This window comes from Serratia sp. CoH_122_TC_1 (assembly GCF_058191755.1).
On record NZ_JBXWLA010000016.1, the window covers coordinates 113,054 to 159,370 of the forward strand.

31 protein-coding genes are annotated in these 46,317 nt (G+C 55.6%); 24 read left to right on the forward strand and 7 right to left on the reverse strand.

What is annotated here, in order from left to right:
• Window positions 1-8: 8 nt before the first annotated feature.
• Window positions 9-3,980, reverse strand: coding sequence for a trifunctional transcriptional regulator/proline dehydrogenase/L-glutamate gamma-semialdehyde dehydrogenase (gene putA, locus AC2FC2_RS19955; RefSeq protein ID WP_490659776.1), 3,972 nt, complete (start codon window positions 3,978-3,980; stop codon window positions 9-11).
• A 568-nt stretch (window positions 3,981-4,548) separates the two neighbouring features.
• On the opposite strand from putA, the gene putP reads away from it, so the two are divergent.
• From putP to lpxO, 7 genes are all read left to right on the forward strand, one after another.
• A complete protein-coding gene (gene putP / locus AC2FC2_RS19960) occupies window positions 4,549-6,033 on the forward strand; it encodes a sodium/proline symporter PutP (protein WP_490659777.1) in 1,485 nt (494 codons plus the stop codon).
• Window positions 6,034-6,275: 242 nt separating this feature from the next.
• Window positions 6,276-7,121 carry an iron uptake transporter permease EfeU gene (gene efeU / locus AC2FC2_RS19965; RefSeq protein WP_209635501.1) on the forward strand — a complete coding sequence of 282 codons (846 nt, stop codon included), beginning with the start codon at window positions 6,276-6,278 and terminating at the stop codon, window positions 7,119-7,121.
• Between the two features lie 18 nt (window positions 7,122-7,139).
• Window positions 7,140-8,276: an iron uptake system protein EfeO gene (gene efeO / locus AC2FC2_RS19970; RefSeq protein ID WP_490659778.1), complete on the forward strand. Its 1,137-nt coding sequence runs from the start codon at window positions 7,140-7,142 to the stop codon at window positions 8,274-8,276.
• Window positions 8,277-8,287: 11 nt separating this feature from the next.
• Complete coding sequence (efeB, locus tag AC2FC2_RS19975; RefSeq protein WP_490308151.1) at window positions 8,288-9,586, forward strand: iron uptake transporter deferrochelatase/peroxidase subunit; 1,299 nt, start codon at window positions 8,288-8,290, stop codon at window positions 9,584-9,586.
• Between the two features lie 213 nt (window positions 9,587-9,799).
• On the forward strand, window positions 9,800-11,947 hold the full coding sequence (gene pqqU / locus AC2FC2_RS19980; protein ID WP_490308152.1) for a TonB-dependent receptor PqqU: 2,148 nt from the start codon (window positions 9,800-9,802) through the stop codon (window positions 11,945-11,947).
• A gap of 684 nt (window positions 11,948-12,631) precedes the next feature.
• A complete protein-coding gene (gene phoH, locus AC2FC2_RS19985) occupies window positions 12,632-13,417 on the forward strand; it encodes a phosphate starvation-inducible protein PhoH (protein ID WP_209635493.1) in 786 nt (261 codons plus the stop codon).
• 235 nt (window positions 13,418-13,652) lie between these two features.
• Window positions 13,653-14,555, forward strand: a complete 903-nt coding sequence (lpxO, locus tag AC2FC2_RS19990; RefSeq protein WP_209635468.1) for a lipid A hydroxylase LpxO — start codon at window positions 13,653-13,655, stop codon at window positions 14,553-14,555.
• Between the two features lie 40 nt (window positions 14,556-14,595).
• Here lpxO and chaA read toward each other — a convergent pair whose 3' ends face one another.
• A complete protein-coding gene (gene chaA / locus AC2FC2_RS19995; RefSeq protein ID WP_209635458.1) occupies window positions 14,596-15,696 on the reverse strand; it encodes a sodium-potassium/proton antiporter ChaA in 1,101 nt (366 codons plus the stop codon).
• Window positions 15,697-16,169: 473 nt separating this feature from the next.
• Entirely contained in the window at window positions 16,170-16,988 is an 819-nt protein-coding gene (locus tag AC2FC2_RS20000) for a siderophore-interacting protein (RefSeq protein ID WP_209635456.1), read from the reverse strand.
• A gap of 374 nt (window positions 16,989-17,362) precedes the next feature.
• On the opposite strand from AC2FC2_RS20000, the gene AC2FC2_RS20005 reads away from it, so the two are divergent.
• The 15 genes from AC2FC2_RS20005 (at window position 17,363) to cobA (ending at window position 38,584) form a co-directional block, all read left to right on the forward strand.
• A complete protein-coding gene (locus AC2FC2_RS20005) occupies window positions 17,363-18,058 on the forward strand; it encodes a gamma-glutamylcyclotransferase (RefSeq protein WP_209635453.1) in 696 nt (231 codons plus the stop codon).
• A gap of 379 nt (window positions 18,059-18,437) precedes the next feature.
• Entirely contained in the window at window positions 18,438-19,391 is a 954-nt protein-coding gene (gene cbl, locus AC2FC2_RS20010) for an HTH-type transcriptional regulator Cbl (RefSeq protein WP_209635451.1), read from the forward strand.
• A gap of 241 nt (window positions 19,392-19,632) precedes the next feature.
• Window positions 19,633-21,201 carry an ABC transporter substrate-binding protein gene (locus AC2FC2_RS20015; RefSeq protein WP_404759366.1) on the forward strand — a complete coding sequence of 523 codons (1,569 nt, stop codon included), beginning with the start codon at window positions 19,633-19,635 and terminating at the stop codon, window positions 21,199-21,201.
• Window positions 21,201-22,253, forward strand: a complete 1,053-nt coding sequence (locus tag AC2FC2_RS20020; RefSeq protein WP_265553810.1) for an ABC transporter permease — start codon at window positions 21,201-21,203, stop codon at window positions 22,251-22,253. The genes AC2FC2_RS20015 and AC2FC2_RS20020 overlap by 1 nt, the downstream gene beginning before the upstream one ends.
• A complete protein-coding gene (locus tag AC2FC2_RS20025; RefSeq protein ID WP_209635436.1) occupies window positions 22,250-23,119 on the forward strand; it encodes an ABC transporter permease in 870 nt (289 codons plus the stop codon). The genes AC2FC2_RS20020 and AC2FC2_RS20025 overlap by 4 nt, the downstream gene beginning before the upstream one ends.
• A complete protein-coding gene (locus tag AC2FC2_RS20030; RefSeq protein ID WP_490659779.1) occupies window positions 23,109-23,945 on the forward strand; it encodes an ABC transporter ATP-binding protein in 837 nt (278 codons plus the stop codon). Before AC2FC2_RS20025 ends, AC2FC2_RS20030 begins: the two co-directional genes overlap by 11 nt.
• Window positions 23,942-24,613 (forward strand): ABC transporter ATP-binding protein, encoded by a 672-nt coding sequence (locus AC2FC2_RS20035; protein WP_209635433.1) that lies wholly within the window; start codon window positions 23,942-23,944, stop codon window positions 24,611-24,613. Before AC2FC2_RS20030 ends, AC2FC2_RS20035 begins: the two co-directional genes overlap by 4 nt.
• Before the next feature lie 133 nt (window positions 24,614-24,746).
• Window positions 24,747-26,321: an ABC transporter substrate-binding protein gene (locus tag AC2FC2_RS20040; protein WP_490659780.1), complete on the forward strand. Its 1,575-nt coding sequence runs from the start codon at window positions 24,747-24,749 to the stop codon at window positions 26,319-26,321.
• A gap of 58 nt (window positions 26,322-26,379) precedes the next feature.
• Window positions 26,380-27,660, forward strand: a complete 1,281-nt coding sequence (locus AC2FC2_RS20045) for a nitrate- and nitrite sensing domain-containing protein (protein ID WP_490659781.1) — start codon at window positions 26,380-26,382, stop codon at window positions 27,658-27,660.
• A gap of 270 nt (window positions 27,661-27,930) precedes the next feature.
• Window positions 27,931-29,190 (forward strand): CmpA/NrtA family ABC transporter substrate-binding protein, encoded by a 1,260-nt coding sequence (locus AC2FC2_RS20050; protein WP_209635426.1) that lies wholly within the window; start codon window positions 27,931-27,933, stop codon window positions 29,188-29,190.
• Between the two features lie 8 nt (window positions 29,191-29,198).
• Window positions 29,199-30,095: a nitrate ABC transporter permease gene (gene ntrB, locus AC2FC2_RS20055; protein ID WP_490308158.1), complete on the forward strand. Its 897-nt coding sequence runs from the start codon at window positions 29,199-29,201 to the stop codon at window positions 30,093-30,095.
• A gap of 10 nt (window positions 30,096-30,105) precedes the next feature.
• On the forward strand, window positions 30,106-30,894 hold the full coding sequence (locus AC2FC2_RS20060) for an ABC transporter ATP-binding protein (protein WP_404759371.1): 789 nt from the start codon (window positions 30,106-30,108) through the stop codon (window positions 30,892-30,894).
• Window positions 30,895-30,904: 10 nt separating this feature from the next.
• Complete coding sequence (nirB, locus tag AC2FC2_RS20065; protein WP_490659782.1) at window positions 30,905-35,050, forward strand: nitrite reductase large subunit NirB; 4,146 nt, start codon at window positions 30,905-30,907, stop codon at window positions 35,048-35,050.
• Window positions 35,047-37,698, forward strand: coding sequence for a nitrate reductase (locus AC2FC2_RS20070; RefSeq protein WP_490659783.1), 2,652 nt, complete (start codon window positions 35,047-35,049; stop codon window positions 37,696-37,698). Before nirB ends, AC2FC2_RS20070 begins: the two co-directional genes overlap by 4 nt.
• Before the next feature lie 13 nt (window positions 37,699-37,711).
• Entirely contained in the window at window positions 37,712-38,584 is an 873-nt protein-coding gene (cobA, locus tag AC2FC2_RS20075) for a uroporphyrinogen-III C-methyltransferase (protein WP_209635415.1), read from the forward strand.
• On the opposite strand, the gene AC2FC2_RS20080 is transcribed toward cobA, so the two are convergent.
• Complete coding sequence (locus AC2FC2_RS20080; protein WP_404759374.1) at window positions 38,531-39,094, reverse strand: YbhB/YbcL family Raf kinase inhibitor-like protein; 564 nt, start codon at window positions 39,092-39,094, stop codon at window positions 38,531-38,533. The genes cobA and AC2FC2_RS20080 overlap by 54 nt on opposite strands.
• A gap of 66 nt (window positions 39,095-39,160) precedes the next feature.
• Window positions 39,161-39,913: a prepilin peptidase gene (locus AC2FC2_RS20085; protein ID WP_265553793.1), complete on the reverse strand. Its 753-nt coding sequence runs from the start codon at window positions 39,911-39,913 to the stop codon at window positions 39,161-39,163.
• Between the two features lie 528 nt (window positions 39,914-40,441).
• On the opposite strand from AC2FC2_RS20085, the gene AC2FC2_RS20090 reads away from it, so the two are divergent.
• The gene (locus AC2FC2_RS20090; RefSeq protein ID WP_490659784.1) at window positions 40,442-41,953 is read left to right on the forward strand and encodes a YchO/YchP family invasin; all 1,512 of its coding nucleotides are present in this window, start codon (window positions 40,442-40,444) and stop codon (window positions 41,951-41,953) included.
• Here AC2FC2_RS20090 and narL read toward each other — a convergent pair.
• Window positions 41,950-42,600, reverse strand: a complete 651-nt coding sequence (gene narL / locus AC2FC2_RS20095; RefSeq protein ID WP_209635406.1) for a two-component system response regulator NarL — start codon at window positions 42,598-42,600, stop codon at window positions 41,950-41,952. The genes AC2FC2_RS20090 and narL overlap by 4 nt on opposite strands.
• A 34-nt stretch (window positions 42,601-42,634) precedes the next feature.
• Entirely contained in the window at window positions 42,635-44,419 is a 1,785-nt protein-coding gene (gene narX, locus AC2FC2_RS20100; protein ID WP_209635404.1) for a nitrate/nitrite two-component system sensor histidine kinase NarX, read from the reverse strand.
• Between the two features lie 363 nt (window positions 44,420-44,782).
• On the opposite strand from narX, the gene AC2FC2_RS20105 reads away from it, so the two are divergent.
• Window positions 44,783-46,171: a NarK family nitrate/nitrite MFS transporter gene (locus tag AC2FC2_RS20105; protein ID WP_209635403.1), complete on the forward strand. Its 1,389-nt coding sequence runs from the start codon at window positions 44,783-44,785 to the stop codon at window positions 46,169-46,171.
• The last annotated feature ends 146 nt before the right edge of the window (window positions 46,172-46,317 follow it).

The following is a 46,317-nucleotide window of genomic DNA, read 5'->3' on the forward strand; positions in this document are numbered from 1 at the left end:
GCAACCGATTAACCGATCGTCAAGAGGCTTGCGCTGACGCCGGCGGCGGCGGTATTCACGCTCAGCGAGCGTTCTATCAGCAGGCGCTCCAACAGGATATTGGTTTCGCCGTGGGCAAAGCCCTGCACTGACACGATTGCACCGCTGCGCTGGGCGATTTGCTCACACAGGATACGCAACTGATCGGCGTCGCCGTGGTAAATGGCGGCGTCGAATTCGACCTTATCCTGCTGCCAATCTTTGCTGAAGCTGATGCTGGCCTGAACGGCTGCCGGCAGGCGGCGATACAGGCTGCGTTGCAGCTCGGCTTCTGGCCACAACACGCTGCTGCCTACTGCCAATACCGCCGCCAACTGCGTCAAGGCATCGGCCTCGTTATCGGCCAGGCACAGAACGCGCTCACGCGGTAGCAGGGCATAAGTATTGCGTTCGCCGGTCGGGCCTGGCAGAGGACGCATGGTGCCACCTTGGCCCAATTCGGCGTAACGCTGTGCCAAGGCAACCAGTTCCGGTTGTTTATCGGCCATTGCCCATTGTTCCAGCGCGTGATGTGCTTTTAGCAGCTGTGGTCGTGTGGTGGCTTCCAGCGGGCGTTCGTCATCCTGACGGTTTAGGGTGCGTTGTACGGCGTCATCCGGGCGGTTAGCCAGCAAACGATACAGGTACAGCGGACCACCGGCTTTCGGACCGGTGCCGGACAGGCCTTCGCCGCCGAACGGCTGTACGCCGACGACTGCACCGACCATGTTGCGGTTGACGTACAGGTTACCGACCTTGGCGCGCTCAGTCACGCGGGCAATGGTCTCATCAATACGCGTGTGGATACCCAGCGTCAGGCCATAACCGGCGGCGTTGATCTGATCGACCAGCGACTCCAGATTGGTGCGTTGGAAGCGGACCACGTGCAGCACTGGGCCGAAGATCTCTTTTTGCAGCTCATCAAAGCTGTCCAGTTCGATCAGCGTTGGTTTGATGAAGGTGCCGCGTGACCACTCTTTCTCATCCTGCGCATTGCCTTTCGCTGCCTGATAAACCTTGCGGCCTTTGGCGCGCATCGCCTGGATATGGCGTTCGATACCGGTTTTGGCATCGGCATCGATCACCGGACCGATATCGGTAGACAGGCGTTCCGGGTTACCCATGCGGCACTCGGCCATCGCACCGCGCAACATTTGCAACGTGTGATCTGCCACGTCTTCCTGAATGCACAGGATACGCAGGGCAGAGCAACGCTGGCCAGCGCTGTCGAAAGCGGAAGCGACTACGTCGGTTACGACCTGTTCAGTCAGCGCCGAAGAGTCCACGATCATGGCGTTCAGGCCGCCCGTTTCGGCGATCAACGGGGTTGGACGCCCTTGCGGATCCAGACGGCCGGCGATGCTGCGTTGCAGGATACCGGCGACGTCGGTAGAACCGGTAAACATCACACCGCGGACGCGGGCATCGTTAACCAGTACCGAACCAACGCTCTCGCCCTGGCCTGGCAGCAGTTGCAGCACGCCTTGCGGAATACCGGCTTCCAACAGAATACGCACGGCCTGCGCGGCAACCAGTGGGGTTTGTTCTGCCGGTTTGGCCAGCACGCTGTTGCCTGCTGCCAGTGCCGCGGCAATCTGGCCGGTGAAGATTGCCAGTGGGAAGTTCCACGGGCTGATACAGACGACCGGGCCCAGAGGGCGATGGCTGTCATTGGCGAAGTCATCACGTACCTGGCCTGCGTAGTAATGCAGGAAATCGACCGCTTCACGGACTTCTGCGATGGCGTTATTAAAGGTTTTACCGGCTTCGCGTACCAGAATACCCAGCAGGCTCTGCAACTGACCTTCCATCAGTTCAGCGGCGCGTTCAAGGATCGCGGCGCGTTCGGACGGTGGGGTAGCAAACCAGATTGGGCCGGCGGCGGCGGCGGCATCAAGCGCCCGGCTGACTTCCGCTTCGGTGGCTTCACGTACGTAACCGACGACATCGCCCGGTTCGGCAGGGTTAATCACCGGTTGCTCAACACCTTGATCCAGCTCAGCGTCGATAATTGGCTCTGCGCGCCATGGATGCGTGGCGCTGGTCAAGAGTGCGCTGGACAAGGAGGCCAGACGCTGTTCGTTGGACAGATCCAGGCCGCTGGAGTTGGTGCGTTTCTCGCCGTACAGTTCGCGTGGTAGCGGGATGCGTGGATGCGGCAGGCCAATTTGACCTTCCGTCGCAGCCAGAGCTTCGACTGCGCTGACAGGATCGGCAACCAGCTCGTCGAGCGGCAGCGTGGCGTCGGCGATGCGGTTAACGAATGAGGTATTGGCGCCGTTTTCCAATAGGCGACGTACCAGATACGCCAGCAGCGTTTCATGGGTGCCGACCGGGGCATAAATACGGCAAGGGCGGTTCAGCTTACCGTCAGCCACTTTACCCACGACTTGCTCATACAGGGGTTCACCCATGCCGTGCAGGCATTGGAACTCATACTGACCTGGGTAGTAGTTATTGCCCGCCAAATGGTAAATGGCGCTCAGGGTATGGGCATTGTGAGTAGCGAACTGTGGGTAAATCAAATTTGGCACAGCCAACAGTTTGCGCGCGCAGGCCAGATAGGAAACGTCGGTGTAGACCTTGCGGGTATATACCGGATAGCCCTCCAGACCGTCCATTTGGGCGCGTTTGATCTCGCTGTCCCAGTAAGCGCCTTTCACCAGACGGATCATCAGACGGCGGCGGCTGCGTTGTGCCATGTCGATCACCGCATCGATGGCGAACGGGCAACGTTTCTGATAGGCCTGGATAACGAAACCAATGCCGTTCCAGCCTGCCAATTGTGGCTCAAAGCACAGCTTTTCCAGCAGATCGAGTGAGATTTCCAGACGGTCGGCTTCTTCGGCATCGATGTTAATGCCGATGTCATATTGGCGCGCTTGCAGCGTCAGTGACAATAAGCGCGGGTAAAGCTCTTCCATGACGCGTTCGTACTGCGCGCGGCTGTAGCGCGGGTGCAGTGCAGAAAGCTTGATCGAAATACCCGGGCCTTCATAGATGCCACGGCCGTTGGATGCTTTGCCGATCGCGTGGATGGCTTGCTGGTAGGACACCAGATAAGCCTGGGCGTCAGCTTCGGTCAGGGCAGCTTCACCCAACATGTCGTAAGAGTAGCGGAAACCTTTATCTTCCAGCTTGCGGGCGTTAGCCAGCGCTTCGGCGATGGTTTCACCGGTAACGAATTGTTCACCCATCAGGCGCATCGCCATATCCACGCCTTTGCGGATCAGCGGCTCACCGCTTTTGCCGATAATACGGTTCAATGAGCGAGACAGGTTAGCTTCGTTATGGGTCGACACCAGTTTGCCCGTAAACAGCAGGCCCCAGGTGGCGGCGTTAACAAACAGAGACGGGCTGCGGCCGAGGTGGGAATGCCAGTTGCCGTTGCTGATTTTGTCGCGGATCAGCGCATCACGGGTTGGCTTATCTGGAATACGCAGCAGGGCTTCTGCCAGGCACATCAACGCAACGCCTTCCTGTGAGGAAAGCGAGAACTCTTGCAGCAAACCTTGCACCATCCCGGCGCGGCCGTTTGCACTTTTTTGGTTACGCAATTTTTCTGCGATGCTGTAAGCCATCTTATGGGTAGCTTTGGCAAGATCGGCAGGTAATCGCGCTTGTTCAAGTAACATCGGCACCGCTTCGGTCTCAGGGCGGCGATAAGCCGCCGTGATGGCAGCGCGGTTAACCGACTGGGGCAGAATCTGTTCTGCAAATTCAAGGAATGGCTGGTGGGACTCTTCTTGCACTTGCGGCATAATGTCGTCCGCTTCGGCCTGGCCGGCGGCGGCAAGTGCAGGAATTTCAGGAATATCGGAACCGTTCTCGAGACGTTCGAGATAATTAAAGATGGCTTGTTTGATCAGCCAGTGTGGCGTGCGATCGATACGCTGTGCTGCGCTTTTGATGCGATCGCGCGTTGCCTCGTCGAGCTTCACGCCCATTGTGGTAGTGCCCATGCCAATCCAACTCCTGTGTTTAAGAACCTATCCCATCAGGCTATACACACTGCGGGCCAAATAGCCTGTGGGGATAGGTTCGTGCGTTGTGTGCTGTGATGAATGCAGACAATATCCTGCATGTTGCAACTTTGTGCAACCTTGTTAAATCAAGCTGATGAGCGAAGTGTGAGTTTCATCAGTTTTTTAACATCGATAACCGGCACGGTTCTTGCTGCTGCTTTTGACAGACAGGATAAACAACGGGGGTGAATAGGGCATTTAGGCGTGTTATCCCCAGTAATTTCAGGGGTAAGGCCGCGTTTATATGAGGTGCAACTCTTTTGGGGTGTAGCTGGTGCAACTTTGAGAGCGGTTAAATGTGACGCAGGGTAAACTTTGTGTAACTTTGTTGTTAAATGTCTTGTTGGGTAATGAACAGGTCAACTAGGATAGCCAGCGGTCAGACAATTACGGGTGGAAACTATATTTCACCTGCGGGGTGTCCGCATTTCGCCACGTTCCGGCGGATTGGCAAGCAGTAACTATCGCAATACAGCGCGAAATAATAATGAGAGTGGAGAATTTCATGACAATGAGCACACCAATGCTGGTGACTTTCCTGGTGTATATCTTCGGGATGGTGTTAATCGGCTTACTTGCCTACCGGGCAACCAATAACTTTGACGACTACATTCTGGGCGGTCGTAGCTTGGGTAGCGTAGTGACCGCGCTCTCTGCCGGCGCATCAGATATGAGCGGCTGGTTGCTGATGGGCCTGCCGGGCGCCATCTTCCTGTCCGGCATTTCAGAAAGCTGGATTGCCATTGGCCTGACGATCGGCGCTTACTTTAACTGGAAACTGGTGGCGGGGCGGCTGCGTGTTCACACCGAGGCCAACAATAACGCCCTAACGTTACCGGATTATTTCACCAGCCGTTTTGAAGACAGCAGCAAGATGTTGCGGGTGATTTCAGCCATTGTCATCCTGGTATTCTTCACCATCTATTGTGCCTCCGGTATCGTGGCCGGCGCGCGCCTGTTCGAAAGCACCTTTGGGATGAGCTACGAAACGGCGCTGTGGGCCGGTGCTGCTGCCACTATCCTTTATACCTTTATTGGCGGTTTCCTGGCGGTGAGCTGGACTGACACCGTACAGGCCAGCCTGATGATTTTCGCGCTGATCTTGACGCCGGTGATTGTGATCTTTGCCGTTGGGGGGATCGACACGTCAATGCTGGTGATTGAGGCGAAGAATCCGGCCAATATCGACATGCTGAAAGGCCTGAACTTTGTGGCTATTCTTTCGCTGCTGGGTTGGGGCTTGGGGTATTTCGGTCAACCACACATTCTGGCGCGTTTCATGGCCGCAGACTCTCACCGCACTATCCGCAGCGCACGCCGTATCAGCATGACCTGGATGATTCTGTGTCTGGCTGGCACCATTGCCGTTGGTTTCTTCGGCATTGCCTACTTCGCCAACAACCCGGAATTGGCGGGTAATGTGTCGCAGAACGGCGAACGCGTGTTTATCGAACTGGCGATGATTCTGTTCAACCCGTGGGTTGCGGGCATTCTGCTGTCGGCGATTCTGGCGGCCGTAATGAGCACCCTGAGCTGCCAACTGCTGGTTTGTTCAAGTGCCATTACCGAAGACCTGTACAAAGCCTTCCTGCGTAAAGGTGCCAGCCAACGTGAGCTGGTGTGGGTAGGGCGTATCATGGTGCTGGTCGTGGCGTTGGTGGCTATCGCACTGGCAGCAAACCCGGAAAACCGCGTATTGGGTCTGGTGAGCTACGCGTGGGCCGGTTTCGGCGCGGCCTTTGGCCCGGTCGTCCTGATCTCTGTGATGTGGTCACGCATGACGCGTAATGGCGCATTGGCCGGTATGCTGGTGGGAGCGGGCACCGTGATCGTCTGGAAACACTTTGCCTGGTTGGGGCTGTATGAAATTATCCCTGGCTTCCTGCTTGGCTGCGTCGCCATTGTCGTGGTGAGCCTGATAGGGCGCAAACCTTCGACGACCATTACCGAACGTTTCGAACAGGCTGAAGCCGAGTTCAAAACCGTTTAACGCTCTCGTAGTGCAAGACCAAAGGACGCTTAATGCGTCCTTTGTCATTTCTCGCCTTGCTGTCATCTGCCTGAAACAACTGGCGACATTTGATTAGAAAAAATCACCCTTGCCGCTCTTGTATTTCCGCCAGCCAGAATGATAATCACTATCGTTGTGTTTTACTTTTCTTTACATTGGCGTTGCCGCCGTTTCGGCGTGCGGGCGCTTTGCAGCAGATGCCTTTTTAGGGGTTATTACTTATGTTTGTTCCCTTCCTTATCATGTTCCGTGAGGGGTTGGAGGCTGCGTTAATCGTCAGCCTGATCGCCAGCTACCTAAAACGCACGCAGCGGGGTCAATGGCTAGGCGTGGTATGGATAGGGGTGATTGTTGCCGCTGCCCTGTGCCTGGCGCTTGGCATTTTCATCAATGAAACCACCGGTGAATTCCCCCAGAAGCAGCAAGAACTGTTCGAGGGCATTGTCGCCGTGGTGGCCGTGTTTATCCTGACTTATATGGTGTTCTGGATGCGTAAAGTGTCCAAGTCGGTCAAGGTGCATCTGGAAGGGGCGATCGACAATGCGCTCAACTCCGGCAAAGGCCAGGGCTGGGCGCTGGTGGCTATGGTGTTCTTTGCCGTTGCCCGCGAAGGGCTAGAGTCGGTGTTCTTCCTGCTGGCGGCCTTCCAGCAAGACGTGGGGATTGCGGCCCCGATCGGTGCGGTGCTGGGCCTGGTTGCCGCGATCATTCTGGGCATGGTGATCTATTGGGGCGGTGTGAAGCTGCACCTGGCCAAATTCTTCAAATGGACCAGCCTGTTTATTCTGTTCGTTGCTGCCGGTCTGGCCGCAGGCGCGATTCGTGCTTTCCACGAGGCCGGGCTGTGGAACCATTTCCAGGATATTGCCTTCGATTTCAGCAACCACCTTTCAACCCATTCACTGTTTGGCACCCTGCTTGAGGGGATCTTCGGCTACCAGGAAGCACCGACGGTGAGTGAAGTGGTGGTCTATTTCTTGTATCTGATCCCGGCTCTGATTTTCTTTTTCCTGCCGCAGCGTGCGGAACCGGCTGCGGTTTCGGCGCAACGTAAAATCAATCATTAATTTAAGAGGGAATCTTGTATGTCTACTCCGTTATTCCGCCGCAAGGCGTTGCACGCAGCATTACTGGCTCTCCCGGCGTTCGCGCTGAGCACCAACGCCTTAGCGGCGGACGTGCCGCAGGTAAAGATAACCGTAAACGACAAACAGTGTGAGCCGATGCAATTGACCGTGCCGGCCGGTAAAACCCAATTTGTGGTGCACAACACCAGCCAGAAAAACGTTGAATGGGAAATCCTGAAAGGGGTGATGGTGGTGGAAGAGCGCGAGAATATCGCGCCGGGCTTCACTCAGAAAATGACGGCAAATCTCGATGCGGGTGAGTACGACATGACCTGCGGCCTGCTCAGTAATCCGAAGGGTAAATTGATCGTGACGGCTGCTGCCGGCGCGGCCACTGACGGCAAACCTAATGCGATGGATTTGGTTGGGCCGATTGCTGAATATAAAGTTTACGTGACCAAGGAAGTGGAGGGGCTGGTCAAACAGACCAAACTGTTCACCGATGCGGTAAAAGCCGGCAACGTGGAGCTGGCGCGCAAACTCTATGCCCCGACACGTCAACACTACGAGCGCATTGAACCTATTGCTGAGCTGTTCTCTGATCTGGACGGCAGTATCGATGCCCGTGAAGATGATTACGAGAAGAAAGCGGAAGATCCGAAATTCACCGGTTTCCACCGACTGGAAAAAGCGCTGTTTGCCGACAACACCACCAAAGACATGAGCAAATACGCGGAGCAACTGTATAACGACACCGTTGAGCTGCAAAAACGCGTGAACGATCTGACCTTCCCGCCAAGCAAAGTGGTCGGTGGTGCAGCCGGTTTGATCGAGGAAGTGGCCGCGAGCAAAATCAGTGGTGAAGAAGATCGTTATAGCCGTACTGATCTGTGGGACTTCCAGGCCAACGTCGACGGTGCACAAAAAATTGTGAACCTGCTGCGCCCGCTGGTGGTTAAGGCCAACAAGCCGTTGTTGGACAAGATTGACGCCAACTTCAAAACCGTGGATACCATCTTGGCGAAATATAAAACCAAAGAGGGTTATGAGTCTTACGAGAAGCTGACGGATGCCGATCGTAAAGCCATGAAGGGGCCAATCACCACCTTGGCGGAAGACCTGTCACAACTGCGTGGCGTTCTGGGTCTGGATTGAGGCAAAGCACTATGAGTAACAAGATCGGCCCGGAAAACGGGCCGCATCAGCAACCCCAGGGCGCGGCGTCACCGTCGCGTCGGCGTTTGCTGCAAGGGTTAGGGCTCGGCGTTTTGGCGTTGGGCAGCAGCCGTTTGGCTCAGGCAAAAGATAGCGCCGCTGAACCGCTGGCGGTACCGCAGGATGAACGTTGGCAGAAGCAACCCTTCTATGGTGTACATCAGGCCGGTATTCTCACCCCGCAGCAGGCGGCAATGATGCTGGTGGCGTTCGACGTACTGGCAAGCAACAAGCAGGATTTGGAGCGGCTATTTCGGCTGCTGACCACCCGCATTGCCTTTTTGACCACGGGCGGTAAGGCCCCGGAGGTTGATCCCAAGCTGCCGCCGCTCGATTCGGGCATTATGGGGCCGGAGATTTATCCCGATAACCTGACCATCACCGTGTCGGTTGGAACCTCGCTGTTCGACGAGCGTTTCGGTCTGCAGGCGCACAAACCGCTGCGATTGCAGAAAATGACGCGTTTCCCCAACGATTCATTAGATGCCAGCCTGTGCCACGGCGATTTGGTGTTGCAGATTTGCGCGAATACCAATGAGACGGTGATCCATGCATTGCGTGACATTATCAAGCATTCGCCGGATCTGCTCAGCGTGCGCTGGAAGCGCGAAGGATTTATATCCGCTCATGCTGCCCGCAGCAAAGGCAAAGAAACGCCGATCAACCTGTTGGGCTTTAAGGACGGTACCGCCAACCCGAAAACCGACGACAAACCGCTGATGGACCAGGTGGTGTGGGTGGCTGACAACGCCGGGGAACCTGCGTGGGCGGTGGGGGGCAGCTATCAGGCTGCGCGTATTATCCGCTTCCACGTCGAGTTCTGGGACCGCACACCCTTGCAGGAACAGCAAACCATCTTTGGGCGCGAGAAGCACAGTGGTGCGCCGCTTGGCATGAAGCATGAACATGACGAGCCGAACTACGCCCAAGATCCCGAGGGCAAAATGATCCCGATGGATGCGCACATCCGTCTGGCGAACCCGCGTACGCCACAAACGCAGAGCAATTTGCTGTTGCGCCGTGGTTACAGCTATTCGATCGGCGTATCCAATTCCGGCCAGTTGGAAATGGGGCTGCTGTTTGTGTGCTACCAGGCCGATCTGGAAAAAGGCTTCCTGACGGTGCAAAAACGCCTGAACGGCGAGGCACTGGAAGAGTATGTCAAACCTATCGGTGGCGGCTATTTCTTTGCGCTGCCGGGGGTAAAAGACGCCAATGATTACCTGGGTAGCGGGCTGCTAAAGGCATAAATTACATCTCATTGGGCGGGGACTTCCCCGCCTCCTTATTTCAGCTCTTCACGATGAACCTCGGTTAATTAAAATCAACAGTGGCCTTGCGCTATTGATGGACCGGGCTTTAATTAGGCTAACTATTTTCATTTTTTGTTAAAAGCATTAACATGTTGGCCATAACGTTCCAAATGGTTCATATCATTCTGTCCCTTTAACGGCATTCTCCTGATGAAAAGCACTCATAAAAACCGGTTGGCAGTTTCAGCGCTGGTTATTCCGGCTCTACTGCCTGTTTCTGCCAGCTTTGCGCAGGACAAGGATAGCGAACAGACCATGGTGGTCACTGCCAAGCGCAGCGGTCTTTCTGAACTCTCAACCCCGGCGGCCGTTAGCGTGGTCACTGGCGATCAAATCCGTGAAGCACGGCCGCAGATCAACCTGTCGGAAAGCCTGGGTAGCGTGCCTGGTCTGCAAATCCAAAATCGCCAGAACTATGCGCAAGATTTGCAGTTATCGGTGCGCGGTTTTGGCGCACGCTCAATGTATGGCGTGCGCGGAGTGCGTATTTATGTTGACGGCATTCCTGCCACCATGCCTGATGGGCAAGGGCAAACGTCGAACATAGATCTGAATTCGGTCGAAAAAGTGGAAGTGTTGCGCGGGCCATTTTCCGCACTTTACGGCAACGCGTCTGGCGGTATGGTGAACGTGGAAACCGAAACCGGCCAACAGCCCACCCGCCTTGAGGCCAGTTCATACTTTGGCAGTTACGGCACCTGGCGCTATGGCGTCAAGGCGACCGGGGCAACCGGTGACGGAACCCACGCGGGTGATGTTAACTACACCATTTCAGGCACGCGTTTCACCACTCAGGGGTTCCGCGATCACAGCGGTGCGCAGAAAAATCTTGGTAATGCCAAGCTGGGCGTGCGCATCGATGATGTCAGCACGCTTACGCTGCTGTTCAACAGTGTCGATATCAATGCCAATGATCCCGGTGGCCTGACGTCAGCCGAATGGCATGATAATCCCCGGCAGGCGCCACGCGCCGATCAGTACAATACGCGTAAAAGCACGTCGCAAACCCAGGCCGGTTTGCATTACGAGCGCCAAATGGGCGTCAATGATGACTTGAGCATCATGATGTACGCCGGCGAGCGTGAAACCACGCAATATCAATCGATACCGGTTGCGGTGCAACAACGCAGCGCGCAGCATCCTGGCGGGGTGATTGACCTGACGCGTCACTATCAGGGGATTGATACTCGCTGGACGCACCGTGGCGAACTGGGCGTGCCTTATACCCTGACCGGTGGGCTGGATTATGAAACCATGACCGAACAGCGCAAAGGGTATGAAAACTTTACTCGGGTTAATGGCGTTACGGAACTGGGCACTGAGGGTGCGTTGCGTCGGAACGAGCGCAACCTGATGTGGAATGTGGACCCATACCTGCAAACGTCGTGGCAGTTGTCCCAACAACTGACGCTGGATGTGGGGATGCGTTACAGCACCGTCAATTTCGACTCCAACGATCACTACATCACCGGCAGTAACGGCGATGACAGTGGCAGCGCAAGCTATCACCAGTGGCTGCCGGCCGGCTCCCTCAACTATGCCGTGATGAGCGGTTGGAACCTGTATCTGTCAGCCGGTCGCGGCTTTGAAACACCGACCATTAATGAGCTGTCGTACCGCTCCGGCGATCAGGCTGGGCTTAACTTTGGTTTACAGCCTGCGACCAGTGACACGGTGGAGTTGGGCAGTAAAACCCGTATTGGCAATGGCTTGTTGACCGCAGCCGTTTTCCAGACCGACACACGCAATGAAATTGTGGTAGATGAAAGCAGCAACGGGCGCACCAGTTACAAAAATGCCGGGCAAACCCGCAGACGCGGGCTGGAGCTGGCACTGGATCAGCAGTTCGCTTACGACTGGCGGGTGCAGTTGGCCTGGACGTTGCTGGATGCACGCTACCGCGATGATGTCTGCGGGGACAGCCAGTGCTCGGCGGCGAACAAGGTGCCCAGTGGCAACCGTATGCCGGGCATCGCACGCAACATGGGCTATGCTTCGCTGGCCTGGTCCCCACCGGAAGGCTGGTATGCCGGTGCGGAGATTCGCTATATGAGTGACATCGAGGTGAACGATGCCAACACTGAACAGGCTCCGGCCTACACAACCGTGGGCTTGAATACCGGCTACCGTTATCCGATGGGAAACTGGATGCTGAATGTTTTCGGTCGGGTGGACAATCTGTTCGATCGACAATACGTAGGTTCGGTGATCGTCAATGAAGGCAATGGACGTTACTACGAACCGGCTCCGGGGAGAAACTGGGGCGGCGGAGTGAGCGTTTCTTATACCTTTGAGTAGGCGTGACGAGACGGTACTGACGTAATCAAAGAACACCAGGGCGGGAGCTTTCCCGCCTTTTTTATTTATAAATGGGGTAAGAACGGCAGTTTTTTGTTTGTTTAAAATTTAATCAGGAAACCGAAATGTCATTTGCCGATTTTAATCATAAAGTATTGATATTTAATAATTAAAAAATTTTATTGAATGACATATTCGGCGTGATATAGTGTTCTTGCAGCGGCTGAAAACAAAAAATATTAATCTTTTTTACATTTTAGCAACGCGCGAGAGATGAATGTCATTATACTGTAATCATCTGGCGGTAGTTTTCACACGGTGCACAGCTCGAAGCTGTAAATATCACTGCGGGGATCGCTAATGGTAAAGTCCTTGGTTGGGCTAGAAAGAGAAAATAACAAACCTTTCCTGATGACTCGTTGTAACGAGGGCTCTCTCTCCGACACTCTTTTCCTGACCAAAACGCATTCCCGGCAACACAAACTCTTGTCACTTTCTACTCTACGTTTAATGTCACAATCGCGTTGTCCCGTGAAAAATCGACATGCCGAAATGCCTGCCGGGTATTCACGTTTTCTATTGGCTATCGCTGGCTCAAAAGGGAGCCAAAATCGCATCTGTATGTGAAACATAATCGCACGGCCAGGCCGTTGCGGTAGGTGAAACAAACTGTAAGGTGCCACTATGAGACAAAAAGCAGTGATCAAAGCACGTCGTGAAGCGAAACGCGTTATTCGTCGTGACGCTCGTAGTCATCGCCAGCTTGAAGAAGAGTCCGTAACCTCGCTGGTACAAATGGGTGGTGTTGAGTCTATCGGCATGGCGCGAGACAAGCGCGACAGCTCTCCCATCTTGGCACGAACCGAAGCTCAGGGTCATTACTTAATAGCCATAGATAAGAAACAGTTGATTTTTGCCACCGGTGAAGCCGGCTGCGGCAAAACATTTATCAGCGCCGCGAAAGCGGCAGAAGCCCTTATACACAAAGAAGTGGATCGGATAATTGTTACTCGTCCGGTTCTGCAGGCGGATGAAGACCTCGGTTTCTTACCTGGGGATATTTCTGAGAAGTTCGCCCCTTATTTCCGCCCGGTGTATGACATTCTGGTGCGCCGCTTAGGATCGTCCTTTATGCAATACTGCCTGCGTCCGGAAATCGGCAAGGTAGAGATCGCGCCTTTCGCCTACATGCGCGGGCGCACCTTCGAAAATGCGGTGGTTATCCTGGATGAAGCCCAGAACGTCACTGCCAGCCAGATGAAGATGTTCCTGACCCGCTTGGGCGAAAATGTAACGGTAATCGTAAATGGTGACATAACCCAATGCGACTTGCCGCGCGGCGTGAAGTCCGGCCTCAGCGACGCGATGGAGCGCTTCGAAGAGGATGACATGATCGGCATCATCCGCTTTGATAAACAAGACTGCGTCCGCTCCGCCCTGTGCCAGCGCACGCTCAACGCCTACAGTTAACACCTGCCTGCTCATCAAAGGCCGCCTCGGCGGCCTTTTTCTTGCCTGCCATTAATCCCCGCTCGTTTAGCTTTTGTGTAAATTATTGTGGTTTTTTGTATAGATTTTCGTTTAATTAGCGTTAATGATTAGTGGTGTTCCGGAAGGGCGACGCGGTTCATCCGCCAAAAGGAAATAACTGGGGTGTACGCTGGATTGGCGTACAGGGTGTTGGGATCTTCAATGCGGTTCAATCATGAAATACATTATTTTACTTCTATTTATTTTATGCGTTGTGTATGTGCATTACCGTGGCCGGGTGCGTTATAACTTCTGGCGGCAGCTTTCGGATCATTCCACCTTTACCGCACCGATGAATGTTTTTATGTATCTGTTTTCACGGGTGCCGACCACGCCTTATTTGAAGCCGGAGCAATTCCCAGAGCTACAGGTGCTGCGGGATAATTGGCAAACCATTCGTGATGAAGGGCAGCAGTTAATGGCGATCCAGCAGATTAAAGCATCGGATCAATTTAACGATGCCGGTTTCAATTCATTCTTCAAAACCGGCTGGAAGCGTTTTTATCTCAAGTGGTATGAAGACAGCCATCCATCGGCGATGAGCCTGTGCCCGCAAACGACCGCGCTGCTGCGCAGCCTGCCTTCGGTCAAGGCAGCAATGTTTGCCGAACTGCCGGACGGTAGCCGTTTGCCGCGGCATCGCGATCCTTACGCCGGTTCGTTGCGTTATCACCTGGGGTTGATTACGCCGAATGATGACCGCTGCTTTATTGAAGTGGACGGTGAGCGCTACAGTTGGCGTGACGGCGAGGGCGTGATGTTTGATGAAACCTATCTGCATTTTGCCGAAAACCAGAGTGGGCAGAACCGGCTGATTCTGTTTTGTGATATCGAGCGGCCGATGCGTTTTCGCTGGGCGCAAGCTATCAACCATTGGTTGGGCCGCAACCTGATGAGTGCGGCTACCGCGCCAAATGAAGAGGGCGATCGCACCGGTGGCGTCAATAAGCTGTTCAAGTACATCTATGCGGTGCGTAAAGTGGGGAAACGGTTAAAAGCGTGGAACCGTACTGGCTATTACATCATTAAATGGATTTTGTTTGGCGGTATCGCGGCGGGCGTGTTTTTCGCAATATAGTGTAAAGACGATGGGCGCAGCACGTGCGCCCATCGGTTATTCAGGCAAAGATAGTCATCATATAAGCGGCGAACAGCGCCAGGTGCGCAGTGCCGTTCAGTACGTTGGTTCTGCCGGTCGAGAACGACAGCTGGCACAATAGCAACACCGTCAGCATCACGACGATATGCGGGGTTTGCAGGCCGAAGATCAGCGTTTGTCCGGTCAGCGTGGCGATGATGGTCACCGCGGGCACCGTCAGGGAGATGGTGGCCAGCACGGAGCCGAAGAACAGGTTCATGGCGCGTTGCACCTGGTTGTTCAAGACCGCGCGCAGTGCGCCCAAACCTTCAGGTGACAGGATCAACAGTGCGACCAGGAAGCCGGTAAACTGCGCCGGTGCATTTACCTTGGTCAGCAAACCTTCCAGCGGATTGGCGTTGAACTTGGTCACCGCGATTACCGCAATCAAATGCACCACTAACCAACCGGCATGCCAGGCGCTACTGTGCGAGGAAGGCTTACCGTGGTGCGGATCGCCATCGTCATCTTCATGCTCGTAGACAAACAGGCTCTGGTGAGTTTTGGTTTGGATAACCAGAAACACCCCATACATAGCCGCGGAAATGACCGCGACCAGCAGCGCCTGACCGGTACTGAAGTTGCCACCTGGCAGGGCACTTGGGAACACCAATACAATCACTGCCAGCGGGAAGATGGCCATCAAATACTGCTTAATGCCACCCAGGTTAACGTATTGGGTCGCAAATTTGCGGCCGCCAAGCAGCAGGGCAAAACCCACCAGCCCGGCACTGACAATCATAATGATGGAATAGAGCGTATCGCGCATCAGCGCCGGCGCGGCATCGCCGGTCGCCATCAACGCGGAAATCAGGCTCACTTCCAGGATGACCACGGACAGGCTGAGGATCAGCGAGCCATAGGGTTCACCCAAACGGTGAGCCAGCACGTCGGCATGGCGGACGACGCTGAAGGCGCTGCTGAGAATACCGATCAGAGCAACAATGTTAATGCCGACGATCAGCGGGAAATTGCTGGTAGTGCCCCACAGATTCAGTACCACCAGTGCGGCAATCGGGAAAAGCAGTGAGTATTCAGTGTGGCGGGATTTGGATCGGCCAGGATCGTTTTGCGACTTCATTTCGATGGTACTCCTTCTCAAACAGCGTGGTCCCGTCATCGCTGACTGCCATTAAGGACAGCTCTGCGCATCCAGAATGTTTACCCGTCGCCTTGCAAGTCGCAGCTTGAAATGCAGTGGGTATATTTACATTTAATAATAATAGGATACACCCAGTGGCTCGCGCCGGGGAATGATGTGATGTTGTTAACGTAAAAAAGCCTAGGCTTGCGTTGTCCCTCTTATCCTTCAAGCCGCATTTTTTTAGCTGCGTTGCGATTCGGCTCATCCGTGGCCTCACCTTGCGGGTCAACGCGTGCAGCCGCGATGCAGCAGGATTATTTTGGGGATCTGTGACTAGATTAACAAAAAAACCGCATCGGATGCGGTTTTCTTTACTTACTTTTACGCAGTGAGCTGAATTTTACTCATTAACGGCACATAAATTGCAGTCTCTGCATCTATTGTATGGTTAATAAAGGGAAAAAATATCGTCAGGCGTCAATATTATCCATAATTTCATGCCGTTTATTATGATAACCCTCTTCATTTAGACCCTCACGCCAGTAAGGTACGGCATAAAGCTGATTACGATCACATTGGCGCTCACGGCGCAGGTAGCGGCGCAGTTCGACCACCAGCCGGTCTTCACCCGCCAGCCAGTATTGGGTGTCGGCTTGTGGCAAGGGTAAGGCGCAAAACTGCGTAACCAATTCTGCTGTTTTCTCGGTGCCACCAATAATCCAACTCAGTTCAAAGCCCGCAGGTTTTTTCAGGTCGATCACGTCGGCTGCGCTATCGACACGGATAAAGGCATGGCCTTCACTGGCTGCCGGTAAATTTTCCAACAATGCTGCCAGCGCAGGTAATGAAGACGGATCGCCAGCCAGACAGTAGAAATCAGCCTCTGGCAACATCGGTTTAGGGCCGCCGGGATTGCTGATACCTATTTTATCGCCAGCTTTAGCCTCACGGGCAAAATTAACGGCCGGGCCGCTGTGATCGTGTATAGCAAACTCGATATCGATTTCTGCCTGTTCTGGGCGTACCGCACGGATGGAATAGGTGCGGACGATCGGGCGTACTGCATCTGCCGCCCAGCGTGGGCCATTTTCGGTTAGCGTTGGCAAGTCAGGCTGCGTCTGGCCTTCAAGCGGCAGAAAAACCTTAATGTGTGCGGCGGCAGCGTTAGCCGGGTAATAACCCAGGTCGGGCGCAGTAAAGGTGATACGACGCAGGTGTGGGGTAATATCGCGAATGGCACTGACTGCAATCAGGTAGGGCGCGCGTGAGCGTGGGGCTTCGGTAGTCACGGGGTTCTCCTTATGTTCGTTTGGCGGTGAGTATATCATGCCATTTGATAATGAGAATTGTTTGCTGATTGGCGCAGCGCTAGCCACACAAATCGGTGATTGGGTCGCGATCGGGTCTCTGGGGGGTAACGAATGCAAAAAAGCGAAATCTCGACATGCTTAGATTTAGTATTTTAACTTTCGATATTATTGCTCACGAGTACAAATACTTTTTCACCTTAAACATCGTTTGAAACTTGATTGCTCACCGAGAAAAGAATAAGGTCATTATTAACGTGCGAAAGGTAATTAATTAATAAAATTCCGCACTCAATAATTAAGATTGAACAGTGGCTAGGGAGTATGAGAAATCCTATTCCCGGGAGGTTGTTAAGGTGTTAACGCGAGATTTTCTGCAAAATGCGGATTGCAAAACAGCATTCGGCACCATTGAGGAGTCGCTGTTACTGACATCAGAGCAGCGTGCGGCCTCGCTGGATTGTACTTTATCCCGTCGGCCAGATAATAGCCCCGTGTGGGTCTTCGGCTACGGTTCATTGATGTGGAATCCGGTGTTTGAATCTGAAGAGGTGCGACCGGCTACGCTGCATGGCTGGCATCGCGCTTTCTGCCTGCGGCTAACCGCCGGGCGCGGTACGCTGCATCAACCTGGGCGTATGCTGGCATTGAAAGAGGGCGGCAATACCACAGGCTTGGCGTTCCGACTGCCCGAAAGCAAACTGCGCGAAGAGTTGGAGCTGCTGTGGAAACGCGAAATGGTGACCAACTGCTATTTGCCGACCTGGTGCGATCTTCGGTTGGCCGATGGTGAAGTCGTCACCGCGTTGGTGTTTGTCATGAACTCACAGCATCCACTGTTTGAAGAAGACACCAGCCATCAGGTGATCGCCCCGTTGATCGCCAGCGCCAGCGGGCCATTAGGCACCAATGCCCAGTACCTGTTCGCACTGGATAACGAGCTGAAAAACCACGGCATGAAGGACGACTGCATTGGTGACTTGGTTAGCTATGTACAACAGTGGCTGCAACAAAATACCTCAGGCCCTATCGGCGGCGAAGCGACGGCGTGATCAACACCCTGCATTTTCGAGAGGTTCAGCATGCTGAACCTCTTTTCGTTTATCCCCTTCATATTTGGCGGTTCATCCGTCGGTCTTACCTGGGTCGTACCACTGCGATGTCAGTTGAATGATTTAGGCCATATATATCTAATACCTATAGTTAATAACTTTATTCTGTATGAATACATAATCCACAATTTAAATGTGGATATATATCTGTTTAATTTTGAAAGGATTGTTTTATTTTAGCCGAAGAAACAATGAATTCACCGTGGTGAAAAATCCACTTAGCATGAAAATGCATAACTAAAGGTTATTTCTTATTTGTCCCCTCAGGTCAGATTCCGTATCACTGTGATTAACAATATTGCTCGATAGGGGGGAGTGGATGAACTTTCAACAATTAAAAATCATTCGGGAATCGGCGCGCTGCAACTATAACCTGACTGAGGTGGCCAACACGTTATTTACCTCCCAATCTGGGGTGAGCCGTCATATTCGGGAGCTGGAAGAAGAACTGGGCATTGAGATATTTATTCGTCGCGGCAAGCGTTTATTAGGCATGACAGAGCCAGGTAAAGAGCTGCTGGTCGTGGCTGAACGCATCCTGAATGACGCCAATAATATCCGCCGTTTGGCGGACGTATTCAGCAGCAACGACACTGGGCAGCTACACATTGCGACCACTCATACCCAGGCGCGCTACAGCTTACCGGGGGTGATTAAAGAGTTCCGGGCGTTGTATCCGCGGGTGCGTGTGGTACTGAATCAGGGCAGCCCCGAAGAAATCGTCGGTATGTTGGCTTCCGGTGAAGCCGATATAGGTATTGCCAGCGAGCGGTTGATGAGTGATGAATCCCTGGCGGCGTTTCCCTATTACCGCTGGCATCACACCATTCTGGTGCCGGAAGGGCATGAACTGACTCGCCAACCGCAGGTGACGCTAGAAATGCTCAGCACCTTGCCGCTGATTACTTATCGACAGGGCATTACCGGCCGCTCACGGCTGGACAGCGCGTTTAAAGCCGCCGGGTTGACGCCGGATATCGCTCTAAGTGCACAGGATTCCGACGTGATCAAAACCTATGTCGAATTGGGGCTAGGGGTTGGCGTGTTGGCAGACATGTCGTACGAGAAGGAGCGCGACCACGGGCTGGTCAGCCTTAACGCGGAACACCTGTTTGAACCCAACACCGTTTGGTTAGGTTTGAAACGCAGTCAGTTACAACGTAACTATGCATGGCGGTTTATCCAGCTATGCAACCCGACGCTGTCGCTGACGGAAATCAAAGACAAGGTATTTTCGTCACAGCTGGATACAGTGATCGACTACCAAATCTGATCCTGAAGACGATGGAAACCGGGCCAGGCGCCGTGCCCGGCGAAAGATAACGTGGATACCGCTTTCAAACCAGGCGGCGTTGATTGCGTGCTGTTAGCAGCGCGTCGCCTGCTTAATAATCAAAATCTCAGCTATAGACATAAAAAGAATATCTATAGTTGTTTAAGTACCTTCGCCTGCCGATGGCTCTCACATACACTCGCGAAATTACTATAAATTCCATCCGGTTGGAGAGATTTTGATGAAAGCGTTCGTTCCCTCTTTGGTGTTTTTGGCTGTGGCAGCCAGTTTCAGTGCCCAGGCGGCAACCCCCGCCAATACCTTGGTGATTGCCCAATCAATCGATGACGTTGTTAGCTTTGACCCGGCTCAGGGGTTTGAATTAACCACGGTGCAGTCGTTCAACAGCCTGTACCAGCGCCTGATTCAGTCAGATCCTCAAAACCCGATCGCGCTTAAGCCGACGCTGGCCAGTGAATGGCAGGCGGGCAGCGATAACCGCAGCCTGACGTTTACACTGCGCCCGGATGCGAAATTCGCCAGCGGCAACCCGTTACGCCCGGAAGACGTAATCTTCTCGCTGTCGCGCGTGGTGAAGTTGAATTTAGAGCCGTCGTTTATCCTCACTCAACTGGGCTGGAATGCGAAAAACGTCGATCAATACCTGAGCAAAGTGGATGACCAACGGGTAAAAATCAGTTGGAGTGAAAACGTCAGCCCGGCGTTTGTGCTGAGCCTGCTTTCGGCTCCGGTATCCTCAATTGTTGATGCCAAAGAAGCCTTGGCGCATCAGCAGGGTGATGATCTGGGCCACCAGTGGCTAAATAACCATTCCGCGGGCAGTGGTCCGTATAAAATCCGTACCTATGTACCGCACGAAGTGGTGGTGCTTGATGCCAATCCCACCTCGCCGGAAGGCGCACCAAACCTGAAAACCATCCTGATCAAAAACGTACCTGATCCGGCTGCCCGCCGCTTGCTGATTGAGCAGGGGGATGCGGACATTGCGCGTAACCTGGGTGCAGACCAGATGGCGGCCCTGAAAGGTAAGCCGGGTGTCAAGCCGCTGGCTATCCCGTATGCGTCGCTCTATTTCTTGCAGTTCAACGCCAAGGCGTCACCGGCATTGGGTAACCCGGCCTTCTGGGAAGCGGCGCGCTGGTTGTTCGACTATAAAGGCATTGCTGACGATCTGTTGAAAGGCCAGTTCCAGACGCATCAGGCATTCCTGCCAGACGGATACCTGGGGGCGTTAAAAGATCAGCCTTACAGTTTTAACCCGAGCAAGGCCAAAGATATTCTGGCGAAGGCCGGTCTTAAAAATGTCAGCTTTAAGCTTGAAGTCAACAATCAGCCGCCGTATCTGGATATTGCGCAGGCATTGCAGGCCAGCTTTGCGCAAGGTGGGGTAAAGGTGGATCTGGTGCCGGGCCTCAGTGCGCAAGTCTCTACCAAGGTAAAATCCCTGAACTACGATGCGACGTTAACCTCCTGGGGGCCGGACTATTTTGATCCGAACACCAATGCCGCGGCTTTCGCCTATAACCCGGAAGATGGCAGCAAGACCTTGGCCTGGCGTGCAAATTGGCAAATCCCTGCGCTAAGTAAATTGACGCTGGCGGCAACGGCGGAAAATGACACCGCCAAACGGGTGGCGGATTACCAACAGTTGCAACAGGCCGTTCAGCAAAGCTCGCCGTTCGTGATTGGCTTGCAGGCGCGGAGCCTGATTGCAGTGCGTGACAACCTCAAAGGCTACGAACAGGGCATTAACCCTGACATGGTGTTCTACAGCAAGGTCAGCAAGTAATGATAAGCCGTATTTCCTCCGCCGGGTTCGCCCGGCGTAGTTGGCGCTGGGGGCGCAGGCTGTTCACCGGCTTGCTGTCTTTGGCGCTAACGCTGCTTGGTCTACTGTTATTCACCTTTATGCTTTCGCATTTGGCGCCGATTGACCCTACGTTGCAGATCGCCGGCGATCACGCCAGCGAAGCTACTTATGCCCAGGTACGTCACGATCTGGGGTTGGATCAACCTTTGCCGGTGCAATTCTGGCGTTATCTGGTTCATCTGGCCCACGGGGATATGGGCATCTCGCGCATTACTTCGCAGCCGGTCTTGAGTGATTTGCTGCGCACCTTCCCGGCGACGGTGGAGCTGGCGACGTGCGCCATTCTCCTCGGTGCGGTCGGTGGCATTACGCTGGCGTTTCTCGCGGTGATTAAACCGGGCGGATGGCTAGATAACGTGGCCCGTCTGCTGTCGTTGATCGGGTATTCCGTGCCCATCTTCTGGCTTAGCCTGTTGGGGCTGTTGTTGTTTTACGCCACGCTGCATTGGTCTGCAGGGCCGGGCCGGCTGGACGACATCTATCTGTACAGCATGGAACCCCGCAGCGGGTTTATCCTGATCGACAGTTGGTTATCCGGCGATCGGGAGATGTTCTATAACGCCATCAGTCATTTGTGGTTGCCGGTGGTGGCACTGGCATTACTGTCGATGGCGGGCATCACCCGCTTGCTGCGTGCAGCCATGCTGGAAGAGTGCAATAAAGAGTACGTGACCCTGGCGCGCTCCAAAGGTGCCAGCCGCACGCGCATTTTGTTGCGCCATGTGTTTCCCAACGTGCTCGGTACACTGATTACGGTATTGTCGCTGTCCTATGCCAGCCTGCTGGAAGGTGCAGTGTTGACTGAAACAGTGTTTGCCTGGCCGGGCGTTGGGCGTTATCTGACTACGGCATTGTTTGCCGCGGATACGCCAGCCATTCTTGGCGCGACCTTGTTGATCGGTACCTGTTTTGTGGTGCTTAACGCGCTGGCTGACGCGCTGACCTATTTAGTGGACCCGCGAACCCGATGAGCCAATACCTTTCTGAACATGAACCCCAGAGCGAGCCGGCTGCCGTTTACCGCTCGCGTGGCAAGTTGACCACGCTGACGTTGGGCGCCACGCTGGTGGCGATTTTGATCCTCACCGCACTGCTGGCTCCCTGGTTGGCCCCCTTTGATCCCAATCTACAGCATATAGAGATGCGGCTATTGCCGCCGTCCTCCGGTCATTGGCTGGGGACTGACGGCTTTGGCCGCGATCTGTTGTCACGGGTCATTTATGGCGCGAGGCCAACATTAATTCTGGTGTCATTGATCCTGCTGCTGACCATTCCTATTGGTTTGTTGGTGGGCATCAGCGCCGGTTACCTCGGTGGCTGGGTGGAGCGCATTCTAATGCGTGTCACCGATATTTTTCTGTCATTGCCAAGCCTGGTGATCGCGTTGGCGTTTGTCGCGGTGCTAGGCCCCGGGTTGATGAATGGCGCTCTGGCGCTGGCATTGACCAGTTGGCCGTCGTTTGCCCGGCAGGCACGGGCGGAAACGCTCGCGCTGCGCCGCAGTGATTATCTGGCGGCCGCGCGTATGCAGGGCATTGGCGGTTTGCGGCTGATGGCTGGCCATATATTGCCGTTGTGCCTGCCAAGTGCGGTGGTGCGTGCTGCATTGAGTCTGGGCGGGATTATCTTGTCTGCCGCCGGTTTAGGTTTTCTCGGCATGGGTGTGGCACCGCCCACTGCGGAATGGGGATCGATGGTCGCCGAAGGCAGTAAAGTGATTTTTGATCAGTGGTGGGTGGCCGCCGCACCGGGCGGAGCAATCCTGTTTGCCAGCCTGGCCTTTAACCTGTTGGGCGATGGCCTGCGCGATAAAATGGATCCTCGTCATGGGCATTGATAACAACTTATTGACCGTTGAACGGCTGACGGTGGCATTGCCAGGAGCGCAGCCGTTGGTAAAAGGGATTTCTTTCAGCATGGGTCAGGAACGGATGGCGCTGGTGGGCGAATCCGGCTCGGGAAAATCGTTGACTGCACGCGCCTTGATGGGGCTGCTGCCGCCACCGTTACAGTTGCAGGCGCAGCGTTTGACGCTAGGGGGAGACGATCTGACGCGGCTGAATGAACGTCAGTGGAACCGCCTGCGTGGTAACAAAGTGGCAATGGTGATGCAGGATCCCAAACATGCGCTGAATCCGACCCAACAAATTGGACGTCAGGTGGAAGAGCCGCTGTTACTGCATACCCGCCTTGGGCGTGCCGAACGGCGGGAGAAGGTGCTGGATATTCTGGCCGCGGTGGGGTTGCCCGATCCGGTTGCGCTACGTCAACGCTACCCGCACCAGCTGTCCGGGGGCATGGGACAACGCGTGATGTTGGCGATTGCGCTGATTAACGATCCGCAATTACTGATTGCCGATGAGCCAACGTCAGCGCTGGATCACCAGATGCGCGATCAGGTACTGCAACTGATCGAAAATCTGGTTGAGCAACGTAATATGGGCCTGATTTTGATCAGTCATGATTTACAGCAGGTGGCGCAATACTGCGAACGGGTGCTGGTGATGTACAAGGGTGAACTGCTGGATCAGTTACCTGCCGATTGCCTGGCCACGGCCACTCATCCCTATACCCGCACGCTGTGGTCATGTCGGCCAAGCCGGGAAACGCACGGCAAACAGCTGCCTGTGCTGGATCGTACGCTGCTGGAGTCACTGAAATGAGCCTGATTACCCTGGACAATCTCAGTGTCAGCCACCGGCAGGGCTATGAATTGCGCACGGTGGTGCATGATGTCAGCCTGCATATAGAACAGGGTGAGTGTTTCGGCCTCGTTGGCCCTTCCGGCTGCGGTAAGTCGTCGCTGCTGTGGGTGCTGGCCGGGTTAAATGAACACTGGAGCGGGGAGTTCCACCTGTTGGGCCGTGATCTACAGCCGGGGCGGCCTTTTACCGGCACGCTGCGGCGTGAGGTACAAATGGTCTTTCAGGATCCCTACGCGTCGCTGCACCCCAAACACCGCTTGCTGCGCACATTGGCGGAGCCGCTGAAATTGCTGAAAGAGAGTGATATCGAGCAGAAAATCAGCGCCGGTTTTCGTCAGGTAGGCTTAGATCCCCGTTTGTTGGATCGCTATCCCCATCAGCTTTCCGGCGGGCAGCGTCAACGGGTGGCGATAGTGCGCGCGCTGTTGCTAAAACCCAAGCTGTTGTTACTCGATGAGCCCACCTCGGCACTGGATATGTCAGTGCAGGCGGAGATCCTCAATTTGCTCAACGAACTGAAACAGGCGGGGGATTTAACGATGATCCTGGTCAGTCACGATGCCGATGTTATCGATCACATGTGCGATCGCTCGGTGGCGATGGCGCAGGGCCGGATCCTTGCTTGAGCCTATGCCCGCCAACGCGGCGGGCATATCCATCTTGGTAATAAATAAAGCAATTTATAGTCGTTCTTCTGCTAAGCCGCTGCCCCTACACTCGAAAAATAGCGCATCCGCGTGACTTTGGAGAGTGCATCTCATGAAACGGTTCATCCCGACCTTATTATTCAGTGCCCTGGTAACCAGTTATGGTGCGCAAGCGGTCACCCCAAAAGACACGCTGGTGGTGGTCAGTTCGCTGGAAGGCATCATCAGCCTGGATCCGGCGGAGAGCTTTGAAACCGTCAGTTCGGCCAACCTGGTCAATTTGTACCAGCGGTTACTTACGCCGGACCGAACCACACCGGAAAAACTGGCCCCGGAGCTGGCCAGTGGGTGGGTGGCGGGGGCGGACGGCCACAGCCTGATTTTTACCCTGAAGGCTAACCAACGCTTTGCTTCCGGTAACCCGGTGCGGCCCGAAGACGTGATTTTCTCGCTGGTGCGTGCGGTAAAGCTGAACAAGGCACCGTCGTTTATTCTCGGTGAGTTAGGCTGGACGCCGGATAATGTTGCGAGTCAACTGACGAAGCTGAGTGACAGCCAGTTGCGCGTGAGCTGGTCGGCCAGCATCGGCAGCGGGCTGGCGTTGCGGCTATTGACTGCACCAGTAGCGTCCATCGTCGATGAAAAGCTGTTGAATGAACACAGCCAACAGGGAGACTACGGCAACCTTTGGTTGCGCTCGAATTCCGCAGGGGCCGGCCCCTATCGTGTCAGCAACTATGTCCCGCATGAGGCACTGCTGTTCAGTCGCAACGACTACGCTCAACCGCAGGCAAAACTGAAAACGGTGCTGCTGAAGAATGTTAGCGATGCCGGGACTCGACGGTTATTGTTACTCAAGGGGGACGCAGACGTGGCCTATGACCTGGGGGCCGATCAGTTCAATTCGCTGCGTAAAGAACCGGGTATCCGCATAGAACAGCAGGACTCGGCCAAGGTCTATTACCTCGGTTTCAACACCGGCAGCAAACAGGTACCGGCGTTGAGTAACCCCGCCCTGTGGCAGGCGGCGCGCTGGCTGGTGGACTACCAGGCGATTGCTGACACCCTGTTGAAGGGGCAATACCGCGTCCATCAGGCATTTCTACCGCTGGGGCTGGACGGTGCCATCGACAATCAACCGTTCAGACTCGACGTGGACAAGGCCAAACGGATTTTGCATGACGCCGGGATCGCCGAAGGGACGCGCATTGATCTGATCGTCATCAACCAACCGCCGTATACCGATATAGCCCAAGCGTTGCAGGCCAGCTTTGCCAAGGCGAGTTTGCAATTGGCTATCCATCCGGTGGTGGAGAGTGACCTGTGGGGCAAAATGCGCAGCCGTGATTTCCAGGCCATTTTCACCTATTGGGGCGCCGATTATTTGGATCCAAACACCAACGCCAGCGCCTTCGCCTACAACGTGCCGGATGGGCCGAAAACCCTGGCTTGGCGTACCCAGTGGAATATCCCGGCGTTGAGTGCAGAAACTCGTGCGGCAGCGGCGGAAGGCGATGGCGCACAACGCGCTGCACGTTATGCCACACTTCAGCGCGAAGTGCAGGCCAGTTCCCCTTACGTCGTGGCGCTACAGGGGCAAACCCTGGTGGCTCTGCGCGATAACGTCAAAGACGCCAACGTGGATATCGCCAACAGCATGCTGTACCTGGATCGCGTGAGTAAGTAGTTCCCCACGGCACGGCTTTTGCAGGATGAGGTGTATTTACCGACTCGGGGATCCTGTCATGAGCCGTAATCACGCTTTCCCTTCTCGCGCCGGCGATTTTTTGCTGGCTTCAAAACGTTGTGAAATTACCCTGTTGCAGCAGCTGTTGCAGATGGGGAAGTTGGTTGGTCGGGTCAGCCAACTGATCCATGTGCTCCAGCGGGAACGCGGTACCGTCAATATTTACCTCTGTTCGCAAGGAGCGCTGTTCAGCGAGCGGCTAGCCGGACGCGCTCAGGACGTGGAGCAGGCCGAGCTTGAAGTGCAACGACAGTTGGCGCAGTTGGACGACAATAGCGCTCCGCTGGTCAGCGCCAGCCGTCTGTTCAGCCGTATTGCCTGCGCGTTGCATAATCTTACGGCTTTGCCTGAACTTCGCCGTCAAGTGCAGCAGCGGCAGATGTTGCAACCTGTGGCAATGAACACGTTCAATGACATCATTCACAGTTTGTTGGCGCTGGTATTCGAAGCGGCGGACGCCTGCGTGGATCCCAGAACGGCACGCGCTTTGATCGCTATGTTCAGCTTTATGCAGGGCAAGGAGTTGGCGGGGCAAGAGCGGGCGATCGGCTCGGCCGGTTTCGCCGCTATGCGTTTTGATAATACGGCACACCAACAACTTTTGATGCTTATTGAGGGACAGGAGCGCTGTTTTCATACCTTCAGTGAGTTTGCCGATCAATCCTCGTTAGACCAATGGCAACGTATGCAACAGCAGGATGACCGCGAATTTGAGCGCCTGCGTCGTATCGCGTGCACCCAATTGCAACTGAGCGATCGCGCTGATAGCAGCCTGCGTTGGTTCGAGATTACCAGTGCGCGTATCGATCTGATGAAGCACATTGAGGACCGGTTGGAAGAGGCACTGATGGCCAGTTGTCGCCATAGTCTGGCGCAGGCCCAGCGCGCGCTAGCGACGGATTGCGTGGGTGACGTTCCGCCGCAGGCGAAAGAAAGCTACGCAGTGTTCGTGGCCGCGCCCTTGGGGGATGCGTCGCCGCTGGTGGGGGACGGCATCAATCCACGTCTGGGACGCTCGATGCTGGAGCTGATCCAACAGCAGTCACAACGGTTACAGGTCTTGTCGGAGGAACTGGCAACGGCGCGGGCAACACTGCATGAGCGCAAAGAAATTGAGCGTGCCAAAGGGCTGCTGATGCAGCATCGGGGGCTGACGGAGGCACAGGCCCACCGGTTACTGCTCAACATGGCGATGAACCAAAATCGGCGGCTGATTGATATCGCCAACGCCATGCTGGCGATAGCGGATATTTTGCCACCGGCAGGAGATACTCCCTAAGGAGTATATGCACACAGTCAGTGCAGTTACTGCCTTGCGACTGTGCAGAAAAAACCACAATGCAAGGCGCGGTGGCGCGTTGCGCCGGAAAATCCACGGGTTACGGAGTTGGCACGTAAGCTGCATTAAATAAAACGTAACCCGGCCAATGGCGGTCGGGTTACCAATAATATTTTGGATAAAGGCGTCCTTTCAGCATGTTCACCCCAACGGTGGAATGTGCTGATGGGACGCCTTTTTTATTTTATCGCCTGATTGAAGGACTTGCTGATGACGCACACAAAACCCCCGGGGCTTAGCTTGACGCGCCGCCGTTTTCTGGCCGGTAGCGCGGCGCTGGGCGGCAGCATGATGTTGCCCGGTCTGATGAATGCTGCCTGGGCCGCAGGCTCTGACGCACCGGAGAAAAAAGAGATCCGCGTGGGCTTTATTCCTCTCACCGACTGCGCGTCTGTGGTGATGGCTGCGGTGAAACAGTTTGATCAGAAGTACGGCATCAAAATCATCCCAAGCAAGGAAGCCAGTTGGGCAGCGGTGCGCGATAAATTGCTGTCCGGCGAGCTGGATGCGGCGCACGTGTTGTACGGCATGGTTTATGGCCTGCAGCTGGGTGCCGCAGGGCCGCAGCATGATATGGCCGTGTTGATGACACTCAACAATAACGGTCAGGCGATTACGCTTTCCAATCAGTTGAAACAAGCCGGTGTCACCGATGCGGCGACGTTGAAAAAGGCTGTCGATGCCAGCGCCAAAGGGACTTATACCTTTGCCCAAACCTTCCCAACCGGTACCCACGCCATGTGGCTGTATTACTGGCTGGCGAACGCCGGTATCCATCCGTTTGATGACGTACGTAACGTCGTGGTGCCGCCGCCGCAGATGGTGATGAACATGAAGATCGGCAACATGAGCGGCTTCTGCGTAGGTGAGCCGTGGAACCAACGTGCGATTGCCGAGAACATCGGATTTACCGCGATCACCAGTCAGGATATTTGGCCCGATCATCCGGAAAAGGTGCTGGGTACGACAGGTAACTGGGTGGCGACTCACCCCAACAGTGCGCGTGCGCTGACCGCTGCGGTATTGGATGCCGCACGCTGGATCGACAGTTCAGATGCCACTCGCCAGGAAACGGCGAACACCGTGGCAGGGCGCGCCTATATCAATACCAAACCGGAAATCATTACCGGTCGCATGCTCGGTCAGTATCAAAACGGCCTGGGCAAGTCTTGGCAAGATGCCCACGCGATGCGCTTTTTCCACGATGGGGAGGTGAGCTATCCCTATTTGTCCGACGGTATGTGGTTCCTGACACAGCATCGGCGTTGGGGCCTGCTGAATACCGAACCTGATTATCTGGGCGTTGCCCAGAAAATAAACCGTATTGAGATCTACAAACAGGCAGCCAGCGCGGTGGGTGGGGTGAGTTTGCCCGCCAGCGATATGCGCACCAGCACGTTGTTTGACGGCAAACGATGGGACGGCAGCAATCCGGCGGAATACGCCAACGGTTTCACTTTAAAGCGCTGAGGTAACCAATGAAGAATCTGGCTGAACGGAGAGATATTCCTGTGTCATCAGGTGTGGAAGTCAGTGCGCAAATTGTGCCATTGAAGCGACCGAGCACTCCGTCGTCGCCGCGTGCTCCTCGTTGGCGTTTATACCTTCAGCGGTGTTTTCGTCGCGGGATACCTGCGCTTTTGGGGGTGATATTGACCTTGGTGGTGTGGCAAATAGCGGCGCTTAACAGCAAGGGGTTTCCTACGCCTTGGGCCACCTGGCAGGCGGCTCTGGTGCTGTTTGCCGATCCATTTTATTCCGCCGGGCCGAACGACCAGGGTATTGGCTGGAACGTGTTGGCTTCGTTGCAGCGCGTGGCGACGGGTTTTGGGCTGGCGGCGCTGGTGGGGATCCCTGCCGGCTTTCTGCTGGGGCGCTTTGCGTTTCTGGCCAACATGCTTAACCCGATCATTTCGCTGTTGCGCCCGGTGAGCCCATTGGCCTGGCTGCCGATTGGTCTGCTGCTGTTCCAACGTGCGGAACCGGCGTCAACATGGACCATTTTCATCTGTTCGATCTGGCCGATGATCCTCAATACCGCGGAAGGCGTCACGCGTATTCCGCAGGATTATCTCAACGTGGCGCGGGTGCTCAAGCTGTCGGAGTGGACGGTGATGCGCAAAATCCTTTTCCCGGCGGTGCTGCCTTACGTATTGACCGGCGTGCGCCTGTCGATAGGTATTGCCTGGCTGGTGATCGTGGCGGCAGAAATGCTGACCGGCGGCGTCGGCATCGGTTTTTGGATCTGGAATGAGTGGAACAACCTCAACGTCGAAAACATCATTATCGCCATCATTGTGATCGGCGTGGTCGGGTTGCTGCTAGAGCAGGGGCTGATGTTGTTGGCAAAACGTTTTAGCTATCAGAGTCGTTAAGGAGCACGCCATGAAACCCATTATTCAGGTCCAAAACGTCAGCCAGCGCTTTGCTACGCCACAAGGGGAATTTATCGCACTGGATAGGGTGAGTTTTGATATTCAGGCCGGAGAGACAGTCAGCCTGATCGGCCATTCCGGCTGTGGTAAATCAACCCTGCTGAACTTGATTGCCGGGCTTACGTTGCCCAGTGACGGCGTGCTGTTGTGCGATAACCAGCATATTACCGGGCCTGGCCCGGACCGGGGCGTCGTGTTTCAAAACCATTCGCTGCTGCCGTGGCTGACCACCTATGAGAACGTGGCGTTGGCGGTGCATCAGGTGTTTCGCCAAGAGATGAACCGCAGCGAAATGCGTGACTGGATCGAACACAACCTGGCGTTGGTGCACATGAGTCACGCGCTACACAAACGGCCACACGAAATTTCTGGCGGTATGAAACAACGCGTCGGCATTGCTCGCGCGCTGGCGATGAAACCCAAGGTACTTTTGATGGACGAACCCTTTGGTGCGCTGGATGCGCTGACCCGCGCACATTTGCAGGATGCGGTGATGGAAATCCAGCAGCGTTTGCATACCACCCTGGTGCTGATTACTCATGATGTGGACGAGGCGGTGCTGCTGTCGGATCGGGTATTGATGATGACCAATGGCCCCTCGGCCACCGTCGGCGAAATTCTGCACGTGGCACTGCCACGCCCACGCTCAAGGGTTGAGCTAGCGGACTCCCCGGACTATCACCATTACCGTCAGCAGGTGCTGAAGTTCCTTTATGAGAAGCACGCGAAAGCGGCATGAGAGCCAGAAGATGGACAAATCCAAACTGGTGGTGATTGGCAACGGCATGGCCGGTATGCGGTTGGTGGAAACCCTGTGCCAGCGAGTACCTGAGCGTTATGCCATCTCGGTAATTGGTGATGAGCCACGCGGCAATTACAACCGTATTTTGCTGTCACCCGTGCTGGCAGGAGACAAGACGTTTGCCGATACCCTGCTGCATGACGATGACTGGTATCGGCAACACCGTGTGCAACTGCTGTCTGGAGAGCCTGCGTTGAGGGTCGATCGGCAGCAAAAGTGCGTAATCACGGCCCGGCATCAACTGCCTTATGACCTGCTGGTGTTCGCTACCGGTTCGCGCCCGTTACGGCCCTCGGTAGAGGGGGGGACATTAAAGGGCATTTATGGCTTTCGCACGCTGGATGACGTTGAGGCAATGCTGAGTCACTGCGGCACAGGCAGACCAGCGTTGGTGGTAGGGGGCGGGGTTTTGGGTATTGAAGCGGCGGCGGCGCTGGCGCAGCGCGGCATGGGGGTCACCGTGGTGCACCGTGGCGAGCATTTGATGGAGCGGCAGTTAGACGCACACGCAGGACGGATGCTGCAACATACCTTGCGGCAACGGGGTATCGAATGCCGGTTGCGGTGTGAGGTTAACCAATTTCATGGCAGCGATCGGGTGAGCCGCGCCACGTTGAGCAATGGGCAACAACTGGACTGTGAACTGGTGGTCATTGCCATGGGTGTACGACCTGAGATCAGCCTTGCACAGGCTGCTGGACTGGCTTGCGATCGCGGCATTGCGATCAACGATCGGATGCAAACTGACGATCCCACCGTGTTCGCCATCGGTGAATGTGCCCAGTTTGGCAGCACAACCTTCGGCCTGGTGGCGCCTTGCTGGCAGCAGGCCGGGCTGTTGGCACAACAACTGAGTGGTGAATCAGTGGCGGGTTATCGACCGACCCCACTGCATACCCGTCTGAAGGTGAGCGGGATTGAAGTATTCAGCGCTGGGGAAATGGCGGCAGACGCGCAGACTGAGACTTATCACGCTGAAGATCCACAGGTGCAGCATTACCGTCGGTTGCTGGTACGTGACGGCAGATTACAGGGCGTGGTGCTGTATGGCGACGCTCAGGACAGCGCCTTTTATCTGCAACAGCTTAGCCAACCGGTTCAACAACCGGATGCCCTGTTGTTTGGCCATAGTGAACCTGAGGCGCCAATGGCGTCTGAAGAGAGGATTTCTGATATGCACAAACCCGTTCTGTTGGTTGCCGGACACGGCATGGTTGGGCATCACTTCCTGGAACAACTGGTTATTCGTGAGTTGCACCAGCAGTACCACATTGTGGTGTTTGGCGAAGAGCCGGTCGCGGCATATGACCGGGTACATTTGTCCGAGTTTTTTTCCGGCCGCAGTGCAGACTCGCTGTCAATGGTGGCGGCTGGCTTCTTCGAGCAGAACGGTATAGAGCTGCGCTTGGGACAGGCAGTTTGCGCTATCGATCGCCAACGTAAATGCGTGATTGATGCCGAAGGTCGTGAAACGGCCTATGACCAACTGGTACTGGCAACCGGTTCTTACCCCTTTGTTCCGCCCATTCCAGGCAACGACCGTCCGGGTTGCCTGGTTTACCGCACACTTGAGGATCTGGACGCCATTGCGGACTGCGCCAGCACTGCCCGCGTGGGGGTGGTGGTCGGCGGCGGCCTGCTCGGGTTGGAGGCCGCCAACGCGTTGCGCCAGCTTGGCTTGAACACCCACGTGGTCGAGTTTGCCCCGCGCCTGATGGGGGTACAGCTCGATGACGGTGGTGCAGCCATGCTGCGCAAAAAAATTGAAGCGTTGGGCGTCAGCGTGCATACCGGTAAACAAACGCAGGCGATTATTGACGGTTCGTTACACCGTCACTGCATGGTTTTTGCTGATGATGAACGCTTAGAGGCTGATTTAATTCTTTTTTCCGCCGGAATTCGTCCCCGTGACCAACTTGCTCGTGCTGCGGCGCTGGAGGTGGGCGCACGCGGTGGCATCGTGATCGATAGCCAGTGTCGAACCAGTGATGAGGCGATCTACGCCATCGGCGAATGTGCGTTGTGGAACGGGCAAATTTTCGGACTGGTGGCGCCGGGTTATCAGATGGCGCGTACGCTGGCGGATTGCTTGGCGGGGCACGATAGCGTGTTCTGCGGCGCGGACATGAGCACCAAACTGAAACTGTTGGGTGTCGAGGTTGCCTCGATCGGCGATGCCCACGGGCATACGCCGGGCAGCCAAAGTTACAATTGGGTCGATGGCCCGGCGCAGGTGTATAAAAAAATGGTCATCGATGCCGACGGTAAACGGTTACTGGGCGCGGTATTGGTAGGTGACAGCAGCGAATACAGCACACTACAGCAAATGATGCTCAATGATATGCCGTTGCCTGCCGCACCGGAAAGCCTGATTTTACCCACCTCGTCCGGGGTGATGCCGAAAGCACTGGGGGTATCGGCGCTGCCGGCAACGGCGCAGATTTGCTCCTGCCATAACGTCAGCAAGGCCAACATCAGCGACGCAGTGGCCCAAGGGTGTGGCGATTTGGCCGCGGTGAAAGCCTGCACCAAAGCGGGGACCGGCTGTGGCGGTTGCGCTGCACTGGTTAAACACGTGATGGAACATGAACTGCAGCAGCGTGGCGTGGTGGTAAAAAAAGACGTTTGCGAGCATTTCGCTTACTCACGCCAGGAGCTGTATCACCTGGTTCGCGTTGGCCATATCCGCACCTTTGATGAGCTCTTGGCCCGGCATGGTCATGGTCACGGCTGCGAAGTATGTAAACCACTGGTGGGATCTATTCTGGCGTCGTGTTGGAATGAGTATCTGCTCAAACCTCCGCATCTGCCCCTGCAAGATACCAACGACCGCTTCTTTGCCAATATCCAAAAAGACGGGACTTACTCGGTGGTGCCGCGGGTACCGGCCGGTGAAATAACCCCGGCAGGGCTGATCGCCATCGGTCAAATCGCTTTGCGCTATCAACTCTACACCAAGATTACCGGCGGCCAGCGGGTTGACATGTTTGGCGCACGATTGGAGCAATTACCGGAGATTTGGCAGCAATTGATCGACGCCGGGTTTGAAACCGGGCATGCCTACGGCAAGTCACTGCGCACGGTAAAATCTTGCGTTGGCTCCAGTTGGTGCCGCTATGGCGTGCAGGACTCTACCGCGCTGGCTATCGAACTGGAGCACCGTTACAAGGGGTTGCGATCGCCGCACAAAATCAAGATGGCGGTTTCCGGCTGCACCCGAGAGTGTGCGGAGGCGCAGAGCAAAGACGTTGGGGTCATAGCAACCGATAAAGGCTGGAACCTGTACCTGTGCGGCAACGGCGGCATGAAACCACGCCATGCAGATTTGTTTGCCAGCGATCTTGATACCGCCACGCTGATCCGTACGGTCGATCGTTTCCTGATGTTCTACATTCGTACTGCCGATCGCCTGCAGCGCACCAGCACCTGGATGGACAATCTGGAGGGGGGGCTGGACTACCTGCGTGAAGTGGTTTTGCAGGACAGCCTGGGGATCGGTAGCGAATTGGATGCCGAAATGGAAACTGTGGTCAGCCATTACCAATGTGAATGGCAAACCACGCTCGCCAGCCCGGATCGTCTGAAGCTGTTCCGTCCGTTTGTTAACAGCGAGCAGCCCGATGAGGCAATCGTCTGGCAGCCGGAGCGCGGGCAACGCCGTCCGGCTACGGGGGAGGAGCGTGGCCAAGTGATCGAGGTGCAAACGGCGCCGAACACAAAAGAACAATGGCTGGATATCTGCGCACTGGTGGATATTCCGGACAATACGGGAATTGCGGCCCGTCTGGGGCAGCGGCAAATCGCCCTGTTTAATTTACCGGGCAGCGGTGTTTATGCGCTGGCTAACCAAGAGCCTGACAGTGACGCCAATGTGCTGGCACGCGGGTTGCTCGGCGACGTGGGGGGCGAGCCCGTCGTGATTTCCCCGCTGTACAAACAACGTTTCCGCCTGAGCGACGGCATCTGCGTGGATAATGCCGAACGCAGGGTCACCGCCTGGCCGGTAAAGGTGGAGGCAGACCGAGTGTGGGTGTGTAGCACGCCATTGGGGGTACGGAGTGCGTTGCCCGAAACGCTGGACGTAACATCATGACCGCCGTGCATTGCACCACCTGTCCTTACTGCGGGGTTGGCTGTGGGGTGACTATAGCGCAGCAGAACAACGGTGCGTTGACGATTGGCGGTGATACTGCGCACCCGGCCAATCAGGGGAGGCTCTGTGTAAAAGGCAGTGCGCTGGGTGAAACGCTGGATCTGGCGGGCCGCCTGCTGCAACCGCAGGTCGATGGCCAATCTGCCACCTGGGAGCGGGCGCTTGGGCAAGTGGCGCAGCGTTTTAACCATATTATTGAACAACATGGGCCACAGGCCGTGGCGTTTTATGCCTCCGGCCAACTGCTGACCGAAGACTATTATGTGGCGAACAAACTGATGAAGGGATTCATTGGTGCGGCCAATATCGACACCAACTCCCGGTTGTGTATGGCATCTGCCGTGGTCGGCTACAAGCGAGCATTTGGTGGCGATGCCGTGCCCTGTTGTTATGAAGATATCGAACAGGCGGATTTGGTGATATTGACCGGCTCTAACACTGCGTGGGCGCACCCGGTGGTCTATCAGCGTCTGGTGAAAGCGCGGCAGCAACGCCCGCAGATGCGGGTGGTGGTGATTGACCCACGAGAGACGGCAACCTGTGATATTGCCGACGTACATTTGCCGCTGCAGCCCGGCACTGACGCCGCGTTATTTACGGGCGCACTGCGTTGGTTGGTTGAACAGGACGGCCTGGATAGCGCCTTTTTGCAACAGCATGCCAGTGGCACAGAGGCGACATTGGCAGCGGCAGCAGAGTGGACGCCGCAGCGGGTCGCAGAGTTTTGCGGATTGCCGCTGCGGACAGTACTGACGTTTTTCCAATTGCTGACCACGTCCTACAACTGGGTGACGCTTTATTCGATGGGCATTAACCAGTCCGCAAGTGGTGCGGATAAATGCAATGCGATTATCAACCTGCACCTGGCGGGGGGACGCATTGGTCGGGCTGGCAGCGGACCGTTTTCGATAACCGGTCAACCCAATGCCATGGGCGGACGCGAAGTGGGTGGGTTAGCCAATCAACTGGCAGCGCATATGGGATTTAGTGCCGAAGAGACCGACCGGGTACAACGTTTTTGGCAATCACCCCGCATCGCCCGCCAGCCGGGGCTGAATGCGGTGGCGTTGTTTCAGGCGATAGCGGCCGGGCAGGTGAAAGCGGTGTGGATCATGGGCACCAACCCGGCGGTCTCTCTGCCCGATGCCGATGCCGTACGGCAGGCGCTGAAGCAATGCCCGCTGGTGGTGGTATCCGACGTAATGGCAATGACCGATACCGCCGAGTTGGCGCATATTCGCTTGCCGGCGCTGGCCTGGGGGGAAAAAGAGGGCAGCGTGACTAACTCCGAACGCTGCATTTCACGCCAGCGTGCTTTTCTGTCGCCACCGGGACAAGCCCGGGCTGACTGGTGGATCCTCAGCCAGGTTGCGCAACGTATGGGTTATGGTGAGGCATTTGGTTACCAGCATCCGTCAGAGATTTTCAGCGAACATGCAGCACTGTCCGCATTTGAAAATAACGGGACGCGCGCGTTTGACATCGGCCTGTTGGCGGGATGGGATAAGCAGCAATGGTTAGGCATGACGCCGGTGCAGTGGCCGGTGAATGAACAACATCCTGCCGGTTGCCTGCGCTTGTTTGGTGATAAGCGATTTTTCCACGCTGACGGCAAGGCGCGATTACTGCCGGTGACGCCGCGCCTGCCGCAAAATGCGGTATCGCAGCGCTATCCACTGGTACTGAATACGGGGCGTATCCGCGATCAATGGCACACCATGACACGCACCGGTAAAGCGGCGCGGCTGATGCGCCATTTGAGCGAACCTTTCTGTGAAATACATCCACAGGACGCCGCCGAGTTGGGGATTGCTGACAGCAGCGTGGTACGGCTCAGCTCTCCGCATGGCTGGATGCTGGCACGAGCGCAGTGCAGCCCAGGGCAACGTCGCGGCAGCGTGTTCGTTCCTATGCACTGGAACGGCCAATTTACCGGACAGGGGCGGGTTGACAGCCTGATCCCACCCGTGGTGGATGCCGATTCCGGGCAGCCAGAAAGCAAACATGCGCCGGTGCGAGTAAGCCCGTGGCCAGTGAGTTGGCAGGCGGAGATTTTTTTGCGTGCTGAGGTAGCCGCGCCCAAGGGCATTTACTGGAGCCGGGTCGCGCAGGACGGCTTGACGCACTACATCATGGCTGGGCAGCAACCGGTTGAAGATTGGCAAGCCTGGTTACAGCAGCATTTCACGTTGGCGGGCCTGACATTGCAAACGGCACAGCTGGCACAGCGGGGTCTGCATCTGATTGGCTGGCGGCAAGGCGAGGTGCAATTGGCGTTTTATGCCCGCCAGCATGCACCCGCGCTCGATCGACCGGCGATCCTTACTGCGTTTAAACAGGCACCCGCCAGCGGACCGCAACGGCTGGCGCTGCTGGCAGGGCGTGGAGCCGCCGATCAACCTGCGGCGGGTGCGACGGTTTGTAGCTGCTTTGGCGTAGGGGAAAATCGCATCATTGCGGCGATCCAGTCAGGGTGTCATAGCGCGAAGGCGTTGGGAGCCAGCCTGCAATGCGGCACCCATTGCGGTTCTTGTCTGCCAGAACTGAAAAAACTGATTCAACAGCATGCGTCCCAACGGGTAGCTTAGCGGAGGTGTCGATATGAACGTGATTGATAAACTGCTGTGTGCCGGGGACAGGCAACAGCCGGTACGTGGCGGTGAGGTATGGCTGGTGGGGGCCGGACCAGGGGATGCCGAGCTGCTGACCTTGAAAGCGCTGCGGGTGATCCGCCAGGCGGATGTGGTGGTGTTCGATCGCCTGGTTTCCCCGGCGGTAATGGCATTGCTGCCGCTGGAGACGTTGCGAATCGACGTGGGTAAATCCATGGGGTGCCACACCCTGTCGCAAGTGGAGATCGAACACCTGCTGGTGGAACTGGCGCAGGCGGGTAATCGGGTGGTGCGGTTGAAAGGAGGGGACCCCTTTATTTTTGGCCGTGGCGGGGAAGAAATGGTGCAATTACAGCGCCATGGCGTGCCGTGTCATGTGGTACCGGGTATTACCGCTGCCAGCGGATGTGCGGCGGCGAGCGGTATTCCGCTGACCCATCGCGACTACGCGCAATCGGTGCGTTTTGTCACTGGACATTGCCGCAGCGGTGAAGTGGATCTGGATTGGCAAAGCCTTGTTACCGCAGGCCAGACGCTGGTGTTTTATATGGGGCTGACCCTGAGTGAAACCATTGCGGCACAGCTGATACGCCATGGCATGGCGGGACAGACCCCCTTGGCTATCATTGAGCGCGGTACGCAACCGCAACAGCGAGTATTAATCGGTACTTTGTCCTCACTACCGGCGTTGATCGTCAATCAGCGGCCTATGTCACCCAGCCTGCTGGTGATTGGTGAGGTGGTCAGTCTGCACCGCCCTGTGACGGTCAACGCTGTGCGGCCCCAAAAGGCGCGGGCCTTTAGCCCTCTATTGGCCGAAGCGGCCGATAATGCCCGCACCGCCCTTGGCGTGGCCCTGTAGTTTTTCCAGTAGCTGTTCACGGGTTAATCCGGGGCCAAGTGCATGCGGGGGGAGATCGGTGGCGATCAGCACAAACGTGTAGTGATGCAGCCCAGAGCCAGCGGGCGGGCATGGGCCATGATAAACCGCGGTACCCGGTGAGTTTTTGCCACCGACAAAGCCTTTGCCTTGGGTGAGATCGCCTTCAGCGAATCCGTTGATGCTGGCAGGGATGCCATAGGCGACTAAATGGCTGACGCCCAGACCGGCTTTGCCTTCTGGATCGGACAGCAACAAGGCGAAGCTTTTGGTGCCTACGGGTGGGTTGGCCCAGCTTAGCGGTGGAGAAACGTTATCGCCGGTACAGCTGGCGTTGCCAGGGGTGGCGCCGGCATATTTCTGCGCCAGCATACCGTTATCCTGAAACGCCGGTGAGCTGAGGGTAAAGGTGCTGGCGGCTTGCGCCGCAAAGGGTAACGAACCCGTAAATATCACGCTGAGCGCGAGTGCGGATAAACCACGACCGATCATACAGCCTCCTGTGTTTGCTTAAATAAAGCATAGTGGCGCAGAGGCTTGCCCGCTATAACAGCCGGATCAACAGTCGGCTATAACAGTGGCCAAAGGGGAGAGCCTGTCTGCCATTGGGGTGAAATAAGCTGAAATTAAGGAATTTCCCTTGATGAAGGTCACGATGCCCATGTCGGCCATCGATAATAGAATCCACCAACCTGAAATGGCCAGATAAAGGCCAAATGGCAGCGGGGAATGCCCGTCGGTTTTGCGCAATAAACAGGCCAAAACCGTGGTGCACAGAGCGGCGGCGGCCGCGACGGTGACCAGCACCGGTAACGCAGCCCATCCCGTCCAGGCACCCAATGCCGCCAGCAGTTTAAAATCGCCTTGGCCGATGCCGTCAGTTTTACGTTTGCATCTATAGGCCGCATTGAGCAGCCACAGCGACAGGTAACCGGCGATTGCGCCCGTGACCGCCTCACTCAGCGAGGTAAAGTAACCCTGCTGGTTAACCCACAATCCGGCCCACAGTAACGGTTGTGTCAAGCGATCGGGCAGTAAGCGGTATTGCCAGTCGATGAACGCCAGTGCGAGCAAGAGGGCGGCCGCCGACAGTAAGAAGAACCCTTGTGGTAGCGCGATACTGAAAGGCAGTGCCGCCATGCCGGCACCCAGGGCGATCCACCAGACCCACCGTATTTTCGGGGGGGATGGCGGTGGCGTAAGCCCCTGTGACAGTAAATCAATCAGCCGTATTGCTGCCGCGGCCGGAAGGAGCATCGCCAGGATAAACAAGCTGCGATACCAGAGCTCGAACGGTGGCCCACTAAACATAAAATGTCCCTGCTGAACTGAACGTAGTGTTCAAAATAGCGGCAAAACCCGGTGGGAAGGGAGTGAATGATTTGCCGTTTTTCAGTCTTGCGAGGTGGGCCGCAACGTGTTGCACTTGGCAGCGCAAACGCGCTGAGGTTTTAAATTAATATTGGTAATCAGTGTTTTGATATGATTTTGTATTTTGGTGTGCGTTTTTTTTAGGCAAAATTGAGAGTGAAATAAAGTGAATTTTACCCTTTGGGTTGGGGGGATGAAAGCCGTAGCCCGAAGACGGCAACTTCTTCTTGCCGAGTGGTGCTTTGTGTGACGGTGTCACAATGCCAAATGAGGTTTATCCGATTGTTTCTCATCAGAAACCGATTAGACTTTGGGTTTTACGATGCACTTTGGTGTCCCGGCACCCGGCAGAGAAACGCCCTCTGTTCAGCCAGTGTGTGATCCTTGGGGTGTCTGTTGCCTGGAGTGGCTGCAGCAAAAAAAGGTTTATGCGCCAAGCCTTCTGGATGAGGCGGCGGCGACTGCGTAATGACAGACGTTATACAAAAAGCACGTTGTACAATGAGAGAAGCCGTTCATGTCCTCTCCCGCCTTGCTGGTTGTTCACCGGCCGCGTGGTTGTTGGGGGCGTTTGCCTGTGCGTTACCCGCCTATGCCGAGTCCCCGCCAGCGCCAGACACCGTGACCCCACAACCCACCGCGGACGATAGTCTTCCTGAGCTGGGCAGCAACACGTCGAATGATGCCGAACGCGAGAAAGAGTGGGCCACCATGGCCAAGCAGTTGGGGGAACGTAATCTTAATAACGTTTCGGGCCAGCAGGTGCGTGCCCGTGCCGAAAACTATGCCGTGGGCCAAGCCAGTGATGTATTGCAACAACAGGCTCAGGAATTGCTCTCTCCACTGGGGACCGCAAAACTGTCGTTGGCCATGTCCGATCGCGGGGATTTTGCCGGCAGCAGCGGGCAGCTGTTCAGCCCGCTTTATGATGTCAACGGCCTGCTGACCTACAGCCAGATAGGTTTGCTGCAGCAAACGGGCGGTTCGCTCGGCAATCTTGGCGTTGGGCAGCGCTGGGTCGCTGGCGATTGGTTACTCGGGTATAACACGGTGCTCGACAGCGATTTCGAACGTCATCACAACCGCGCCAGCTTGGGAGCGGAGGCCTGGGGCGATTTCCTGCGTTTCTCAGCAAACTATTACTACCCGTTATCAGCCCTGGCGCAACAGGCCGATAACGCGGAGTTTCTTAGCCGGCCGGCGAAGGGCTATGACATTACTACGCAAGGCTACCTGCCATTTTATCGCCAGATTGGTGGCTCGCTCAGCTATGAGCAGTATTGGGGAGAGAATGTCGATCTGTTTGGCAGCGGTAAAAAGCAAAATGACCCGCGGGCTATGCAGTTGGGGGTAAATTACACCCCGGTTCCCTTGGTCACGGTGAAAGCGTTGCATAAGATGGGTGAGGGTGGCGTGAGTCAGGATCAGGTCGAGTTGGCGCTAAGTTATCGGCTCGGCGTGCCCTTGGTGAAACAGATATCGCCAGAATATGTTGCGCAGGCCAAGTCGTTACGCGGCAGCCGTTATGACAACATCGAGCGCAAAAATGTGCCGGTGATGGCGTTCCGCCAGCGCAAAACGCTACAGGTGTTCCTGGCGACACCCCCCTGGCAACTGAATCCGGGGGAAACGCTGCCGTTGGTCTTGGAAATTAAAACCACCAACAAGATCACCCACGTCAGCTGGCAGGGAGACACCCAGGCCTTGAGCTTGACGCCGTCACAAAACAGTAACGATCCGCATGGATGGAGCCTGATTGTGCCGCAATGGGATGACGCACCGGGTGCCAGCAACAGTTACCGTTTATCGGTTACGCTGGAGGATGACAAGCACCAGTTGGTAACCTCAAACTGGATCCAACTGCAGGTGACAACGCCTTTGACGCTGTCTGCCGGTAACAAGGAAGGTCTGCCACCGGCAAAAATACTGCAAACGCCGGCTATCCCGGCAGAGACTGGGCCGTTATACGGCGATAACTAACCGTTCTTGCCCTGTAATACCCATACTGCGGCCTCAACGCGCGACTTCAGCTTCATTTTTTTTAAGAGGTGCTTAACGTGCACCTTGACGGTGCTCTCAGTGATGGTCAATTTGCGTGCGATCATTTTATTCGGCAGGCCTTGAGCGATCAGCTTAAGAATGTCGCGTTCGCGCGGCGTGAGTTGCTGGATATCGCGCTCGGCGCTGGGGCGGTTCTCACGCAGGCTGGCGGCCAGAATGGGCGTTAAGGCTTCGCTGAGTACCATTTGACCGGTCGCCGCCTGATGCAAAGCTTTCAGCAACTCTTCCGGTTCCATGTCTTTAAGCAGATAGCCATCGGCGCCGCGTTTTAGCGCGCTGACGACATCATCTTCATGATTCGAGACGCTAAACACGACAATGCGTCCGGAGAGTGCGGTCATTCGCAAACGATCCAGCGTTTCCAACCCGTTGATACCCGGCATGTTGAGGTCAAGCAGGATCAGATCAGGATCGTGCTCTTCGGCCAGTGTGACGCCTTGTTCACCATTACCGGCCTCGGCGATCACCTGCAGGCGCGGATCCATGCCGATGAGCTGTTTTACGCCGTTACGCAGCATTGGGTGGTCGTCAATCAGTAAAATGGTGGCGGCAGTTTCAGTTGTCATGTTTTCTCCCATGAGAGCCGATTGGGATCGGCTCTTAGTCGATGGCGTGGTTGTCCGGTTTGAATACCACCCGGACTTCAGTGCCGCCGCCGTTGCAGGGCAGTATTTCGCAGCGGCCGTGCAGGCTTTTGGCGCGATCGCGCATAATTATCAGGCCGTAATGATCAGGGCGGGCGGTATTTTCCGGCAGCCCACGACCGTTATCACTGACACTCAGGGTCACTTCCCCTCGTTGATTGATGACCTGAATGTTCACCCGGCTAGCCTGGGCATGTTTGTGGATGTTACTTAAGGCTTCGCGGGCAATCTGCAACAGGTGGATGGCCTGATACGCAGGCACTGTACGTGGCGTTAATTGATAATCGAGGTTGATGGTGATGCCGAGCCGTTGGCTAAATTCCTGAACCGTCGACTGCAATGCCGCCAGCAGCCCCGGCTCGGTTAACCGTAGACGGAACGTGGTCAGCAATTCGCGCAGTTGCCGATAGGCAATGTTCAGTTCTTCGCGCATTTGCTGAACCAGCGCCAAATTCGCCGGTGAGAGCTCGGCCCCTTGCATTTGCAGGCAACTGGTTTGCATCTTCAAACATGACAGCGACTGGGCAATGGAATCATGCAGTTCGCGCGCTATCGCTGCGCGTTCCTCCATCAGCATGAGCTGTTGTTGATGGTCAACCTGGCGCTCAATAGCCAGCACGCTGGTCAACTGCTCAACCAGGGTGTTGATCAACTGCTGGTGGTCGTCGTTCAGCGGCTGCTGTGACGTATGTTGCGCGATAATGACGCCGTAATCTCCCAGCTTGTCGCTCAGGCTCCAGCTCAGTAAAGGGAGATCGGCGTGCTGTGGGCTGTCATCGCTGAGACAAGCGCTACATACCGGGTTGTTGCAGTATTCCGGTCGAAGCGGCTGGTTGCCGCTCAATTGGACAAACTGTTCTTGGCTGTTGTTTTCGTACAATCGCACCTGAATGGCACGTAATGGCGTCAGGGCTTGCAGCTTATTGAGGATGGGCGTCAGTCGGCTGCACAGCGGTTCATTGGCGTGTAATTGGCGGCTGGCACAATACAAAAAACTCAACACCTGATTTTTTTGCTGCAGGTCGGCGGTTTTTTCCGCAACGCGTTGTTCTAGCCCGTTATACATTGTGGCCAATTCGTCGGACATGGTGTTCAACGCGCCGCCCAGCGAGGCCATTTCATCCTGATGGCCGCGTTGAGCAAAGCGTCGACTAAAATCGCCACGGCCTGCTGACAGCGCCATCTCCACCAGTTGGCGCCACGGGTGCAGCAGGCGACGGCGCAGATAGCAAATGGTGCCGACCAAAAGCAGCAATGTCAGTACGATAAACACCGCCTGCACCAGGGTGACTGTCAACAGCCGGCGTTCGGTGTGATGGTCGATATCGGAAACCAGCGTATCCAGCAGTGACACGAAATGCGCAACCTGGGCGGCAGCCTCTGCTGGCCGCTGGGCATTGCGCAGCTGTGGCAACAGCGTTAATTGCCAGTAATTGTGCAGTGCCTGAAATTGTTCGGTCAGTTGCTCTTGTTGTACCGAACGCTGCAAATCAGGGCTGTTTGCGTCCTGATCCAGTTCGCGAATCAGCGCTTCGCTGTGGGCATTCAAAGGCACTTGTGCCAACAGACGGTAACTTTGCATACGTAAGGAACCGGCTTTATTGATGGCGTGCGCATTGCCTTGAATGCTTTGCGACATCCAGGCAGAAATGCTCATGCCAGCAACGCCCAATATGCCCAGAAGCAGCATTAATATAGCTACCTGGTTAACGATGGAAAGCGGAGCTAACAGGCGTTTCATAGGTTTTGGATCCCCGGCGGTAACGCAATGCAACAACTGGAAACCTGAGTGCAGGAGCAGGTGATGCCAGTGAATAGAGTAACGATTCAGCATTATTTTTCATTATCCCCGCGCATAACCCCATACCTCTAACGAAGTACCCCCTAGTTTCCTGGCTGGGCTGCGGATGCATCAGGATGACATCGGGTATTTTTTAATCTTTTGATTTGTATTGTTTTTGCGGGAAAGCGCCCCTTACTCATAAAGGGCTGGTGGGGATTTTCCGCGCGTTTGCTACCTGCATCCGGGTTGATTTACATCAACTTTGCCGGGGGGATCGCCGCCTAGGGTGGGCGGAATTATCACCCTGTGTCTGAGGTTTTTATGTCGCAATCTGCAACGTCATTATCAAAAAAAACAGGCGCGGTTATTCAGGACTGGCAGCCTGAGGATGCCGCATTCTGGCAACAGCGCGGTCAACGCGTTGCCAACCGCAACCTGTGGATTTCCATTCCCTGCCTACTGTTGGCTTTCTGCGTTTGGATGTTGTTCAGCGCGGTGGCGGTTAATCTGAACAAAGTCGGTTTCAATTTCACTACCGATCAGCTGTTTTTACTCACCGCGTTACCTTCTGTGTCGGGTGCTATTCTGCGTGTGCCTTATTCGTTTGTTATCCCGCTGTTCGGTGGGCGCCGTTGGACGGCGATCAGCACCTGTTTTCTGTTGATACCCTGCCTGTGGCTGGGGTTTGCCGTGCAAGACGCCACCACCCCTTATGGCGTGTTTGTCATCATCGCGTTGTTGTGCGGTTTTGCTGGCGCCAACTTTGCTTCCAGCATGGCCAACATCAGCTTCTTTTTCCCTAAAGCACGGCAAGGGGGCGCCCTGGGGCTCAATGGCGGTTTGGGCAATTTAGGCGTTAGCGTGATGCAGCTGGTCGCCCCACTGGTGATCTCCGTGGCCATATTCGGCGTATTTGGCGGTACTGGCCAAACACAACCGGACGGCAGTCAGCTGTGGTTGGAAAATGCGGCCTGGATTTGGGTACCGTTCTTGTTGATAGGTACATTGTTCGCATGGTTTGGCATGAACGATCTGGCGGCCTCCAAAGCGTCGCTGCGTCAGCAGTTACCGGTGCTTAAACGCGGTCATCTGTGGGTGTTGAGCCTGTTGTATCTGGCAACCTTCGGGTCCTTTATCGGTTTTTCCGCCGGCTTCGCCATGCTGTCTAAAACACAATTCCCGGACGTTGTGATTCTGCATTATGCTTTCTTCGGTCCCTTCCTTGGTGCTTTAGCTCGTCCTGTGGGCGGGGCGCTGTCCGATCGCTTTGGCGGCATTCGCGTCACGCTGATTAACTTCATATTGATGGCGGTGTTTGCCGCATTGCTGTTCCTGACCTTACCGGGTGCCGGTGATAGCGGTTCATTTATGGCTTTTTACGGCGTATTCATGTTGTTGTTCCTGACAGCCGGTTTGGGCAGCGGCTCGACTTTCCAGATGATTGCCGTGATCTTTCGGAAAATCACCGTCGAACGGGTTAAAGCTAGCGGCGGCAGCGACGAGAGTGCACAGCGTGAGGCGGTCACCGATTCTGCGGCGGCGCTGGGGTTTATCTCGGCAATAGGCGCCGCTGGCGGCTTCTTTATTCCGCAGGCATTCGGTACTTCGCTCGCGCTGACGGGCTCACCAGCAGGGGCGATGAAAGTCTTCCTGGTATTCTATGTGCTCTGTGTTGTGATCACTTGGGTGGTCTACGGTCGTAAAAAGTAATCACACGTTCGGATAATGTTGGCCACGTAGGTTTTTTTAGCGAGTTCAACGCTCTTTTCGGTCGATAAGCGCGCGAAGCACCATGAGGCTCATGCGCCTCGACCGAGCAAGGGGCCGTAAGCGCGGCCCCTTGCAACCCGCGCTCT

What these genes read in the sequence shown, in the direction of transcription:
- efeO (WP_490659778.1), top strand. Translation starts at nt 7,140, where the DNA reads ATGTCTACTCCGTTATTCCGCCGCAAGGCGTTGCACGCAGCATTACTG.
- putA (WP_490659776.1), bottom strand. Translation starts at nt 3,980, where the DNA reads ATGGGCACTACCACAATGGGCGTGAAGCTCGACGAGGCAACGCGCGAT.
- AC2FC2_RS20030 (WP_490659779.1), top strand. Translation starts at nt 23,109, where the DNA reads ATGGGCATTGATAACAACTTATTGACCGTTGAACGGCTGACGGTGGCA.
- AC2FC2_RS20070 (WP_490659783.1), top strand. Translation starts at nt 35,047, where the DNA reads ATGACCGCCGTGCATTGCACCACCTGTCCTTACTGCGGGGTTGGCTGT.
- AC2FC2_RS20020 (WP_265553810.1), top strand. Translation starts at nt 21,201, where the DNA reads ATGATAAGCCGTATTTCCTCCGCCGGGTTCGCCCGGCGTAGTTGGCGC.
- AC2FC2_RS20035 (WP_209635433.1), top strand. Translation starts at nt 23,942, where the DNA reads ATGAGCCTGATTACCCTGGACAATCTCAGTGTCAGCCACCGGCAGGGC.
- AC2FC2_RS20105 (WP_209635403.1), top strand. Translation starts at nt 44,783, where the DNA reads ATGTCGCAATCTGCAACGTCATTATCAAAAAAAACAGGCGCGGTTATT.
- AC2FC2_RS20080 (WP_404759374.1), bottom strand. Translation starts at nt 39,094, where the DNA reads ATGATCGGTCGTGGTTTATCCGCACTCGCGCTCAGCGTGATATTTACG.
- putP (WP_490659777.1), top strand. Translation starts at nt 4,549, where the DNA reads ATGACAATGAGCACACCAATGCTGGTGACTTTCCTGGTGTATATCTTC.
- cbl (WP_209635451.1), top strand. Translation starts at nt 18,438, where the DNA reads ATGAACTTTCAACAATTAAAAATCATTCGGGAATCGGCGCGCTGCAAC.
- phoH (WP_209635493.1), top strand. Translation starts at nt 12,632, where the DNA reads ATGAGACAAAAAGCAGTGATCAAAGCACGTCGTGAAGCGAAACGCGTT.
- AC2FC2_RS20015 (WP_404759366.1), top strand. Translation starts at nt 19,633, where the DNA reads ATGAAAGCGTTCGTTCCCTCTTTGGTGTTTTTGGCTGTGGCAGCCAGT.
- AC2FC2_RS20085 (WP_265553793.1), bottom strand. Translation starts at nt 39,913, where the DNA reads ATGTTTAGTGGGCCACCGTTCGAGCTCTGGTATCGCAGCTTGTTTATC.
- AC2FC2_RS20040 (WP_490659780.1), top strand. Translation starts at nt 24,747, where the DNA reads ATGAAACGGTTCATCCCGACCTTATTATTCAGTGCCCTGGTAACCAGT.
- AC2FC2_RS20060 (WP_404759371.1), top strand. Translation starts at nt 30,106, where the DNA reads ATGAAACCCATTATTCAGGTCCAAAACGTCAGCCAGCGCTTTGCTACG.
- efeU (WP_209635501.1), top strand. Translation starts at nt 6,276, where the DNA reads ATGTTTGTTCCCTTCCTTATCATGTTCCGTGAGGGGTTGGAGGCTGCG.
- nirB (WP_490659782.1), top strand. Translation starts at nt 30,905, where the DNA reads ATGGACAAATCCAAACTGGTGGTGATTGGCAACGGCATGGCCGGTATG.
- pqqU (WP_490308152.1), top strand. Translation starts at nt 9,800, where the DNA reads ATGAAAAGCACTCATAAAAACCGGTTGGCAGTTTCAGCGCTGGTTATT.
- AC2FC2_RS20045 (WP_490659781.1), top strand. Translation starts at nt 26,380, where the DNA reads ATGAGCCGTAATCACGCTTTCCCTTCTCGCGCCGGCGATTTTTTGCTG.
- lpxO (WP_209635468.1), top strand. Translation starts at nt 13,653, where the DNA reads ATGAAATACATTATTTTACTTCTATTTATTTTATGCGTTGTGTATGTG.
- AC2FC2_RS20050 (WP_209635426.1), top strand. Translation starts at nt 27,931, where the DNA reads ATGACGCACACAAAACCCCCGGGGCTTAGCTTGACGCGCCGCCGTTTT.
- efeB (WP_490308151.1), top strand. Translation starts at nt 8,288, where the DNA reads ATGAGTAACAAGATCGGCCCGGAAAACGGGCCGCATCAGCAACCCCAG.
- narX (WP_209635404.1), bottom strand. Translation starts at nt 44,419, where the DNA reads ATGAAACGCCTGTTAGCTCCGCTTTCCATCGTTAACCAGGTAGCTATA.
- ntrB (WP_490308158.1), top strand. Translation starts at nt 29,199, where the DNA reads ATGAAGAATCTGGCTGAACGGAGAGATATTCCTGTGTCATCAGGTGTG.
- AC2FC2_RS20090 (WP_490659784.1), top strand. Translation starts at nt 40,442, where the DNA reads ATGACAGACGTTATACAAAAAGCACGTTGTACAATGAGAGAAGCCGTT.
- narL (WP_209635406.1), bottom strand. Translation starts at nt 42,600, where the DNA reads ATGACAACTGAAACTGCCGCCACCATTTTACTGATTGACGACCACCCA.
- AC2FC2_RS20025 (WP_209635436.1), top strand. Translation starts at nt 22,250, where the DNA reads ATGAGCCAATACCTTTCTGAACATGAACCCCAGAGCGAGCCGGCTGCC.
- cobA (WP_209635415.1), top strand. Translation starts at nt 37,712, where the DNA reads ATGAACGTGATTGATAAACTGCTGTGTGCCGGGGACAGGCAACAGCCG.
- chaA (WP_209635458.1), bottom strand. Translation starts at nt 15,696, where the DNA reads ATGAAGTCGCAAAACGATCCTGGCCGATCCAAATCCCGCCACACTGAA.